Source organism: Psychrobacter sp. SCQQ22, from assembly GCF_015864605.1.
GTDB classification, from domain to species: domain Bacteria; phylum Pseudomonadota; class Gammaproteobacteria; order Pseudomonadales; family Moraxellaceae; genus Psychrobacter; species Psychrobacter fozii.
Genome location: NZ_JADYWZ010000003.1, coordinates 1 through 57,671 on the forward strand (window position 1 = coordinate 1; position 57,671 = coordinate 57,671).

Below are 57,671 nucleotides of genomic sequence, written 5' to 3' on the forward strand. Positions count from 1 at the left end.
ATACTATTCGTCAAAACAGACTACATTGGTAAGCCTTGTGTGTTGACGGTGGTTGCCCACAATAAGATGGCACTAGCCGAAGCACGATATAAGACCAAGAAATTGATTGGGGAAATCTCTGCTATTAGAGAGTAGGGTGATTTGTCTTATCAAATAGACTGGCAATAAAAGTATATGCGTTACGAGTATTTAGACAGAAAAAGCGTCACTCAACAATCAGTTGGGTGGCGCTTTTTTTTGTGATTTAGATGTTGGTATTAATATATTTTCAAGCAGCATTGTAAATTATAGCTAATAAGTGAACATTACCCTCACTTTAATTTATACCTTGTTTGGAATTATTTCGGCGATGAGATATGTCTAATAATGGATATATAACATTTCTCTGTTTTATATGTCAGACGGCAGTTATTTTGTCATGACTGGTTAGTTCAAAATAATATCCCTTATAATACATAGAGTATAATGCGAACTACTAAGTTATGTTAGTTTTTTTAATGAATAAGATTCATTATCTTTGCTGAAAGACATACTTCGTTATTGATGTTTCTTGATCAAAAACATCTCACAATTTTAGCGTTACTTTATTGAACCACAACCAAGTAGATAGGAAAAAAATGTCAAATATCAATGAGTCTTTACAAGAGTTAATGAATCTTGATGGTGCTATGGGTGCCTGTGTTGTTGATTACATGTCAGGTATGGTATTAGGTATGACTGGTAATGGTGGCAGTATAGATTTAGAGCTTGCTGCAGCTGGCAATGCACAAGTAGTAAAAGCGAAAGTCGCTACAATGAGATCACTTGGTATCAAAGGTGAAATTGACGATATGTTAATCACGTTAGAGTCTCAAATACATATCATTCGTCCTACACATAACCACGAAGATTTGTTTATTTACTTGGTGCTTGATAAATCAAAAGCCAACCTTGCACTAGCACGTCGTAAAGTACAAGGGATAGAAAGCAAGCTAGAAATATAATTTGATTGGTAGTATTTAAATCGATGCATATTTGGTAGATATCTATTGTGGTCTTATTAAATAGGCTAGCAATAGGACTATATGTATTACGAACATTTAGACAGAAAAAGCGCCACTCAACAATCAGTTGGGTGGCGCTTTTTTTATAGCTCTAGATGTTATGGATCTAGCTAGCTATTCTTACGTTGCATCAAACTATTGGCGACCCATGCTGGCCCAATTAATAAAAACTGTAGGTCTTTAAAGAATGATGGCTTTTCTCCTTCGATTTTATGACCGATAAACTGTCCAATCCAAGCGACGATGAAGATACCCGCCCACACTTTAAACCCCCACGGTAAGAACGCCATAACAGACAAGCAAATTAAGATAAATATTCCCATTGCTAAAAACAATGGCGTGGACAAGCGTATGTAGAACAATAATACCAAAGCACTAAGTACCAAGGTAAACCACACAGATAGCGACATTCCAACGCCTAGCAGACTGACAAATATAGTAGGGACACATAACCAATGGATTTTTTTATTGACCAGATTTTGATGACTAATAGAGTACTCGCTGAGCCACTGCTCAAGTGTGCGTTTCGACATTCTCTGCTGCTTAACACGAGCCATACCAACCTCCTTGTTAGTAATTAATAGGATGAATTGATACTGGCCACCAGTACAGGTGCCAATAACATTCGTAGTATCAGTTTTATCATTAATTGTCCCAATCTACCATGCTATCCAATGGACGGCACAGTCAGAAATTATGATGCTATAGTCAAATCCACTATAAATTTGATACGGTGTCAGTCTTGCTTAGTCTACTATTCGTAGCACTGTCACTCACCTTCCTTGTATCCAAATTATATTAAACCGACTCTAGTAATATTGTACCCAACACAGCTGACCATATTCTTTTGCTTTTCATTTTGAATGTCTCAGTGTTAATTCAATGCTGAAAAACTAACCTTGTTCGCTACGATGCCATTCATAGAGACCGATAAAGGCATTTATTTGATAGATCATAGTTTGGATAGCAAAAATATAGTTACCAGACATTAAGTTGACGATGAGCCAGACGAAATTCACGATAATCCATAGCCACCAGTTAAATGAATACCGCAAAATCATCGCGGCTTGTGCAGTAATTGAAAGTACAAAGGCAATAACATTAATCCAAAAGAAAGAAATAAACCCTAGAAATAGGCTGCTATCATCTTCTACCACTACATAACCATAGCTCGCTAATAATTCATTTACCGTGGGGAACAATGCAAGCCCAATGATAATGAAGGCAGCGGTAATCAACCAAACGGCTTTATTAGCAGCCTTCGGTATCATGTCACCATCAGGATCGGTATGCTTTGACCAATAAAAAATACCGTAGACATGAGTGAAAAAATTAAATAGCGGCGCAAGCATTAAGCCCACTGCGCCAGACGTCGCTTGTACGACTACTTCGCCAGCAGTTGCTGCCATGCCTAGACCATTACCCATGACGTTTTTTCGGAATGACAGTGAGACAACACAGACCAAACCAACAAAAGACACGCCCAAATAAAACATATCGAGCGAGGTATGGTCTGTGGTGAGCCAAAAGCCAGTGGATAGGGCAACCACTCCGCAAATGAACCAAGTAATAATCCATTGCATTGCCCATTTTCCGGTGATGTTGTCTAGTAGCTGAATACGCATAAGGCTTCTTTCCTAAAATGAGAGTTGGTCGCCGCATAGTGATTGATGCTGTTATTTTCCATTTTACGGATTTTTACCGTAGATATATTGATCAATAAATAGCACCGCTTGCTGATAGCGAGCATCGTAGTCTGGCTCATCAATCATATATGGCTCGATATGATGGCGCGCAAATATATCGACCAGTCGTTGTTCAAAACGCCCTCGTGCTTCAGGCGTGCCCAATGAGCGCATGCCGTCGTCAACCCATGGCGTATTATTATCTAACATAATTGTATGGTCTAAACGGAACTCATCGATACAAGCAGCCACAAACGGGTGCGTGCGATTTTCATATTCTTCACAGAACGCCTGTGTGGTGACAAAATCTGTGTCAACGATGGTGATAGGGGCGGTGGCATTTGCTGTCGCCTCTCGGATAGCTTGGGCATGATGTAGGGCAATGGGCCCATAGTCATTATATTGCAACCCAACCTCGCTACCTCCCAAATCTGTGCCGACGTACAGCCGCCCCATTTCTAGGGCAAAGCTGGCACCATAATAATTAGCAAGCTTATGTATCAAGGTTGTTTTGCCTGAGCTTTCACCACCGACGATAGCAACGGTCTTAGTATAGTCGCCACGAGCTTGCGGATGAATGGCTGACCAATGTGCTACCGGATCACGAGCAATTGCATAAGAGTCAAACTCAGGCTGTAGTGGGGTCGTGACCACACGCAAAAGCAGCTGGTCTTGTACATCGCTTTGCGTGAGTGGATGGTTCTCTGCAATGAACAATACAGTCTCTGCTGATAGTGATAGTGCGTCCGTTAAACGTTGCAATTTGGCGTTACTAGCAGCGATATCGATACTGACATCGTCACTGTCACTGGCATTATAGAGGTGTTCATGCAGCGGCAGCTCGATTTCATGAGTTGTGTGAATATGAATAAAGGGTAAGTCGGCACAGGCCATCTGTAGCCAGCGTGCTTTATCTTGTAAGGTAATCGTGAAATCTGGATGCGGCGATGGATGCGCCATAATAACGATGTGTAAGGTTTTGGCTTGTCCTGCTGCATCCAATATACTGCGCATCTGTCCTAAGTGTAGGGGCTCAAAATGTCCAATCATCAATCCAGTGTCGTACATAGCTATCCTTATCTGAGCCTCATCTTGGCTTTATATTTATTTTGTTTTTTTGACTTGTACCGACCGATATAAGTTTGACTATATAAAGGTTTTGGTTGATTTGCAGGTAGGTTATTGTAAACACAAGTTTGATGCAGAATTTTATATAGATTATTCGTCTTTTTAGAAGATAATTAGTGACCAGTTTTATGCTAATTAAGCTAAATTTTACCAGCTTTATTACTACATAAATACTGCTTATCTATTTGATAGTATTAAAAAAGACTGAGCAGATGAATTATTAGCGTAATGTTTTAGCAATAAACCTAGATTTGAAACATTTTGAAATAATTATTTAAAATCAGGGGTTTAGATGCCCCTATGACAGATTAGGGCAAGCTTAGGTAGCATAAACTCACAAAGTACTGCTACATCTTCAACAGATAGGAGCTGAATAGTTGATATACTTATTCGTAAGTCAAGAGGGCTAAATAGCATTTTGATTGAATATAGCAAACAAGTATAAAAAATATAAGAAAATACAAATAATAGAGAGGTATCTGATTTGGCTAAGTTAGCGAAATTACATCGCTCACAGAACAACCGTATGATAGCAGGAGTGATGGGCGGCGTTGCAGAATATGTCGGTTGGTCACCAACTTGGGTGAGAGTGCTGTTCGTGATTATCTCATCGTTGAGTGCAGCAGTACCAGGCATCTTAATCTATATTATATTATGGATAATAATGCCCAAAGCAACGAGTGAATCGTATCAGTAAACCAGCGTCAAAACTTCAAGCGATACTTTGAAAGTAGAAGTTTAACCAAAAAATAAAAAGCCTGATCAATCAGGATACCAAAGACATACTTTTCCTCCTGCCCAGATGCTCGCGCATCTGGGTATTTTTTTATCTGTTACTTTATCGATGCTTATGGCTCCAGTTTGATTATAAATGAGCCATACAATAGGATTTTTATCGCTTAGATATAAATTTAGTTAAGGTAAATATGGATAAAATAGTCAATTTTTAGTAAGGTGAGCAGACAAATAGAGTCGTTGCCGAATAGGCTGTACGAGTGCTATCAACGTTTTATTTATTAATACTAATTCCATAGTGATTTTATTATGACATCCCAAGCGAAAAACTCTCAACCGATGACTTTTCAAGATTTGATTTTAACCTTACAAAACTATTGGGCCGACAAAGGCTGCGTTATCCTGCAGCCTTATGATATGGAAGTTGGCGCAGGTACTTTTCATACGGCGACATTTTTGCGTTCGTTAGGTCCTGAGCGTTGGAATGCTGCCTATGTTCAGCCATCTCGTCGTCCGACTGATGGGCGTTATGGTGATAACCCAAACCGCTTGCAGCATTATTATCAATTTCAAGTCGTGTTAAAGCCGAATCCACCCAATATCCAAGAGCTATATCTAGACTCGCTAAGAGCCATTGGTATCGATCCGCTGGTGCATGATGTGCGTTTCGTCGAAGACAACTGGGAGTCACCAACGTTAGGTGCGTGGGGACTTGGTTGGGAGATTTGGCTCAACGGTATGGAAGTGACGCAGTTTACGTACTTTCAGCAAGTTGGCGGCATCGAGTGTTTCCCAGTGACTGGCGAAATTACTTATGGTCTTGAGCGCTTGGCGATGTATGTGCAAGGCGTCGATAGCGTTTATGATTTGGTTTGGGCAGATGGCGAGTTTGGCCGTGTCACTTATGGTGATGTCTTTCATCAAAACGAAGTGGAGCAATCTACCTATAACTTTGAGCACGCTGATGTGCCAATGATGGGTCAGATGTTTGATTTCTATGAGCAGCAAGCGGATAAGTTGGTTGCTGAAGGTTTGCCATTACCAGCCTATGAGATGGTGCTAAAAGCTTCGCATGCCTTTAACTTACTTGATGCTCGTGGTGCTATTTCAGTCACTGAGCGCCAGCGTTTTATATTACGTGTGCGTACGCTTGCTCGTAAGGTTGCCATTGGTTATGTCGAAGCACGTGCCAAACTTGGTTTCCCATTGGCGGACGAAGCTCATCGTCATGCAGCGCTTGATAAGTACTTGCCAAAAGAAGACGTGGCAACAGATAGCTTAGCAAAAGAAACTACCGATACCAACCAAACTACTAATAACAATAAATAGGAGCATCCCATGAGTACTATTCTATTTGAACTGGGGTGTGAAGAACTACCTCCAAAAAGCCTAAAACCACTACGTGACGCATTACAAACAAGCGTTATTGAGCAATTGAACGAAGCAGAAATCAGCTTCGATAGTATCAAAGCCTTTGCCGCACCGCGCCGTTTAGCGTTACAAATTCAGGGCATTGGTGATAAGCAGCCGGATCGCAGTGAGCAAAAACGTGGGCCAGCGATTAAAGCTGCCTTTGATGCCGATGGCAATCCAACGCGTGCAGCGATGGGTTTTGCTAAAGGTTTAGGGATTGAAGCCAGTGAGCTGATAACGATTAATACCGATAAAGGTGATTATGTCGGCTATGAGCAGACGATCCAAGGTCAAGCGACCACTGAGCTACTGCCAGCTATTTTTCAAACGGCGCTGGATAAGTTACCGATTGCTAAGCGTATGCGCTCAGGCGACAGCCGTAATGAATTCGTGCGTCCGGTACAGTGGGCAGTATTGATGCAAGATAGTACTGTCATCGACGCCACTATCCAAGGTCATCAGACGGGTACGCAAACTCGTGGTCATCGCTTCCATAGCCCTGACTACCATAATATTGCTCATTCTAATGACTATGAAGAATTACTAAGTGGTTTAAAAGTAGTTGCTGATTTTGATAAGCGTCAAATGCTGATCAAAAACCAAGTCAAAGCGTTGGCTGATGAAGTCAATTCTGATGCCATCGTACCGCAGGCACTGTTAGATGAAGTCACTGCACTGGTTGATTTTCCCATTGCGCTACGAGCAAGCTTTGAGGCGCGCTTCTTACAAGTGCCACAAGAAGCGCTTATCTCTACCATGCAAGCGGATCAAAAATATTTTTGCTTAACCGATAAAGCGGGCAAATTGCAGCCTTACTTTATCTTTATTACCAATATTGAGTCAAAAGACCCGAACCAAATCATTGAAGGTAATGAAAAGGTTGTGCGTCCACGTTTGGCTGATGCAGAGTTTTTCTTCTTACAAGATCAAAAGCAGCCATTATTTGCGTTGACTGAGAGTCTCAAGAATCGTGTATTCCAAGATAAATTGGGTACGATTTGGGAGAAGTCTGAGCGTATAGCCAAGCTGGCTGCATTTATCGCTGCCTTGATGCAACAGCAAGGTCAGCAGATTAGTATCGATGAAACGGTACGTGCTGGCATTTTGTCTAAAGCAGATTTGGCAAGTTCATTGGTCGGTGAGTATCCAGAGTTACAAGGTATCGCTGGTACTTACTATGCGCGCTTAAATAATGAGCCTGAAGCCGTAGCGGCCAGTTTAGAAGAGCAGTATTTGCCCAAGTTCAGTGGTGATGTATTGCCGCAGACGCCGATTGGTATCTGTTTGGCATTAGCGGATCGTCTGGACACGTTAGTCGGTATTTTTGCAATTGACCAAGCACCGACTGGTTCAAAAGACCCATTCAGCTTACGTCGCTCAGCCATTGGTATTTTGCGTATTCTCATTGAAAAACAGTTACCGATTAATTTGGTAGCGCTCGTTGAGCAGGCGATTAAGAACTATACTACGGAAGAAGGTAGCAAGATTGCCAAAATGGGCGATACCTTTACCCAAGTCATGGCATTCTTGAACTCACGCTACCGTGCGATGTATACCGAGCAAGGTGTGAGCGTTGATACCATCCAAGCCGTACAAGCGATTAACCCACATATGCCGCTTGATTTTGATCAGCGTATCCGTGCAGTGCAAGCATTTAGCGAGTTGTCACAAGCGTCAATGCTAGCCGATTCAAACAAACGCGTTGCTAACATTTTGGCCAAGTCAGAAGTGAGCGTGGCTGATAATGTTGATGAGGCGTTATTGTCTGAGCCTGCTGAGCAGAGTCTATATGCGAGTGTGCAGCAAGCGCAAACGGCGGTGCAACCATTACTCGAGCAGGCTGACTATACGCAAGTATTGCAAACGCTTGCCAGTCTAGACGAGCCATTGACACAGTTCTTCGACAATGTGATGGTCAATAGTGAAGATGCTGCGCTAAAGAACAATCGCTTAGCATTATTGAAGCAAGTTCGCGCATTATTCTTAACCGTAGCGGATATCAGCGAGTTACAGCTTTAGCTCTACTGACACATAGTTGTTAATTTTGATGCAAAAACCTGGCCTATCGTGGCCAGGTTTTTCTGTTATAGGACAGTGTCATTATTTAGGACCGTCATTCAGTAGATTTATCTAGCAATTCAGAGTAATCAGTAATTAAACTGCAAAGGCATTGTGTTATCGCTATTATTGACGGTAGAATTTATATTATTAAAACGTGTTGAATAGTCATTAGCTTATTGGCTGTTTTTATTCCTCGCGTGAAACTATACTCGAAGGAGCACTGCCGTGTTTGCCGTTATTATTGTTATCCTCATTATTTGGGCATCGATGTGGGCTTTTTATAGGTTTATGTACCCACGAGCACCCAAAAGTATGATGCCAAAAAAAGGCGATGTCACCACACCGCGCCAGTGTAATTTTTGTGGCAATAGTCTGGCAGAATATCGCGGTGTACTAGAGACCCTGAAGACTACGCCGAGTTCAACTGATGATAGCGACAGTGTTATCAAAACCAATCAAGACTTCTTTTTTTGCAATTATGAACATCAAGCTGACTTCTATGCTGGTAAGACTTATGATGCCGATGACTAAGTAGATAGGTTTTGTTTCAAGCATAAAAAAGCGCTTAGCTTGAGTTGGCTAGGCGCTTATCTTTTTAATAGAGTGCTATTTTCTTATATAGTTGAATTCAAATAATTCCGATACAAGGAAGCCAAGTGCAAGCTATACATTAGTATGGTTAGCGAGGATGACGATGTAGCGAATTTATATGGACTTGACTATAGAATGGACTGTGCGTCCTTCATGATTTTATTTAGTAGAGCTTCAGATTGCTTGTCTTGTTGCAAGCGGTCTTCGCTAGTTCTCTGATTGGCATGGATTTTCTCGTACAAGCTTAGGCAACACAGGACCAGTAGGTTTTCTTGACTAAGACTTGGTGCATCTCTCTTGAGGTCTAGCGCATAATTATTAATATAAGAGACGGCTGAATGTAGCTCTTCTTGCTCATGTACAGGGCAGTAGATTGGATAGTTAACGCCAGCAATAGCAATATCGACCTTTTTGATTTGTGGTTCAGCGACTTTCGCATTAGGTTGAGTAGCGGTATTCGGTATGATCGAAGCTGCTGTGGCGACATTCTTTGGTTGTAGTGCAGTATTTTGCGTTTGGTTATTTGGCAGCTGTTTTTCTATCGGTTTTTTGTGGTCATCGGTCATGATAAATCCTACAGTATTTGGTCAGTAAGGTGAGTAATATCAGATATTACCGTTATGAGCTTGGCTTAATTCATAAGAAGCAATGAGTTATTGTTATAAAAAATTGTGCTTAGTCATTAGCCTTCTACTTGGTCAATATGGGTTAAGCGTTTTAGTACTACTTGTGTGCGCTCGGCTGCCAATTGATTCTTTTTCTGTAGTTCACTGTTTTGTTGTTTGATATCGCTGTACTGCTGCTTTAATTCATTATTATGCTGTTGTAGCTCGCTGTTTTGTTGTTGTAATTGGTCGATCTGTTTTTGCAGTTTGTCTTGCTCTTCACCAATCATATGATGCGCTTCTGCAAGGCTTTGGTAGCGTTTATCGAGATCGCCCAGTTGTTTTTTAGTACCGTCACGTTCTGTATAGCTAGTCTTGAGCTTGGTTCTCAGCACTGTAAGCTCTTGTGGATCAGCAACAGGATGTTGTTTAAGGCTGCTAAGTTCAGCACTGACAAGCTGATACTGTTTTTTGATGTCGAGTACCATTTTTTCTAAGATTCTAAGTTGATCATACATAGTCAGTTTTTATCCTTAACAAGTAAGCGTAAATGAATTTTGTTCTCTGCATTTAATAATGCCATAGGTGACCGCATAATATCTATATCAACAAAGTAATTACAAGTATTAGGGTCTGTTGAACATTCAAATATTAGGGCTGCTAATCGCTAAAATTGCACCAAATTAGGCGCAAGTCGACGATAATGTCGAGACCTTAGCTAGGCTTGCAACAACATTTGGGGTGATTTTAGCATTAGCCTTTTAGGGCAGTACTCTTTTTTGCCAATATATGGCGAAATTGTTTAACCTAGAATGACTAGGCATCAAAAATTTCACTGCATATTGTCTAAAAAATAGTGACTGCCAGCACCACGTTTGAATGTTCAACAGACCCTGAGCTTGGTCTTTTTATTTTTTATGGTCCACCGTCGTATCAATGATGTTGCGCGGGGGCTGTTTTTGTATTTCAAGTAATAATCAATCACTAGGACATCTATTATGAATGACAATATCTCTGGCTGGAACACTTGGCTGACTGCTTTTGATGACTGGACTGACGTGTCTATCAGCGAAGTACATGGCCTGATGACCGGACTCATGACTGCTTGTAATGCGCCTGATGAAGCTGTATGGGCTCAAGTCTTTGAAGAGTTAAGCTTTGGAGCATTACCAGAGCCTGCGTTGACATTGTTAGCCGAAGAAGCAGAAGACACCGTGTTTCAGCTGAAGGACAAAGATGATGCTTACTCTTATATGCCGCTGATACCTGATGATGAACATGACTTGTATGAGCGCGTGATGGCGTTGAAACAGTGGGCCAATGGCTTTATGACTGGTTTTGGTATCACTGATTGTAGTATTAGCGCTGATGAAAACGAGATGCTATCGGATTTGGCGAAGATTGGTGGTATTCGTTTAGAGGAAGACGAAATATTCGAAGGTGGCGAAGAGTCTTATCTGTATATCTATGAGTTCGCCCGTATGGTGCCAGTCAGTTTTGCGACCCGTAAGCGCAAGGCCGTTAAAGACATCGCCTTGATTTCTGGACTCGCTATCGATGCCAAGACGACCAAAGAGCTACAGGCAGAAGGTAAATTACCAAAGCCGATGCCACCAGTCATTGATATTATGAACCAAAACAACCCTTCATAAGGCGAGTATTGCGTATCACAATAAGGATATTTTATGATGAGAAATAATAGTACTGATAGTGACAGTCAAGCTAACTCTGATATCGCTTATCCTACACAAAGTATCGATTGGCTAACGCGTCTGATTGGTTTTGATACTGTCAGTCGTCACTCAAATTTGGCACTCATTGAAGACGTGCAAGCGTATTGTGAGCAATTAGGTCTGACAGTCGACTTGACCTTTAATGATGCTAAAAACAAAGCCAATCTATTCGTGACAGTACCGGCAGGAGAGAATGCTGACCAAGTGAACCATGGTCTCGTGCTCTCTGGTCATACGGATGTTGTCCCAGTCGATGGTCAGGAGTGGACGTCAGATCCATTTACTGCGACGATACGGGGCGATAAGCTCTATGGACGCGGTGCTTGTGACATGAAAGGCTTTATCGGCTGTGTGTTGACGCTCTTACCACAAGCGGTAAAACTGTCTAACGCAGGTCAGTTACGTCGTCCATTGCATTTGGCTGTGTCATTCGATGAAGAGGTGGGCTGTTTGGGCGCGCCACTCATATTGGCAGATATAAAGGCACGCGGTATCACACCTGATTATTGTATCGTTGGTGAGCCGACCAATATGGCGATGGTTGTCGCACATAAGGGTATTTCTATCTATCGCTGCCGCGTGCATGGTAAGTCCGCGCATTCGTCATTGACGGCGCAAGGCGTTAACGCTATTAGCTATGCCAGTCGTTTGATTGGTTATGTCGATGAGCTAGCGGAAGAGATAAGTCGTCGCGATGATACTCTGGACGATGGGGATGCGATGTTCGATGTGCCTTATTCAACCATGTCTGTAGGTACTATACAAGGTGGTACCGCGACCAATATCGTCCCTAATCTGTGTGAGTTTACTTTTGATTATCGTAATTTGCCGCACATGACGCAGGACGATATCCTGATACCTATTCAAGCAAAGGTCGCAGAGCTAAGTGCTCAAATGCAGGCACGAGCACCAGAGACCGGAATTGAGCTGATACAAGCAGTAGGCGTACCAGCAATGACTGACAGTGATAGTGCGGAGCTGCAAGCGCTGATCGCTGCGCTGACGAATGATGAGCAACGTCATAAAGTGGCTTATGCAACAGAAGGCGGGCAGTTTACCAATGCTGGCATTCCAACGATTATCTGTGGCCCTGGTAGTATCGAACAGGCACACAAGGTAGACGAGTATGTTGAGCTTATCGAAATCGAACGCTGTGATACCTTTTTGCAGAAATTGCTAGACAGTTGCACAATTAAATGATGTATTCAAATACTAGGGCATGTCCTCAATTCAATCGAGAGTCATCTAAATGGGTTAAAAATGGCTAAATCTTGCCAAACGGCGTCAAATAGCTGACTAATATCTCGATATTATCTGCGCTATTTTCCTTGTTTGACTACAATTTATCTCATTTTTATCACCATTTTTAAAATGAGGACACGCCCTAGACATAAGTATATAATATGAGTAAGTATAAATAATACCGCCTAAATGGCGGTATTATTTTTTGGTAATGTAGTGACTCGTGTGAGAGCTACTGATATACACATAGTAGGGGTGGGTTGATGTCTTGGCATCTGTTTGCGGTGTTTTTTGCAAGTACGTTTTTTATATCAGCGACCCCTGGTCCGAACATGCTGTTAGCGTTCCAGTATGGTATGAACTATGGTGTAAAACGAACGCTGTGGACGCTAGCAGGGTTAAGTCTGGGTCTGTTTATATTACTACTTTCGACTCTACTTGGACTCGATGTAATCAGTCGCCAGTCACCTTGGCTACTGACGATCATTAAAGCGGTTGGCGCGGTGTATTTAATCTATCTAGGTATCAGTTCATGGCGCGATGCGGGTGATGGTAGTTTAATGAAAGACGCTCGCGAAATGAGTGAAGAAGTCACAGCTGAATACTCTGCATTTGACAGTGACAGTGAAAGCACGGCTAATACACCGCAGCCACGCTCGCTATCTAGCGCGGCAGTCAAAGTATCTCCAAGCAATACGACCTTATTCCGTACGGGTGTCTGGGTATCCTTATCTAATCCCAAAGCCATCCTGTTCTTCGCAGCCTTCTTCCCCAAGTTTATCAATTTTAGTGCGCCACTATGGCCGCAATATATTTTATTAACTATAGGGCTTTTTTTGAGCGAGACAATTTGGCAGATTATTTATACCTTAGGTGGTAAGAAGCTGGCAAGTTGGCTAGATGTAGGCAATCGCCTAGCTTGGCTAAATCGTGGTTGCGGAGTAATATTTATCATAATTGCTGCAGCTCTATTAGCTGAAGTATTAAATAGCTTTATGGTTTAAAGGTTTTTTAATTCTATGTTTAAAGTGATACTCTCAAAGCAATACTTTTAAAGTAACAAGTTTAATGAAATATAATTTTTATAGTAATCTCTATTTAAATAAAATTAATTATTGACTTTATTTTTTAAATCGTTATTATTATCACATTGATTTATCAGCTTCTATGTAAGCGATAAGTCATTCAAATACATCTGCTACTATTGCCCACAATAATTAGCCACAACCTATGGAGGAATCATCGTGTCCTATTTAACTATCAAGACGTTTTTAAAGATTGAATGTGTAAACTACCTGACAGCAATGACGACTTCGAAAAGGTTTGGCTGAATCTATATACAAGCTATTGAGTGATATCCTATCTATTGATATCAACGAATAGTGTTCTGTATCTACTCGCTCTATCCTTCGTTTAAGTCTACTGTGCCAAAATCGTTCTGCGATTGTGCTAGGCCATATTGCGCTTGCTGTTATCTGTTTACCTAACATTTTACTTTACTGTTATTACCAATAAGATTGCTATCGTTTAGCGTATGCTCTTTTGTGTGCATAATTTTTACGCTTTCAATTTTGGTACGGTAAAACCTTTCTTTAAAACGTCCATCATAAATTAACTATGCATTTTTATTGATTTTTTAATTAATAAAAAGACGGTATTTTATTGCCTAAATTTTATGATTTATTAACTTATGTGCTTATTAAACGTATCGTTTAATGGAGACGGGTAAGTAATGTCTAAAAATTAGTAAATTAAAAAATATGTATGGTTATAAAAATAATAAAACGGAAATAATAAATTATGAGCATTCAATTAATATTAAATGAAAACCGCAAACACGGCGTACCCGTCAAGATTTACACCTCAGATGTTGAGCAAGGTGCAATGCAGCAATTGCGCAATCTAGCCCAGCTAGAGTTTGTACACTCACACATTGCGGTGATGCCTGACGTACATGTTGGCAAAGGCGCCACAGTCGGCAGTGTGATTCCGACCAAGTCCGCCATTATTCCTGCCGCAGTCGGTGTGGATATTGGCTGCGGTATGAACGCGGTGCGTTTGTCCCTGACGGCGAGTGATTTGCCTGACAGCTTAAAATCACTGCGGTCGATCGTTGAGCAGCAAGTGCCAGTCGGCTTTAATATGCACAAGCAAATTCAAGCCAAAAACTCAACGCTTGATCCGTTAGGCAAGCGCCTAAAACCGATTACTGATAAGTATCCCGGCTTGCTCAAAATGCTAAAAGGTTTTGAGCGTACTTGGGCGAAGCAGTTAGGAACACTCGGAGGTGGCAATCATTTCATTGAGCTGTGCTTGGATGAAAACAATGATGTCTGGGTCATGCTGCACTCTGGCAGCCGCGGCATTGGTAACTGTATCGGCCAGTACTTTATTAACCTTGCCAAAAAAGAACGTCAATCGCGCTTCGGTCATGTGCCAGATCGAGATTTGTCTTACTTTGCCGAAGGATCTGATAGCTTTGCTGATTATGTTGAAGCAGTGGGTTGGGCGCAGGACTACGCGTTAGAGAACCGCCGTGAGATGATGCGCCTCGTCATTAAGTCATTGCAGTCGCCACAAGCGGGGTTGCCACGATTTCAGCTGACCAAAGAAGCCATTAATTGTCATCATAACTATGTCAATGAAGAGGTGCATTTCGGTGAGCAGGTCTACGTAACACGCAAAGGTGCGATAAGCGCTTATGCAGGTGAGCTTGGTATTATCCCAGGCTCTATGGGTGCAAAGTCCTTTATCGTACGCGGTCTTGGCGAGGCTGAATCGTTTTGCTCATGTTCACATGGGGCAGGGCGACAGATGAGTCGAGGTAAAGCCATGCGAGCATTCACCATCGATGAGCTAAAAGCGCAGACGGATGGCGTCGAGTGTCGCAAAGACAAAGGCGTCATCGATGAAATACCAGGCGCTTATAAAGACATCGATGAAGTGATGGCCAATCAAACGGATTTGGTCGAAGTGGTGCATACGCTAAAGCAGGTCATGTGTATTAAAGGCTAGTTTTTTTATAAAACTTGATCTTGTTTTAACTGTTAGCATCCTATAAGACAAGATCAAATTAAGGAGACAATTATGAGAGATTATCCTTATATCAACAAAAATGGTAAAAAAAGACCCCAATCAAAAGAATGGGCTGATATACGAGCAGAGATTATGTGCTTGAAAACTGAGCTGAATTTAACGGATAAATCTTTTCGAGTTCTAACCCCTTACGATGATTACAAAGGCATAGAAGAGCAGATTTATCAAACCTTTTGCAAAATTGAAAATGGTAAAAGCCGTCCAGTTTGGTTATGGCAAAATCTGATACAAGAAACGTATTCAATGGAAATCAAAGATTCTCTCGAGAATTACTTGTTACGTTTAATTCAGCCCAATGAAAGTATTTGGTTTGGTGTAACAGGAACATTCAACGAGCGTTCAAAAATCTGGTTTTACGAGGGCAAGATTGAGGCAATAATAAAAATACTCGATGAAATCTGCTTCTTTGACGAGTGCTATTTTGTTTCTAAAAAGTATAACTGGCTTATCTGTAGCAACCACCACGACATCTTGATGGCCACAGGTAAAGATATGCCACAAAAATTAAAGGCTATAGAAGATGTAGCAAAGAATAAAGGATAAAATAATGAGCTTAAAACAAACCTTAAAGAAAGCCAAACAGATTGAACGGCAGTTAGAACAAAAAGCTGAAACAGGTGCACAGCAATCGCTAAGCACAGTCAAGCCGCGCAACTATTTGGCACTGGATCCACTGTTAAGAAAAGGTGGTATTCACGAAAAAGAAGATATCGACATTGTCCGCAAAAAACGTCGCCGTGAGACTAAGCAGCAGTTACGGAAGACAGATTGGCTATCGGAGTAGCAACCGTTCATCTTAATCTTAAATTTAAACAACAAAAAAGCCGTTCGCTATGATAGTGAACGGCTTTTTTATTTTTACTCAATCTTATAATTTAACAGTTACGCCAATACTTCGATTAGCTCACCCTTGACCATATGCGGGCTGACGAAATCAGTAATGCGTACGCTGACAAGCTTACCCAACATTTCATCCATCTTTTCGATATCATGAGGGAACATGACCGTACGAGTGTTATCCGCCGTACCGATTAAGCAGTCAGGATGGCGGTTGGCGATTTGTTCAACCAATACGCGTGTCGTGGTGCCGACCATTTCATGGGTTTTCGCTAGCGTTGAGTCAATGATGACTTTTTGAAATTCTGCCAAGCGCTCTTTTTTAGTTTTGAAACTCACATCATCCGGCAACTCAGCGGCTGGCGTGCCTGGGCGCTTAGAGTAGATAAAGCTGTAAGAGTGATCGAAGTTTAATTCCTTTGCCAAGTTCAACGTATCTTGGAAGTCTTGATCGGTCTCACCAGGGAAGCCAATGATAAAGTCGCTCGACAAGTGAATATCAGGACGAATGGCTTTTAGCTTATTAATCTGATTGATATACACATCAATCGTATGGTTGCGTTTCATCGCTGCCAAGATAGCGTTTGAGCCACTTTGAACCGGTAAATGCAAGTGAGACACCAGCTCTGGCAATTGTGCATAGGCATCAATGATGTCATCAGTGAACTCTAGGGGATGGCTGGTCGTATAACGAATACGCTCGACACCATCGACATGTGAGACATAATGCAACAGCTCAGCGAAACGGCAAATGCTGCCATCGTCTTTTTCGCCGCGATAACCGTTGACGTTTTGACCCAAGAGGTTAATTTCACGCACGCCTTGCGCTGCTAAGCTATCAATCTCAGCCAATACGTCATCGAGTGGGCGAGACAATTCTTCACCACGGGTATAAGGCACCACACAAAATGAGCAATATTTTGAGCAACCTTCCATAATAGAGACAAAGGCTTTAAACCCTTCTACTCTTGGTTCAGGCAAAAAGTCGAACTTTTCGATACTTGGGAAGGATACGTCAACTGTGCCGATACGGTTTTTAGGCGCAATCTCACGCTGTTCATGTGATTGATCATATAGCTCTGGTAGACGATGTAAGGTTTGTGGGCCAAAAACCATATCGACATAAGGCGCACGTTTTTGAATGTTGTCGCCTTCTTGTGAGGCCACGCAACCACCGACGCCAATGACGAGGTCAGGGCGTTTTTCTTTTAGTTTGCGCCAGCGACCCAATTCTGAAAAGACTTTCTCTTGCGCTTTTTCGCGGATAGAGCAGGTATTCATTAACAGTACATCGGCCTCATCGATATCATGCGTGACTTCCATACCGTGAGAATCACCGAGCACGTCGAGCATTTTGCCAGAGTCATAGACATTCATCTGGCAGCCTTGAGTGGTGACAAAGACTTTTTTGGTGGCTGGTTTGTTTACAGGAGATTGGGCTGAACTTGCTTCATTGAGTGCAGTGACAGCAGGCGCGGCAGCAGTTGCTTCAGTAACAGCAGCGTCTTTGATGCGGGGGTTGAATACAGTAACACTCATAAGGATAAGTCCATGATTGACTAAAAATATAGCGGGGTAGACGATTAACAGGTGGCGTATTTTATCACAACCCTCTACCAATGTGAAAAATTAGCGTGGGTGTTCGTTGGTCAATATTATAAATTATTCATAACGGTATCAATTATTTACTAGAGTTAGCAGTGATTTTGATAAAAACTACGACTCGACATCATTTCTATGTTACACCGTACTGTCCTATTTATTAACAAAAGGTAAAGGCTATGGTTGAAAGTGCAATGAGTATAGTATGATGAATAAAACCACCTTAGCGGTACATTATAAATCGCTGTTTAATTATTTGTAGAGACATAATAAAGAGAGTCAATATGACAGAGTTGCGCGTTGCTCATAGCATCAAGGATAGAGAGTTGGCCAGTCAAAAGCGTAGTTCTGAGCGATCTAGAGCAGGTAGGCTGCGGGTGAGTGCGCTGAGTTTGGCGACGGCAGCGAGTGCGTTAGGGCTATCGCAAGTTGCTTGTGCAGAGCTGACATGGGGTGATAGCGAGAGCTACCAGCAAGAGAATAATTATCAGCAAGACAGTGGTATTGACTCATTCATGTCAGCAGCAAGCGCCGCGGACCGAGGTGATGTCAGCGCCCTTTATGGTTATGAGCAAGCGATGAGTGGTGGTTTGTTTGCGATGTATCCAACGTATTGGCGAATGAATCTGGATCTTAATTCACAAAGTGCGGCTGCGGTGTCACAGTTCGTACGTCAGTATCCAGATACTGTGATGGCTGAGAAATTGGTTGCGGATTTTGCGGAGACCAAAGCAGGATCAAATGATTATGCATCAGTACGTCAAGTGGCGAATTTAATTACCAATGCCGATGCCAGTGAGCGCTGTGCGGTTGCGCTTGGTTTTAATAACGGTGGTGACACGATGCGTGCTATGGCAGCCAAGTCTGATGTCTGGCTGAATACGCAAAAGCAGCCAGCATTGTGTGATCAGCTAGCGATGGAAATGAACAATAACGCATTGATTAGTGATCAAGATCGTACCGCTCGTCTTAAGCGTATGCTACGTAAAGGTAAAACTGGCGATATCATGGCGTTGTCATCACGCCTAGGCACGCCTATTGCGTATTCAGCATTGAGTGAGATTCAGCTTAGCCCGTCTTTATTTTTTACCAGTTTTGGTAGACAGTCTGCCAGTCAGACCAATCAATATCTCTACCTGTATGCGTTAGGCCGTGTCGCTGATAAGTCTTATCGTGAGGCTGCGCTACAGTTAGATTTTGATATCAAACAAGACAACCAGCGTTCAGTGAAGTTGTTGAATGATGATACCCGTCGTTATGCTTATCGCATCCTTGGCGTACAGCGTATGAACCACAATACCGATGATGGCTTTAATGCTGAGGCAGTTGAATGGTTCCGTAACAGCTTAGATAACGACTTTAATTTTGAAGAAGCCGAAGATTATGCCATGGCAGCCATTCGCTTTAGTCAATGGGATGATGTGGTCGAAGCCATTTCTAGAATGGAGAGCGAAACTCAAAAAAGTAGCCAGTGGCAATATTGGCTAGCACGCGCATATGAGCAATCGAGCGATTCAAGCAAGCGTAACACTGCCAAAAAGATGTATAAGAACATCGCAAAAAGTAATGAGTATTATGGCTTAATGGCAAAAGATAAAATTGGTCAGCGCTTCGATGCTAGCCAGTTCGGTGGTAGTAATTTACCCAACGTGAGTACCTCGGATCGCGCACGTGTTATGCAAGATGGCAACTTTGCTCGTGCTTTTGCCTTATATAACTCTGACGCTAGTCGTGCTTATGCTAACCGAGAGTGGAACTGGGCGGTGAAGCAGGCGCGTGACAAGCGTGATGACAATCTAATCATCGCTGCTGCCCGTCAAGCACATGACATGGGCTGGCTCGATCGTGCAATTTACGCGGTTGATAATACGGATAGAGTTGATAGCTTAGCATTGTCGCATCCAATGCCGCACCAAGATGCTGTCGTTCGCTACAGCCAATCTGCTGGCATCGATCCAGAGTGGGCTTATGGCATTATGCGTCAAGAGAGTCGTTTTGTGACTTCTGCCCGCTCAAACGTTGGAGCAAGTGGACTGATGCAGGTCATGCCTGATACGGCAAAATATATCGCTCGTAATCTAGGTGAGACCTATAGTGCTAGCCGTGCTAATAGTGGTGATACCAATATTCGTTATGGTACGTGGTATATGGGTGATATCTTGAGCAAGTTGAACCGTCAGCCAGTCGTTGCTACAGCAGGCTACAATGCTGGACCTAACAATGCCAAACGCTGGCAGCCAGTGTATGGGTCACTTGCAGCAGATCAATATGTTGAGTCTATTGCATTTCCTGAAACGCGCAATTACGTCAAGCATGTGATGGAGAATGCCACTATCTATAGTAGCTTATTGGGTCGTAGTCAGCCTATTAGCCAGCGCATGGGTACCGTGCCTTCTTCTTTTTAGAGCACTCATTTACGATTCAAATAAGCCATTGATGAGCAATCGTTAGAGGCTTATTTTTATACATTGATTTTAGTCGTCCTAATCTCATGTTTACGTTTCTGCTATAGATTAAAAAAAACGATTTGTTACCATTGCATTAATGATTGTCTTTAATTGATGTTTACAAATCGCCGTTCATATTTTTTAGCTCTATGTTTAGTGGTATGAGTGTTTGTATGTCAAACGCCATAATCTAAGCGATAGCCTATATTTTATCACTGCTAGATGCCTCCAGCCCTTATGATCAAAAAATACTTTACTCTATGTATGTTATCGAAAGTTAGACGTCAGTCATCTATGCAGGTGCACTCGCTATCTAACCTGACGGCGACTCCGAGTCATTCGAATGTTCATTCAGCGATCAAACCAATCAAAATTTTGAATAAATGTCACGCAAGCCTAATCAACAAGCGTTTTATGAGTAAAATAAATACCATGGTGGGGATTGGTGCACTACTAATATTGCAAGGTATTTTTCTAATGCCAGCACATGCTGCCAGTACCGCGAGGAGTGGCCAACGTGTGTTGATGATCGAAATGACGCCTGCCTTATGTAGTATGCAGCCAACGCGTGCCCGTATGCGTCAATGTCTAGAAGGCTATTCGCTCACCGTATCGGGTTTAGATATGGGCTATGGTGAGCGTTGCGGTCGTGGTAGTGAGCCACGTTTAACACCGCTTCAGCTAAAAGTCGTCAACCGTATCATGCCTGATACCACAGTACGCAGCCAAACATGGCAACGTTATGGTGCCTGTAGTCCATTTAGTGCCAGTAGTTACTTTCGCCAGATTACCAATTACGCTGGCGCATTGAAGTTGCCAAAGGAGCTAAATACGGGTAATAGCTATACGGTTTCTAAGTCACGATTTATCAGTCAGATGACTCGCCTTAATAAAGGTATGTCATCGGCTAGTGTCGACCTAATTTGCCAAGCGGGCAGTCGAAAGCAGTCTATCTTGACGGATATTCATGTTTGTTATGAAGGTTCTGAGTTTGGTAGTTGTCCTAATGTTGTGGACAGTTGTGGTAGTCGCTTTATCATTTCAGGCGGTGAGTAGCTTTCCTCAATGCTATTTAAAAGTTATCATTTAGCATCCTTTTTGATACCCTCTTTGACAATTTTTAGTCATAGCTTATAGCCTCATCCTTTTATTATAAGCGTTATATCAAGCGATATAGTGCTAATCCACGTGATCATCAGCTCCTTTTAAATCTGTCTTAGTGCTTGATTCATAAGCGCTTTACTTGCTTAAAGCCTCTCTCGTATAAAATGTAACAATATAATAGGTCGTGGGCCTCTTATTGTCTCTAGACGATTCGCTGAACGAAGTGCTACACTAACCCTCGGTTTATGGCTGCTGCTATGCAGCAAACAAGTCGATATCTAAAATGATAATCATTCATTAGAGTCATCAATTAGAATCATGAATTATCTAATAATTAATTAGGGAGTATTCAATGTCAATGAAACAGCCTTTACGTGTTGCCGTCACTGGTGCCGCTGGTAATATCAGCTATGCTATGCTATTTCGTATTGCATCTGGTGAAATGCTAGGTAAAGATCAGCCAGTTATTTTGCAATTGCTTGAAATCGCCCCAGCACTTGACGCCCTAAAGGGTGTGGTCATGGAGTTAGAAGACTGTGCATTCCCATTATTGGCCGGTATCGTTCAAACTGATGATGCGACCGTTGCATTCAAAGATGTTGACTATGCTTTGCTAGTCGGTTCACGTCCTCGTGGCCCAGGTATGGAACGTAAAGATTTGCTAGAAGCCAATGCTGCGATTTTCTCAGCACAAGGTAAAGCATTGAATGACGTAGCAAGCCGTGACGTAAAAGTATTGGTAGTGGGTAACCCTGCTAACACCAACGCGCTTATCGCTCAACGCAATGCACCAGATCTTGATCCACGTAACTTCACAGCAATGACTCGTTTGGATCATAACCGTGCCATGGCGCAGTTGGCTGGCAAAACTGACAGCACTGTAAATGACGTGAAAAAAATGATCATCTGGGGTAACCACTCATCAACTCAGTATCCAGATCTAACAGCTTGTACTGTAAATGGTAAGCCAGCTTTAGATCTAGTTGATCGTACTTGGTACGAAGGCACTTATATCCCAGAAGTACAGCAACGTGGTGCAGCGATTATTAAAGCTCGCGGTGCTTCATCTGCCGCTTCTGCTGCCAATGCTGCCATTGCACATATGCGCACTTGGGCACTTGGTACTGATGAGAACGATTGGGTATCAATGGGCGTTTACTCAAACGGCGAATACAGTATCGCGGAAGGTTTGATTTACTCATTCCCATGCACGTGTACTAACGGCGACTGGTCTATCGTAGACGGCGTTGATGTATCATCTGATTTCTCAAAAGAGAAAATGGCTGCGACTGAGCAAGAGCTTAGCGAAGAGCGTGATGCAGTAGCACACTTACTACCATAAGCAGATATTTTGCTTAAGTGGTAAGACCAAAAGCAGTACATAAAAAGGCCCTCTGAAATATGAGGGCTTTTTTTATGTCTTGGAAAAATAAGTAATCGTTGCAGCTAGTTTGAGACACTTTAGATGTAAGTAAGGCAAACAAAGCAAAATAAGTAAAACACTAAAAATAATAGCCTAACATCGTATCTGATTTATACAAGACTGGACCATTGCCATTAATACAATTGATAACGTTAGATAAACGTTGGTTAACAGCTATTAAAATAGAGCCTGCTACAATAAAGTGGTAAGCATAAATAATAATCACAAATAAACCTGCATTATCTAGGGAGAAAAATATGATGAATGAACCTGAATATAATATAAATGAATTATTTGCGCAGCTAGGACTTGATAGCTCAGATGAAGCAATCGATAGCTTTATTGAAAAAAACAAATTGGCAAAAGAAGAGAAGCTAATAGAGTCAAATGTCTGGACCGAAAATCAGCGTATGTTTTTGCAAGAAGAATGGGAAAAAGATGCGGAATGGGTAGAAGTCATTGACGACTTAAACGTACGTATGCACCCAGATGCCTAGCTATAAAAGCAAGCTTGTAAAGAAAGAAAGCTTATAAAAAAGCAAGCTCATAAAAAAACCCACAAACATTTATGTTGTGGGTTTTTTTATGAGTTAGATATCTGTTCTAACAAGGTTATTGTTTTGCTAGCCACTCAATCAACTCTTTTACATCGTTATGAATGCCAGTCTTTAATGCCTCTAAGCCATCGTAACGTCGTTCACCATGCAGATAATGCAAAAATCGAACCTGTAGAGTCAGGTCATATAAATCAGCTTGCAGCTCTGGGAAATGAACTTCCAAACGCCAATTATGCTCTTTATCTACTGAAGGTCTGGTACCGATATTGGCTGTACCAAACAAGCTATCAGCACGTAATCCTGCTATACCAGTTTGTCCGTTGACCGCATTTACAGTTAGGCCATTAGGAATTATTTGACCATTATCATCGAGACTGACCACATCGACACCGAATATGCCATGCAACGCAGGCTTTAAGCGTTTTAGATCAATATTAGCAGTAGGGAAGTCTATCGTGCGGCCAATTTGATCACCACTGACGACCAGTCCTGTAATCGCATAGTCGCGACCTAGTAAGGTATTGGCGGCATCGATATCACCAGCCAACAGCATATCACGCACACGAGTAGAGCTGATACGTGCCGCATTATCACTACTGTCAGTGACAGTATGTAAGTTGGTCACATCCAGACCATAATCACGCAAAAACTGACTGTCACCAGTACGGTCATGACCAAATTTGAAGTCATCGCCCAGTACTAAGGCTTGTACATTCAAGCGCAGTGCCAAAATATCTGCAAATGCTTGTGCGGATAGCGACCGGAAATCTGTATCAAATCCCGCCACAATTAAAGTTTCAACACCATACTCTGCTAGCAAGGCTTGTTTTTCAGCGAGATTGGTTAAGCGAGCAGGCGCAGTGGCTGTCGCAAAAAACTCACGAGGCTGTGGCTCAAATATCATGACAGCAGAGCCAAGATTTTGCGCCTGTGCAATTTCTCTGACTTGTGTAAGCATCGCTTGATGCCCCAAATGTACGCCGTCAAAATTGCCAATAGTGAGCACACAGGGCGCTAGATCTATTGGGCTAATATTGGCAGGCAGTGTACTTGGCGACGCAATCAGTTGCTCAAGAAAATAGGTGTTCATAAATTTTCAGCTATGATAGATAAGACCAGATAAAAAAGAAAAACACACCATACCAAAAATCGATGTGTCTAAAATCAGCCATTATAAAGTAAAATGGCTATACTAACATCCTATAGTCTACTCATAATATAAGTAGGGCGCTGTCAGTTCCGCTATTATAAAGAAACACTTGAGCTTATCTTCCTTTGACGACTATCGTTAGCAATCAGCTATATAGTGGATTCAGTTTAAAAGAGAGTCAAGGCAACCGAGTGCAGATGTATATGTGATACTTCAAGCGAGGTTGACGCTGTAGCTCTTTTATAAAAGATTGACTATATTCAAAAATTCCTGCGAATCATACAACCAACTAACTATGGAGCTCTTATGTCCGATGTTGCCTTGAATGCTGTGCCATCTATCTTACCTCAACACAATCTTAATGACGATTTTATCGTACAGCGCGCAAGTGAGAGAGACCTGCCAGAGATATTAGCGATTTATAATCAAAGCATTGCAGGTAAGCAAGCAACAGCCAACCTTGTTCCAGTGACCTGTGAAGAGCGTGCAGATTGGTTTGATGAGCATTTAAATAGCGCCACGCGACCTATTTATGTCGTTCGCTCAGTGACAGAAACCACCGAAAGTGGTAAGCAAGCAGAGTCTTCGCCGATAGTGGCATGGGGCAGTTTTAGTGATCTTTATGCACGTATGGCGTACCATATCAGCACCGAGATTAGTATTTATTTGCACGAAGGGCATCAAGGAAAAGGACTGGGCAGTTTACTGACACGCTGGATGCTTACTCAAGCACCAAGCTTAGGGATTCAAAATATCATCGCGCTTATCTTCGCACACAACCAACCAAGCTTAGGGTTGTTCCGTAAGCTTGATTTTGAGCAATGGGGTTATATGCCAAAGGTTTGTGATATGGAAGGTTTTATGGCGGATGTTGTCATGCTTGGAAAAGCGGTGACAATAGACTAGAACCTGTTAGACAGAAAGGAAAATCAAATAGCATCATGCTTGATAGTGTGATGCTTTAGCCTAAGATTTTCCATTGACCGTCTATTTCTTGTAGTTCGTAAGTCAAAGGTGCAGGCTCACTCTGTCCTTTTAACATCAGCTCACCAGTGATGGTGGCACGAGTTTTATCATCGTTATATTGAGTGTCAGTAATAGTGACACCCTCCACGGTTTGCTGAAAGGCAGACTGAGTTTTTGCTAGCTCTTCTTCAAAGTTTGCCATATCTACTTCATAGTATCCAGCGGCTTGTTTTACATCACCGTAGTACAGGCTATCCAATGCTTTCTTAACCGTGTCTTCTGGCGTGCCAGCTTCAGTAGGATTGGTGACTAGGCTTTTTTGCTGAGTAGCCTCTTTATTACTATCAGCTGTTTTTTCATCATCAGTTGCGCTATGAGAATCGGCCACTTCTACTTTGTGTACCGTTTCTTCTGTATCGACATCATTGCTGCAACCACTCAGAAGCAATCCAGTACTCAGTAGACCAGTCGCAAATAAGATTGGCAAACGTGGAATTATCAGCTGTTTAGTCATTATAAGACCTCAAAATTTATTTATTAATGCATAAGCTATTATGACAAATATTCGTATCGAACACTGTCAGTTCTCAGGCCAAGCTTGTTTTGGTTTCGTAAGTTAAGGCCTTGTTTGGTATGTTTAGCCATGCTTTAGTTGGCGGGGGCGGAAGCCTGTAGCGAGTAATACCACACCATAAACCAAAGCACCCACGGCACACATAATAATAAGAGCAGTAATACGTCGCCACTGAGCATCATCGGCAGGGAAATAGGGCAACATGAAATACAGCACTGCAATCATCGCGGTTGTAGAAATGGCAAACTGGGCAAACAGTTTTTTCCAGTGGCTACCAAAACGGAAAATATCGCGCTTATGTAAGAAATAATACAATAGCCCTGCGTTTACAAATGCCGCACCTGTGGTTGCTAATGCTAAGCCACCGTGTAGTGGAATCTCCAAGAAATAGAAAATACCAATAAAAATAACACTAAAGACCATATTGGCTATAACGGAGATGATACCGATTTTTACAGGCGTTCGAGTGTCTTGACGTGCAAAAAATGCAGGGGCAAATATCTTAATCAACATAAAGCCTAAGATACCACCAGCCATACTACGCAATGCTAGCGAGCTCATTTGTGCATCACGCAAAGTAAATTCACCACGCAAAAACAATGCTTGCATTAATACATCTGCAAGTATAAATAGCGCTGCTGATGCCGGAACACCTACTAATATGATTAAGCGTGCCGCCCAGTCAATCGTCTTTTTGAAGCTAACGTCGTCTTGCATCGCTTCACTTTTTGACAGACTTGGTAATATGACTGTACCAATTGCCACGCCAATCAGACCTAGTGGCAGCTCGCTCATACGCTCTGCAGCATACAACCAAGAAACCGACCCACCAATCATTAATGATGCAAAGATGGTGTTTAATAGTAAATTAATCTGAGTGACAGAAACACCAAAAATGGCAGGGAGCATGAGTTTTAAAATACGGCGAACGCCTTCATGCTGAAAGTCAATCTTTGGAGCGACCAGCAGTTTTTGTTGCCATAGCTGTGGCAGCTGTAGCAAAAACTGTAGCAAACCTGCGATAGCGACGGCATAGCCAAGTGCCATGATAGGGGTATCGAACATTGGGGCGAAAATCAGTGCACCACCAATCATGCATAAGTTTAATAACACTGGTGCAAACGCTGGTGCAGCAAATCGTCCGTAGCTTTGCAAAATACCACTGGCAAAAGCCGTCATGGAAATGAATAGCAAATACGGAAAGGTTAGGCGTAGTAATTCAGCAGTGATGGCAAATTTATCGGGTTGATCGGCAAAGCCGGGTGCAAACAACGTCACGACCCAAGGCGCGATTAAGATAACCACGACTGTCAGCATGGATAGAACCATTAACAGAGCACCTGAAGTGCGACTGACTAAAATCTGTACTTGCTGTAGGCTGTACTTTTCTTTGTATTCGGATAGAACAGGTACGAACGCTTGGCTAAAAGCGCCTTCTGCAAATAGACGTCGCAAAAAGTTGGGTATCTTAAAGGCGACCAAAAAGGCATCCATCAGACCACCAGCGCCAAAAACACCTAACAATACGACATCGCGTACTAGGCCTAAAATACGAGACAGCATGGTCATACTGCTGACCACCATGGTTGAACGAAATAACCGACTTTTTGCCATGAGAACCTATCTTGCTAAGTTGTATTGGGTTGTGTGCTGATTTTCTGTGTTGAAAAACTGACGAATTATATCACTTTCATAATCGAGATAAATGGATTGAATGTGGAATATGACATGTGGACAAAATAGGGTGTTTTATTTTAATAGAACGGCAACGTTTTCACGCAGTTTTGTCCATTCAAAATAATCACCAGGATCTGTCTTACGTCCTGGCGCGATATCGCTATGACCTGTCAAGTGACGACGAGTTTTAGGATAAGCTTCATAGATAGCACTGACGACCTGTGCGAGCCTGTCATATTGCATGTCAGTGAAAGGCGTAAAATCTGACCCTTCGAGTTCGATACCAATGCTATAATTGTTACATTCAGGTCGTCCCAAATAGCTTGATCGACCGGCATGCCAAGCACGCTCGTTAAAGTTTACAAACTGAGTGATCGACCCATCACGCTCGATAAATAGATGCGCAGAAACTTCGGTCCCTTCTATAGTTTTAAAGTAGGAATGGGCATTCCAATCTATTTGATTGGTAAACAGCGCCTTAACATAGTGAGTGCCATCAGTGTCGCAAGCGCCGAATTCGTTGGGTGGCAAGCTGATATTATGAATGACGATAGTGTCGATATTCATATCTGCTGGTCGCATATTTTTGTTGGGCGATGCGAGCCATGTGGCTGCAGATAATAAGCCGTCTTTAATAGTCATTGAGGATGATTTGGACATAATATTCTCTTTTACTAAAATTTATCAAACACGCCCCAGAGATTTAAACAATCTAGGTCGAAAACGGGTTTTGGATTGTTTTATTTAGGGTCTGTTGCATATTCAACAGACCTTAACACTACAGTAGACATTATTAGTCAGCCCCTAATCACGCTATCAGCGTATGAATAATAACGTGCGAGGTTTTACTCATGGCTACAAAGCCTATGTCTCTATCAGTCGATTGTACCTTAACAATAACTTGCCAACGAGCCTGTTTGCCACTTGCTATCGCTGGGTTACTATTCTCTGGCCAAGCACAGGCTTTTTTGCCAACACCAGAATCGCTAGTAACCACAGGTGAATTGGCGAGTGAGCCACAAACACCGATAAATAGTAATACGACACATACCATGCCACATGATGGCGCTGAAGAAGAAACTAACAACACGCAAAGTATGCAAGGCGTACAAGACAGCAGTGCTCAATCGTTATTAGCCACGTGGCGCACACAAGCAAAAACAGAAAATCTGGCACAGCATACAACGTGGCGACGATTACTGTATTTCTTTGATGATCAAAAGAACTTAATTGGTAAGAAAAAAAACACCAGTATGGTTGATGACGCTGGCTTCTTTTTAAGTGAAAATGGTCGGAGTGATTCAGGTGCAGAGCTTGATGCTCTGCTTGTTGCCCTTGCCGACGAAATGCAGGCCGCTACTAATAAAAAGACCGCTAATAAAAGTTCTGCCCAAATAACCGACGGCCATTCTGTCAGTAGTCGTGCTGTCGATAGCAACTCTGTACTATGCCGTTTTCCAGCACGAGTACAATGGCTGACTGATACGTTGAATATTGACGACACTGTGCTACAAGCTGACTGTCCAGAGCTAGATAAGTGGATGCAAACGATTGCACCTGAGCAGCTGTCTCTCATGTTTGCACAGGAGTATTTGGACAATCCTCTCTCAGCGTTTGCTCATACTCTGCTACGTATCGACTCAAAAGAAAGCGTCGCTGATCCTAGCCAAATTCATCACGCTCATGCGTTGAATTATACGGTAGATGGCAATCCTGAGGATAGCTTTCCAGTATACTCCGTCAAGTCAATGATTGGTGCTTATGACAGTCTTATTGAGATTGACCCTTATCCTGAAAAGCTCGTGAATTATCTACAGGGAGATGAGCGCGATACGTGGACCTATCAATTGGATTTGACACCAAGCGAAGTTCAGAAAATCATGTTGCATGTCTGGGAAACCAAGGATTTGAAGTTACCATATTACTTCACCACAGATAACTGCGCATCTGAAGTGTTGCGTCTAATTGACGTGGTGCGCCCGCAGCAGCATTTATTAAGCAGATTGCCTTATGCGGTCATTCCTTCAGATGTCGTGCAGTTACTTAATAGTGAAGGTTTGCTTGCCAGCAGTATTTACACCCCAGCTGATAGTACCTTACGCCAATCTCAGTTAAATAAAGTGAGGCAGCAGCGTGAGCAACTTGGCTATCACAACAGCGCCACACAGACGATTGACGAGATTAAATCTGCTCAGCTCAATGCTGTCTCGAGCATGTCAGCTGACAAGCAAACATTATTGCCGACTAGTATCGTTGTATCAGATAACAATCCTGTTGACAGACATCCGCTGACATTGGGGAGCATCGGGATAGGGCAGCGCGGTGACAATAACTATATCGATCTGGGCTTGCGGGCAGGATTCCATGATACGCTTGACCGCTCATCAGGATATCCGCAGTTTTTTAATTTAGAAGGCATTGCGGCGACCTTACGTTTATATGACACGGATAATGATAAAGACAATCAGCCAAAAAATGTGGTCTTGCAAAATGCCACGTTAATTCGCGGTCGTTCTTTTAATCCTGTTAATTCTGCCAAAAAAGGTAAAACGTGGGGCGCAAGTATCGAAGCGACACGCGTCAATGACGGTTCGCAGAAAGACGGCACAGACCATTTAGTGGGGAGCGTGGGCTACGAGACAGGGTGGTCTTGGGCATTTGGAGCCCCCAATACAGATACTGGCGAGATGCCGCCGCAATTATGCTACACCTTGTTGTCCGGTACGACGCAAGTAGGTCGTGGTATCAATAAAGGCTTTCGTGTCGGTGCTGGTATAAATGCTGGCTGTCGTTATCAAATTAACAATCAGTTACGCGCGCAGGCTGAATTGCAACTGCCATATTGGTATCATGGCAGCAGCGATGAGTCGAACATTCGCGGTCATTATTGGCAACCGATATCGACGCTAGGTCTGCAATACGATATTGATAAAAAACAAGCACTACGCATCAATGCCAATTACGAATGGCAAGAACGTATCGATGCCAATGAAGATATACAGCTGTCATACAGACGCTATTTTTAGACATTGATTTAGAAAAAATTGCTTCTAAGCGCCGTAATGGTTGTATAAAGGGAAGAGTTATTTATGAATATGCAACATTTATTAATTATTGGTCAAGGTGATATTGGATTACCAGTGACCAATAAGCTTGCGCAGGATGGCTTGAATGTCACGGGTCTGGCTCGTGGTGAGCGGCAGGATTATGCGTTGGATGATAAAGCCATATTTAAACAAGCCGATGCATTAACGCTGACTGCCCAAATCTTGCAAGGTTTTACGCATATTGCCATTATCGTCACGCCTGATGAGTATTCGAGCAGCGGCTATCACAACAGTTATCTAGCGATCTGTCAGCACTTGGCAAATCTTGCAGAAAATCTGACCAACCTTGAGCGCATTGTCTTTATCTCATCAACGGGTGTCTATGGCCAAGACAATGGCGAGTGGATTGATGAGCATACTGCACCCATCACGCCTGCGCGCGACGCGTCAAAGGTCATACTGCAAGCAGAACAAGCGCTGCAACAGGGCTTTGGAAATAAGGCCGTGGTCATTCGTCCCAGCGGTATCTATGGGCGCGAGCGGTTAATGCGCCTACGTAAAGCCCGCGAGCCGCAAAAAGAGCCAGTGGCCGCGAGCCATTGGAGCAATCGAATTATGGATCGTGATTTGGTCAATATTATTGCCAATGTATTGACCATGGATTCGCCAGAGCCAATATATCTGGCGACTGACTATGCACCAGTGACAACATTGGAGTTGAGTGTTTGGTTAAGTGAGCAAATAGGCGAGACACCTCCTGCCATGGATAACGAAAAAACAGCGGTTACGGGAAAACGCTTGCATAGCAACATTCCATTAGCTTGGCTAGATTATCCTGATTGGCAAGCAGGTTACCGTGATATTTTGAACCATCAAGCATAATTAGGGCATGTCCTCAATCTGAACATTAAGCTTTAAATGGGCTAAAAATGGTCAAATATTTGCTAAACTGCGTCAAGTAGCTTGCTAATATCTCGATATTATCTGTACTACTTTCCTTATTTGGCTGCAATTTATCTCATTTTTATCACCATTTTCAAAATGAGGACACGCCCTACATCAAAAAAGTAAGTCTAGTCGTGGTTAAACTCATCCAGTGGGTAATGTATAGTACTGGCGTTCGTGTTCCTCGCTACTCTAATTTTTGTGAATGGTATAAGATGACCGTTCGACCTGATTTACCTTATTCGTTTTATATTTTATAGTCTATGGAGCTCTCATGACCCAGCCTTCTACTTCTGATAACTGCTTATCCAGTGCTGACATCACAGCAGCAGGTGGCAAGCGTACAGAAGGCAGTGCTGAGCAGTCGCCTGTTTTTTCTGATAGTACACAACCTGCCATCGTGCATCCTAACTTTGATCCTAAGCAGTCTCCACTTGATCCTGCAAGGCCTTTGACTGATATCCCAGAGCCTGCGCGTCGTCTAAATACTCAGCTGCGTCGTTTATATGGTAACGCTGCCCGTTTTTATCAGCCTAACAAAGACAGTCTATCGAAATGGGCATTAATTGCTTCAGAAGTCTTGGGTGAGCATCTGTCGTTACTGAGTGCAGCGGAGCTTGCTGAATTTCCGGACAGCTTTTATCATAATAATAGCGAGCAACCGTTGTTGTCAGCATTGACGAATATGACGTTGTTAGATATGTCAGATATTCAGCAAGCGCTTCAGGCTTATCCAAAACTACAGCGTTATGGTTTTACGCTTGCTGGCAGTCCGTTAAGCGCTGATTTGAATGGTGCTGATGCCGGTAACTGCAATACCAGTAATCGTAATGCCAGTAACAGTAAAGTTAGAGATGCTTCAACCTCTCTGCGTGCATTGACCAAACGTTATAATCCTGATGAGCTACTCAGTAGCCTCTATGCCGATGATTGGCAAGTGATTTTGCAGCCGCAGCAGTTTGAGACGGGCGAGGGTAGTCTGGCCACTGATATCATGGCGTGTAGTGTTGCCGTCCATGCGTTGCAGCAGTGCAGTACGCGCAAAAGTATCAATCATAGTTATAGCGCGGCGCAAATTTGTCAGCATGTACGCAGTTATCTGCTTAGTCAGGTCATCTGTGAGCCATCGCAGCGTCATGCATACCGTCAGGTGCGTCTATTTACGGGACATATTATTGTTGCCGCTTATCACTTGGGCTGGGAGATACAAGTGAGTCATGATGGTCAGTGCTATTTCAATCTCTCATCACGTAGTGGTCTATTGACCCGTTATCCTAATATGCAGGATTACGACATCAATGGTTGGTCAAGCTGATCAATAATGCGTACAATAATGCCAATTTTTTGCCCTCATTTTTGTTAATAGGAATGCCTTAATGTCCAATGCTCGTGTACCTAATAATTCAGTACCTAATGCTCAGCCTACTTTCTCATCGCATCAATTCATTCAATTGGCTTTAGATAACCAAGTCCTTAAGTTCGGTGAGTTTGTCCTTAAGTCTGGTCGTATTAGTCCATACTTTTTTAATGCAGGTTTGCTGGCGACAGGTGAGATGTTATCGTTGTTAGCACGTGGTTATGCCGACGCCTTAGCTGAACAGATGGCAGCGACCAATAACGGTACAGATGAGCAAGAGCTGGTCATTTTTGGTGCCGCTTATAAAGGCATCCCATTTGTTGCTGCCACCGCACAAGCATTATGGAACCATCATGGTATCAATGCTAAATGGGGTTACAATCGCAAAGAAGCCAAAACCCATGGTGAAGGTGGTAACTTGGTGGGTGCTGATGTCAATGGCAAAGCGGTTTGGGTATTAGATGATGTCATTACAGCTGGTACAGCCATGCGTGAAGTGGTCGAGATTTTAGAGCAAGCGGGCGCAAGCGTTGCCGGTATTATTGTCGCTCTTGATCGTAAAGAAAAAGGTCAAGCTGAGCATTCTGCTATTCAAGAACTGGCTTCGACCTTAGAGGTCCCTGTACGCGCACTCATCGATATTGATGATTTAATCAGCTATCTAGCAGATGACAATAGCCAATACAAAGATGCGACTCAGCTTGCAAAAATGCAGCATTATCGCACGCAGTACGGCGTATAATTTGTCGTAGATGGTTTTATGAGCGAGCATCTTTTATGCTGAATAGATGATATTTACCTATTTAACCGCTCATATCTGCCTATTAACAATATAGTCGAACCACTCTTAAAGTGTTATGACGTTAGACTCGCTTAGCCTACTACTGTAGTACTTGCGCTCGTCTGCCTTATACCATTTTTAAGATTGATTGACTATACAACGTAAGTGAGTTTTGTTATGAGTCTAGAAAATCAAAAAAAATCGTTAAACATACTCGTTATTATGGATCCTATCGAGCAGGTCAATTATAAAAAAGACACTACCTTAGCCATGATGTGGTCAGCACAAGATCGCGGGCATAGCTTAGGATACTGTCAGATTCAAGATCTTTGGTTGGATCGTGGGCAGTTGATGGTCGATACGCAGCCAGTAACGGTAAAGCGTGATCCTAAAGACTTCTATACATTAGGTGATAAAACAACGGCACCGGTTAGTGATTATGACGTGATTTTGATGCGCAAAGATCCACCGTTTGATATGCGTTTTATCTATACGACCTATATGCTCGATCATGCAAAAGCGACAGGCGTACTCGTGGTCAACGATCCGCAAGCCATCCGTGATTGTAATGAGAAATTGTTTGCCACTTGGTTTAGTGATTATATGAGCCCAACGATTGTGACCAGTAAACAGGCGCACATTCGCAAGTTCATTGCTGAGCAGCAAGATGTTATTGTCAAACCCCTAGATGGTATGGGTGGTACAGGTATCTTCCGTCTGACTGCTGATAGCCCAAACATTGGTGTCACACTAGAAGTATTGACGGAGTTAGAGACGCTGCCAATTATGGCACAGCGTTATTTACCAGAGATTGTCGAAGGCGATAAACGCGTATTAATCGTCGATGGTGTGGTGGTAGGTTATAGTTTGGCTCGTATTCCGACCAAAGGCGAGACCCGTGGTAATCTAGCTGCAGGTGGTAGTGGTGTTGCTATGCCGTTGACTGATATCGAACGTCAAGTGGCAGAAATAGTAGCACCTATTGTGAAAGAAAAAGGTCTTATGTTCGTTGGCTTAGATCTCATCGGCGGTCGTATTACTGAGATTAACGTTACCAGTCCGACTTGTGTACGCGAGATTGACGATCAGTGTGGTACAGACATTGCGACGGACTTTATTATCGCCATTGAAAATAAATTCACGATTTGAGCATCGTAGTAATGATAGGGTGATTTATCATTAAGGTATGTGCACAATGATAAAAAAATAGTTGTGCTAATATATCTTGTCGAAACGTGATTGAAAATGTCGATTTTATCGATGTTACAGCGTATTTATTAAAGCCAAGCCGAGGTTGTTCACGGCTTGGATTTTTATTATTAACGACGCATAAAATGCTATATATAAGTCAACGATTTACACTATACTATGCGAGATTTTATAGGGTCGTTATTTGTCGATAACTAAAATCCTGATAGGATGATAAGTCCTTCATATAAATAAAAAGATAGGCAGGCGTTCATGAAAAAACCGCATATATTAATGATGGCTGCTGGTACTGGCGGGCATGTGTTCCCAGCATTGGCAGTGGCTGAGGAATTGACCCAGCGCGGTGCGGTTATTCATTGGTTAGGAACGCCAAATGGCATGGAAAATGGCCTAGTTAAACCAACTGGTTATAGCTTTCATGCCATTGATATGCAAGGGCTGCGTGGTAAAGGAGTAGGGCGCTTGTTAAAGCTACCTGTAACCCTGCTATCAGCGACGATGGCTGCTATAAAAGTCATTCGCAACAATCAGATTGATATTGTCGTAGGCTTCGGTGGTTATGTGACCGCACCAGGCGGTATTGCAGCACGTATGACCAGCACGCCGCTTATTATTCATGAGCAAAATGCTATTGCTGGCATGAGTAATCGCTATCTGTCTAAAATTGCTACCAAGGTATTACAGGCCTTTGAGCACACTTTTGCAAATAGTGAGCTTGATGCAAAGCTAGAGACGGTTGGTAATCCGGTACGTAATGCTATCACTGGTGTCGTGGAACCGACTGTACGTTACGATTTGAATGATACGTCACCACTTAAGTTGCTGGTGGTTGGTGGCTCGCTTGGTGCACAAGTATTAAATGATACCGTGCCAAAAGCGCTGGCGTTGATAGACCGTCCTTTTGAAGTGCGTCATCAATGTGGACGAAATAATGAGGCCGCCACGAAAACTGCTTATGATGAGCAAGATTTGAGCGTTCATAAATTTGTGGTACAGCCATTTATTGATGATATGGCCGCTGCTTATAATTGGGCAGACATCATTGTTTGCCGAGCAGGTGCATTGACCGTTACCGAAATTCAAAACGTCGGTATTGCTGCTATTTTTGTACCGCTGCCGCATGCCGTTGATGATCATCAAACAGCCAATGCTCGTACGTTAACCTCACATGATGCAGCGATTTTATTACCTCAATCTGAGTTAACGCCACAGCGTTTGAGCAATGAGCTGGCAGCGCTTGATCGAAGTGCTTGCTTAACCATGGCCAAGAAAGGCCATGCGCTTGCCAACCGTAGTGCTAGCAAGCAGGTCGCTGATATTATTTGGCAAACCCTGTAGCTTATATTTCTACCAGCTGCTATTTTTATAACTAATTATTCTGATTCACCACATTTTATTCGCCTTTAACCAAGAGAATTGATTATGCCTACCTCTGCGAAAGCGCTACCTAAACGTTTGATTGAAATACCAGAAATGCGTCGTATCCAGCATTTGCATTTTGTAGGTATTGGCGGCTCAGGGATGTGCGGTATCGCCGAGGTGATGAGCAATCAAGGTTACGAAGTAAGTGGTTCTGATATCGCTGAGAGCTTGGTCACTCGACGTTTACAGCAGATTGGCATTGAAATATCAATTGGTCATGACTCGAAAAACATTGCCAACGCAGATGTTGTCGTCGTATCGTCAGCGATTGATCGTAGCAATCCTGAGATTAAAGCAGCCCTTGAAGCACGCTTGCCTGTCGTTCGCCGTGCAGACATGTTGGGTGAGTTGATGCGTTATCGTCATAGTATTGCTGTTGCGGGTGCTCATGGTAAGACCACAACGACTAGCTTGCTCACTACGATGATGGCAGAAGGCCAGCTCGATCCTACGTACGTGATTGGCGGTAAGCTTAATGCTTCTGGGAAAAATGCCGCGCTTGGTAGTAGTCGCTTTCTAGTCGCTGAAGCTGATGAGTCTGATGCATCATTTTTATCGTTGCATCCAATGGCTGCAATTGTGACGAATATCGATCAAGACCATATGGAAACTTATGAGAACAGCTTTGATAAATTAAAAGCCGCTTATATTCAGTTCCTACAAAATATGCCATTTTATGGTCTGGCTGTGGTGTGTGGTGATGACCCAGAGCTGTATGCGATGATTGATGATATTGGCCGCCCTGTACTGACCTTTGGTCTTGAGCCTTTTAATGATGTGCAAGGTGTTGATTTAGTGACTGAGGGCACTAAAACCCACTTTACCGTGTTGCGCCGTGACCGTGAGCCTTTACGTTTGACGCTCAACATTCCTGGTACTCATAACGTTTATAATGCGCTTGCTGCTATCACGATGGCGACCGATGAAGGCGTGGATGACGAAGCCATTAAGCGCGCCCTGCAAAAATTCGAAGGTGTTGGCCGTCGTTTTGAGCAGCATGCCTCTGTAGATATCGATGATGGCAACGTCCTATTGATTGATGATTATGGTCATCATCCAAAGGAAGTCGATGCAACTATTAAAGCTGCTCGTCAAAGTTTCCCTGATCGCCGTTTAGTCATGCTGTTTCAGCCGCATCGTTATAGCCGTACGCGTGACTGCTATGATGATTTTGTTGAAGTACTTTCAAGCGTAGATGAGCTATTATTATTAGACGTATATTCAGCAGGTGAAACGCCAATTACAGGTGCTGATACCAAGTCATTGGCGCGTAGTATTCGTTTGCGCGGTGAAGTTGAACCTACGATTGTTGATAAGGACAATCTAGCGCCTGTGATGCAGCGTCTATTGAAAGCCAATGACATGCTGATTACTCAAGGCGCTGGTAATGTGGGGCAAATATCCGTTGATTTGGCTGCAAACAACCTTTACATCAAGTAAGCTAAAAGAACTCTAGGAGTTATCCTCATGACGACGAACAATGATCAAAAACATGCAAAAAATACAGCCATGGATGCCGCTGAGGATAAGACAGCTATTATTAATCCAGAGCCAGCCCTAGCAGCAGTTGCCCAAGCAGAGAAAAATAGTATGGAAAATAACCAGTCATACCAAGAAGTATTATCAAATGTGGCGCCTAGCAAAGTAAAAGATGCGAGTGAGTTCGGTAAAGTTGCTGTCGTTTATGGCGGTAGTAGTAATGAGCGCAGCGTATCTTTAGACAGTGGCGCGGCTGTATTGCAAGCACTCCAAAACCAAGGCGTGGATGCCACTCATTTCGATCCTAAGCATCAAGACATCACTGAGCTACGTGCGTATGATCGTGTGTTTAACGTGTTGCATGGTCGCGGCGGCGAAGATGGATTGCTACAAGGCGTGTTGCAATGGTTTGAGATTCCTCAGACAGGCTCAGGCATTTTGGCATCGGCACTGGGCATGGATAAAGTGCGCACTAAGCAGTTGTGGCAAGGCTGCGGTGTGGCGACAGCCCCGTTTTCATTGTTGACAGCGGATACTGACTGGCAGCAAGTAGTCAACATGTTAGGTTTGCCACTTATCATCAAACCTGTCCATGAAGGTTCAAGTATTGGCATGACGAAAGTCAACAATCTTGATGAGCTTCCAGCTGCCTATGCAACAGCGGTACAGTGTGGTGATGCGGTGATGGCGGAGCGCTGGATTACTGGTCGCGAGTTTACGATTGTTATTATCGACGACGAGGCTTATCCAGTCATTCGTCTTGAGCCTGCAGATATCACTAACTTCTATGATTTTGAAGCCAAGTATAATCGTAATGATACCAGCTACTATATTCCGTGTGGCTTGAGCGATGCTGATGAAAAGCACTTACAGGATTTGAGTCTTGCGGCATTCCGTGCTGTTGATGCAAAAGGTTGGGGACGTATCGATGCCATGCAAGATGAAGCAGGCAATTTCTGGTTGCTTGAAATCAATACTGTACCGGGTATGACCAGTCATAGCTTGGTCCCGATGGCAGCCAAGGCTCGAGGCATGGATTTTGATACGCTGTGCTGGCATATTTTGGCGCAGACAGTTTAGTTAGTTTTAAGTACTGCTGTATTAGTTCAAGTAGCTTCATTCAAGCAGCTTCATTCATAAAGTGAGCTGCGTGAGTGAATTGAAAACGTCATCAATAACGCTGGTCGCTTCTTACTCAAAATGAATAAGTTTTCTTGAAAAATCGAGTTAATGTATCACTAGAGATGCTATATCACAACTTCATGTAAACTTGTGTAAATTCGCTGTTGCCAGTAAGGGTTAGGCTATTGTTTAACTATGAAATACGTTAATATTACATATTGTGGTTATATCTTGATGATGTTTAAGTTTTTATAAGAAAAAACCATAAGTTATCTATGAACTAAGAAAAATGTTACGTTTGAATAAGCGTAATAGCATCATATAAATTGTTTTAGCCAAAGACTTTGATAATATATCGACTTAATAGACCTCTGCATAATATGTGTAGACTGACATCAATGAATAGCATAAGCCGTTTTATGCAAATATAGGGACACAGGTCGTTATGGCTCAAACTGTCAACGAGGTAACTGACTTGATGAGTGATACAGCCCGTCGCCCAAAATCTAAGCTCCAAGTACCAAACTCAGTCAAATACTTGTTTATGGCAATGGTATTGGGATTGCTAGTACTGATATTGATCATGGGTGGCAAGGCTCTGCGTGATGCGCCGCCAGCTGCTATCCATGTCAATCATCAAGGTTTGACAGGCGTTCAATATCAGTCATTGCAACAAGTTATGGATCAGCAGAAGGTAAGCAGTTTTTTTACCTCTGATTTGCAAGCGTTAAGAGACATTACGATAGGTCTGGCTTGGGTGGATCAAGTAAGTGTTTCTCGTGATTGGCAGCGTGGCATTGTAGTGACTGCACTACCTAAACAGGCCGTTGCCAATTTTGGGACAGAACGTTTGGTTGATGCAAAAGGGACAGTTTTTGTTCCTGCTGATACGAAAGATCTGACGCAAGAAAAATTTGCTACTTTACAAGGTGAGATAACCCAAGCGCCAGTCATCATGCAGCAGATGCAGCAAGTCAACGATTGGTACGCACCATTAGGTATACAGGTTGAAGATATTATCTTATCACCAAGAATGACATGGTTGATTCGCTTTAATAATGGATTACGCGTCATCGTTGATAACGAAAATACTGCGCAAAAGCTACTGAATCTGAGTCAACTGCTTGGTAATCAACTAAGTGATCGTCGAGACCAGATACAATCGGTAGATTTGCGTTATAAAAATGGCTTTACCATTTCTGGAGATATGGTACAGCCAAAGAATGATGAAGCACCATCATCATAGATAGACAGAAGCAAAAACTGGTTAACATTCTGGCTTTTAATATGAGCTGTTTTGTTCGAACGGTTTTAATAGTATTTAGCATTGAATACACAATTTTGTAGTGTATTGATAGCGATTTTTTAATGATCTAATGGAGACGTCATTTGGTCTCCTGTTTAGCGATAATTTGTCTGGTACCATGAAAAATACTGAAAATCTGGTTGTTGTCCATCTAAGTGCCACGGCAGTTTATGTCGTCATTGGCAATGTTGTCTCTGCAAAAGACATTCGCATTTTGGGCGTTGGGCAAGTTAAAAATAGCGATTTTTATCAAGGTCAAATAAAGCATCGTGAGCGTCTACAAGGTGCTATTAAGCAAGCCATTCAAGAAGCAGAAGATACTGCCAATTGCCGTGTGCATAGTGTGTGGTTGACGTTGGCAACGCCTGAACTGTCTAGCAAAAACAGTACAGGTGATGTGCAAGTGGAAGAGGAGGCTGTACGTGCCAAAGATATGGTACAAGCACTATCTAATGCCAAGTCACGCGATTTGCCACCGGACTATTATTTGATGCATTGCTGTCAGCAAGGTATTTACGTCAACGACCAAGACTTTATGGTTGATGATGCTATCGAAACAATGGCGCATAATATCTCTGTGATGTACCACATGATGATGATGCCAGTGTCTAGCCGCCAAAATATCCAAAAATTATTGCAAAGCTGTGACGTTGGTATTGACCATATTGTCTTCGATGCAGTGACAAGCGCTGAATATAGCTTGATGAGTGATGAGCGTCAACAAGGTGTGTGCTTGGTAGATATTGGTGCGAGTACCACCAGTATTTGTGTTTATAAAGAAAACAAATTGATATTTACCCATTGTATCGCAACGGGAAGCCATGAAGTCACGATGGATATCTCAGCTGACTTTGGCATATCAATGATTGAAGCTGAAAAGCTCAAAAAGACTCACGGTACTGTTGATGTTAATAGTGTTGATCCTAGCTCTTTCTTTATCTTTAAGCCGCAAGGGACAGGCGATGAAATTAATATCGGCATTTATAATCTAGCCCGTATTATCGAAGCTCGCTATGTCCAGATATTTACGGAAGTGGCTCGTCAATTACATGACGCAGATTTGATTGGTTATATAGACAAAGGCATCGTTCTCACTGGTGGTGGCAGCGCGGTTAAAGGTATGATACCTTTTGCCAAAAAATTGCTAAAAATGCCGGTGGTGCTGACCAATATACATCCTGCTATCAGTGCTTATAATCATTTTGATAATGATGAATCGTTCAAGCAGCTGAATATTCAGGTAAATGATCGTGCTTACCAGACAGCATTTGGTACGCTACTTTACAGTCAGAGCGAACAGTTCCGTCGTAGCGAAAAGAGTGAGCCTGAAGCGATTCAAAAGAATCGAGTCACTGGTGTTTTTCAAAGTGCAGGGCAACGTTTTGCTAGTGTACTGAAAAAGATATTGTAGATTTTTTGGTAAAATATTGAGAATGCTAATATTCTTGTAGAGTTTACCTAAATTATTCAAGCAGAAAACGAAGTAATATAAAAAGTAATACCCTTTGCGATGATGACCTATTGTTATCTATGCTGAAAGATTTAAGCCATAACCCTATTTTATTTAAATACATTTATATATAGTATGTCGATAGTGCGCCATATGAGTGCGTTACCACGTATCAATCATCACGCTATCTGCAACTGGAGAATCCTTTTTATGTCAAAATACACCATGCCAGATGATAACCAGCTTCAAAACAACGGCCAAGCGAGCTTCACTGTATTCGGTGTGGGCGGCGGCGGCGGTAATGCAGTTGAACATATGGTACAGCAAGGGATTAGAGGTGTGACATTTGTTTGTGCTAATACGGATAAACAAGCACTTGATCGTCTAACAGCGCCGCATAAACTACAATTGGGTGCAAAGACGAACCGTGGTCTAGGTGCTGGTGCCAATCCAGAAGTTGGACGTGAAGCAGCAGAAAGCGAAGAAGAAGCTATCCGTGCGTTACTTGAACATGCAGATATGGTATTTATTACTGCTGGTATGGGTGGCGGTACAGGTACTGGTGCAGCACCGGTGGTTGCTCGTATTGCTAAAGAAATGGAAGTGTTAACAGTTGCAGTAGTGACCACGCCATTCAAATTTGAAGGTGGTAAACGTATTAAAGCGGCTAAAGCCGGTATTGAGCAGCTAACCAATTTCGTTGACTCTATCATCACTATTCCAAACGACAAGTTGATGAGTGTCTACGGTAATATCTCTATGCAAGATGCTTTCAAAAAAGCAGATGATGTATTATTGCATGCGGTTCAAGGTATTGCTGAAACCATCGCTAGCGAAGGTATGATCAATATCGATTTCAACGATATCCGTACTGCTATGACTGCTAAAGGTCATGCGATGATGGGTATTGGCCGTGCAAGTGGTGATGATCGTGCACGTCAAGCGACTGAAAAAGCCATCAGATCTCCATTACTTGATGATTTACGCTTAGAGAATGCTAAAGGTCTACTGGTCAACGTGATTTCTTCTGAATCACTATCATTAGATGAGATGAGCAAGATCAGTGTCATCGTTGAAGAAATCACTGATATTGATGATGCTCATATTTTCTATGGTTCAGTTATCGATGAAAAAATGGGTGATGACTTGCATGTGACAGTCATTGCAACGGGTCTGACTTTAGATGAAAATGCTGGCCAAGAACCTGAAGTAGTGGAGCAGCCAGTACCTTCTGTGAACAGCACTCAGCCTGTTGATCCTAATGTACATACCAGTGCTTTGAACAGCCAAAAGCAGTCACAAGCTCAAATGTATCAAGATACCTCTGCTACTGTACGTTCTAACGCGCCTCAAGAACAAGCTAAGACCAAAACCAACAGTATTCAAGACTATCTAAAACGCCAACAAAATAAATAATATTTTGAGATGTTTTTAAATAGAGTAAAAAAGCCAGCGTTTAATCGCTGGCTTTTTTGTGGCCGTAGATAAGGTATGTCTGTTTGCAAAGAGGTGATTCTATAATTTTTTACCGATAGAAGTAGCACCTTGGGAAGAGATAATCATTAATAAATGGTAGTACGAAACAATTTCTGATGATAGAAATAGACTTCAATACAGCTATTTATATAGAGATAGTTATGTCAATAGAGCATAGAAATAGTTTCGGTTTGGTGCGATAAGTGTTATCAATCAAGGAGATAAGGAAAATAGCGAGTTTTAACTGTGGCGAACTAGGGGCCTGTAATGGTACACTATGGCAATTGTAACAAAATATGTGAGAAGACAGTCATGAACCAAAGAACCATAAAAACTGCGATAGCTATTACAGGTACTGGTCTTCATAGTGGTCAGCCTGTTGACTTAGAATTTCATCCTCAACCTGTAAATACAGGTATTGTTTTCGAGCGCTCTGATATCGAAGGCAGTCAGCCAATTCCAGCCAGTGCCTTTTTAGTACAAGATACCATGATGTCATCAAACCTAGTATTCGGTGGTACACGAGTGGGTACAGTTGAGCATCTATTGAGTGCAATTGCTGGACTTGGTGTAGACAACCTTTTAATCCGTGTCTCTGCTTCAGAGATTCCGATTATGGATGGTAGTGCTGCACCTTTTGTTGCATTGCTACTTGATGCAGGGTTTTGTGAACAAGACGCTTTGAAAAAGTTTATTAAGATAATACGACCAGTACGTGTAAAGGTCGACGATAAATGGGCAGAGCTGCGCCCGTATGAAGGGTTTGAATTAAATTTCGAAATTGATTTTGATCACCCTGCTATTGATAAGAATTTTCAACATGCACAACTGCAGTTTTCAACGCAAAATTTCATTGAGCAATTAAGCTCAGCACGTACTTTCGGATTTTTACGTGACATTGAGGCATTACACCAGAATAATTTGGCGTTAGGTGGCAGTATGGACAATGCTATCGTCATAGATGAAGCCAATATTCTTAACGAAGAAGGCTTACGTTTCAATGATGAGTTTGTTCGTCATAAAATTTTGGATGCGCTAGGTGATCTATATCTGATTGGTTATCCAATTTTAGGTCGTTTTAACGCTTATAAGTCTGGTCATGCATTAAATAACTTGTTAGTGCGTGAAATACTATCTGATCATGATAACTTTGAAATTGTAACTTTTGATGACAATGTAACCTGTCCTATCGAGTATCTTCCTCTGAAAGGGATGGCTGTTGAAGGGTGAAGAGAGGGATATACACGAAGTATCGAAACATTGACGCAATATTACATAGCTCTACGATAATTACATTCCTATAATATTCTATAATTTAAATATAGAGTCGCGATTATTTTGATAATTCCTCTTTAGAGTAGAGAATACAAAAGCTGTAGGTAGTTTTCCAATCATCTGTCGGTGATATTCATATTATGAATATCGCTGGTAGATGATTTTTTTTGTTGGCGTCATTACAAAATCTCAGCGTTGTTGGCCAGTTTTTACGTTTTTATTTACATAACTTTACATGTTAGGGTCAGGTTTTTTAAGAATTTATCAAGCGCAAAAGTGCTTTTTTAAGTTTTTCATCAGTGGTGACATGCTCTGCAGCCTGTGATATAGTCCGCTTTATGTTTTGGCTAAGGGCCTGATTTTCATTGGCTTTCTGAGGCTTTGACAAGACTGCAGATGATTGTTTAGATGAATAATTATCAGCCGATTTGCTAGCCACCACGACGCGGATTTGCTTGAGTTGTTTAAATGTAATGGACTGCTCTGTCAGTACCTGCAAATAAGAACTTTGCAAATACCGTATGTGATTAGCAGCAGTCATCGAGCCAACGCTAAGAATTAATTGCTCAGAAGTGAAGCCTACGACCCAACAGGTATTGAGGATTTCCTCAGGTAGACAGTCTACCAATAGCTCTTTTACCTCATTGGTCGTTTCTATATATAGTCTCATGTTGTCAGCAAGTGTTTGGGGTAGTGCGCTACCAGCAAAAGCTTGATGATCAATAAGTTGGGCAAGCCGGTTAGGCTGTTTTTTTGACATCGTAATGACTCATCTAATAGGTGACAAAATCGATATTCATAACAGACATGCTAAAGCGATATATGGCAAGCGATTTACATGAGAGTTGACTAAATGAATGCTGATAGCAGCATTAGTCACTACAGAAGAAAGAGCAGGCTGTTGTCATAAGGATTTTATCATGTTTGTTTAATGATAATGTCCACTAAATTAATTGATGCTTCGTCAAGGATGACGAGCTGTCTTGCATTAACAATAGGTAGTAAATTTATGAAACAAGCTTTATTAATTTTGTCAGTATTGGGAATGGGTATAGCACAGGCAAGTGGTGCTGTCGAAACAACCTTTCAACCAAATAATACCTTGAGTCATACCACCACAAATATCTCTACTTCTGCGACCTATGGTTCTAGTCGTAATATCTATAGCACGAACAGTGGTGCTCATGTATATAGTAACGATGAGATCAGCCAAGCCATTGATAATCTAAGCGCACATGCTAAGCAAAAAGAATATCAGCTTGCTTCGCTAACCAGTCGCCTATCTTATGAGCAGCGTCAGCAACAAGCAAAATCAATTCCAGATCGTTTTTCTGCCCCTGCTATTGCAGCAGCAAACGCATCACGCGTCGCTTTGTCTAGAAGCTCTGGCTACTGTGCTCGTTATGTACGTAAAGCACTACAATCAGCTGGTTACGAATTTACACCGAACCCTTCAGCTTATCAATATGCCTCTCGTGGCACACTAGCCCAAGCAGGGTTTACCAAAATCAGTAATGATATGCAGCCACAAGTTGGTGATGTCGTGGTTTATAACCGTACTTCAAGTCGTCCACATGGTCACATTCAGATCTTTGATGGCAATGACTGGGTATCTGATTTCCGTCAAAACAGCATCAGCCCATATAGTGGTAATTATAGCTATACCACATGGCGCGATTCGCAGTATGTCGATGATGCATCAGACCGTGGCATCTATCTTGCGATGGCTGATAAGTAATCAGTTAAGTACACGCAATCATCTGCTAAGCAAACCGTTTTCTCTAGACTCAGTAATGTTCTTTATGACATTACTGGGTTTTTTTATATTTTAAACATCAAGTTTAAGTGAGAGTAACTTTTAGAAGTTCTTCTATTTGCAGTGTTATTCAAGTAATGCTCTGCATGTGATATGGCTAAAGCTCAAATCTCGACCAGTACTGGTGATTATGAAAATCAGGCGGCGAGGCATGACTGGTTGCGAAGTATAAAGGCGTCTTGTCCAACCACAAGATGACGCATGGATGTATTTGCCCAATGATAGTGTTATTGATAGCATATTTCAGATGCGAGTCAGACAGTCGAGTCAATGGTACGTTGAAGCTTCGCTCGCAACTATTAGGTTTGAGTTCATGTTTAAGTAGAGTGTCTGGCTCTCTAAGTAAATGCATGTTTGCGGATGTACTTTGATGCTTGGGCTTGTTAGTCCACTCAATAGAGGCACGCGTGTGTCCATCGTCTTGGTACAAAGGTGTCGGCGGTAATGTCGCAGGGTTACGGTAACTCTCAAATTGATAGAGTGCATAACGACCATCTGGATTGGCATTAATCTCAATATAAGAGGTTGTATGCTCGGTAACAGCGTGAGAGTCGATAGTGCGACCAGTGATAAAGCACTCAAGGCAGGTCTCTTCCCATAAGTAATCAGAAAATCTGACCTGTTCAGGTTGCCATATCGGCCAGTCTACTTTATCTGCTAGCATTTGGTTAGGCAAAGTAATGCGGTAAGTCAGCTGTAGACATACCTCAGGATATTGAACAATATTAGCACTTACCTGAACACAGATACGCTTGAGATCATCTATAGCTACGCCAAGTTGTTGTGCGTCACTTGCGATCGTTTCGTTTGCTATGTAAAGGTCAAAGGTTTGATTCATCATTTTATAAAACTCAAAAATAATATAGTTGATCCAGTTTAAAAGAGATATAAGGCAACCGACTGAAGAGGTATGTGTGATACTTCAAGCAAGGTTAACGCTGTCTCACTATTTTATAAAGGATTGACTATAATGAGAAAGCTATGTCGATTGTGTGATTTAGTCTTATAAAACAGGCAAATCGATGAGAGTAGACAATATAAAAGCCGCGAGCAAGTTGCATCGCGGCTTTTATATTTTACCGTAAGGGTCCGGCTGTGATATGAGATTTTACGGTATGATATTTCTTAAACTAAATGTGCCATCACACATTACTGTGCGTGACGTGCTAAGTTAGACAGTTTTGGGTTGGCGTTCGGGTTTTTGCGTAGTAACAGTGCCATACGACCAATTGAATGTACCAAAGATGCTTTAGCAGCAGTTGCAAGCTCAGCGCCAATGACATCACGTTCTTGCTTAGTGCCTGATGGTAGTTTTACTTTAATAAGTTCATGATCTGTTAGAGCACGATTAATTTCTTCAATGATGGTTGGAGTAATACCTTTGTTGCCAATCATGACAATCGGTTTCAGTTCGTGACCAATGCCTCTTAGGCGTTTGATTGTAGCGTTATCGAGTTCCATAGAATTCCTAAGTGTTGATAAAAATAAATGACAATGCTATTGAGAGCAGTTGATGACCATTATAGATAATCTGTGGTCAACTTGCATGAGATCAGCAGGATTTTGCACGATTTTACGTGATGAAAATGTTAAACTGAATGTTTAGCCACATTATAAACGCTACTGTCTTATAAAACAGTGTTTTAACCAATAGAATTTGTTCAGTTTAAGACAAGAGAACAAATCAATGGTCTAATTGAGTCCATCTTTAAAGCATTTTATAAATGTAGTGGCTATTTCATCAGTATGTATTAGTGTTTTGCAAAGCAATAGGAGCAGGTATTTTGGCCACGCGTATCGAAAATAAAAAATTGTCAAAGAGTAGTAGCGCTTGGATGAAAGAGCACATTGACGATCATTATGTGCAAAAGGCTCATAAAGATGGCTATCGTGCCCGTGCTGCCTATAAATTATTAGAAATCAATGAAAAAACCAGCCTGATTAAAAAAGGTATGACGGTCGTAGATTTGGGTAGTGCTCCTGGTAGTTGGTCACAAGTGGCTGGTCAATTGGTAGGCGAACAAGGCATTTTGATTGCCTCTGATATCTTAGCGATGGATACTTTGCCTGATGTTACCTTTATCCAAGGTGATTTTCGTGAAGCAGAAGTGTTTGATAGCATCATGGCAGAAGTTGGCGATAGGCAGGTCGATGTGGTGTTATCTGATATGGCACCCAATACGGCAGGTAATAGCGCGATTGATCAGCCGCGTATGATGTACTTATGTGAATTGGCAGTGGATTTTGCTTTGGCAACCTTACCAGAAGGTGGCGCACTTATTATGAAAGTGTTTCAAGGTGAAGGAACACAAGAATTACGCAAGCAGATGCAGCAGGATTTTAGTAAAATCCGTAGTATCAAACCAGGTGCTTCTAGGCCGCGCTCAAAAGAGATGTTTTGGATAGCGATTAAATAGTTTTAACTTCGACGAGTTATTGCCATTGTAAGCTGGATATTGTGTCACCATTAAGTATATCTATTAGAATATTAAAAACGTTACAATCGTTAATTGAATAATAGCAATACCTGCTTGAATTATGCAGGTTAGTACCACATATCATGGTATATTAACTTTGTTTTAGGCAAAGTCGTCTGACAATAAGCGCTTGATAAGCTCATCTACGATAGATTCATATATCATTGATATTTATAACTTGTTAAACCTGTTTTTAAGACATTTGACATGTATAAGCCCCAATCAGAAAATTCTGACATTGATAGGTTTATGAAAAATGAGCGATACGTTTATAGACGTCACGTGTTTAATAAACACACCAATAAGTAAGGGATGGGAATAACTAGTGAGCGACATGGTAAAAAATACCTTATTGTGGCTGGTGGTAATCGGCGTTTTAGTACTGGTGTTTAGCGGCTTCGATCAATCATCTGAGCCGGATAGCCTTAACTACTCTGAGTTTGTGACCGCTGTGTCAGAAAACCAAGTAGCCAGTGTTGAAATTGACGGCGAAGAGATCACCGGCGAGAAGAAAAATGGCTCAGCTTTTGAGACCATTAGACCTGCTGTATCAGATGACGAGCTGATGCCACTGCTACGTGAAAACCAAGTCGAAGTTCAAGGAACTGCACCAAAGCGCCAAAGCGTCTTGATGCAATTATTGATCGCCAGCTTCCCAATTCTATTGATTATTGGTCTGTTCTTATTCTTCATGCGTAATATGCAAGGCGGCGCAGGCGGAAAAGGCGGTGGCCCTATGAGCTTTGGTAAATCAAAAGCTAAAATGCTGACCGAAGATCAAATCAATGTCAACTTTGAAGACGTGGCTGGTTGTGAAGAAGCCAAAGAAGAAGTCGTGGAAGTGGTTGAGTTTTTACGTGCGCCAGACAAATTCACGAAGCTAGGCGCGACCATTCCACGTGGTATCTTAATGGTAGGCCCGCCGGGTACTGGTAAGACGCTACTAGCAAGAGCCATTGCTGGTGAAGCTAAAGTACCTTTCTTCTCTATCTCAGGTTCTGATTTCGTTGAGATGTTTGTCGGTGTCGGTGCATCACGTGTACGTGACATGTTCGAACAAGCGAAGAAAAGTGCTCCATGTATTATCTTTATTGATGAGATTGATGCAGTCGGTCGTCATCGTGGTTCTGGTATGGGCGGCGGTAATGATGAGCGTGAGCAAACGCTTAACCAGTTACTGGTTGAGATGGATGGTTTTGAAGGTAATGAAGGCGTTATCGTTATTGCTGCGACCAACCGTGCTGACGTGCTTGATAAAGCATTATTGCGTCCGGGTCGTTTTGACCGTCAAGTACAAGTAGGCTTGCCAGATATCAAAGGCCGTGAGCAAATTTTAAAAGTCCATTTGAAGAAATTGCCAAACACGATTAGTGTAGACGCAAGCTCTCTTGCTCGTGGTACGCCTGGATTTAGTGGTGCACAGCTTGCTAACCTTGTAAACGAAGCCGCATTATTTGCAGCACGTCGTAACAAGACCAGCGTCGATATGAATGATTTTGAAGATGCGAAAGACAAGCTATATATGGGTCCTGAACGCAAGTCTATGGTGATACGCGAAGAAGAGCGACGTGCGACTGCATATCATGAAGCCGGCCATGCGTTGGTAGCTGAGTTATTACCGGGTACAGATCCTGTGCATAAAGTTACTATTATGCCTCGTGGTTTTGCCCTTGGTGTGACTTGGCAATTGCCTGAGCACGATCAGACCAGTATGTATAAATCGAAAATGTTGAGCGACATTGCTATTTTGTTCGGTGGTCGTATCGCTGAAGAAGTCTTTATCAATCAAATGTCGACGGGTGCTTCGAACGACTTTGAACGTGCTACTAAAATGGCACGAGCGATGGTCACGAAGTACGGTATGTCTGATGCACTTGGTATCATGGTGTACGAAGATGACGACAACTCGCAAGGATATTTCGGCGGTGGTGGTCGTACGATCTCTGAAGCTACTCAGCAAAAAGTTGATGAAGAAGTACGCCGTATGCTAGAAGAGCAGTACGATATCGCTCGTGAATTGATTGAAGCCAATCAAGACAAGATGCATGCGATGGTTGAGGCTCTCATGAACTGGGAAACTATTGATCGTGACCAACTGCAAGATATCCTAGCAGGTGAAGCACCGCGTCCACCGAGAGTCTACCAGCATAACGAAGTAAACTTGTCGAAAAATGATGTGAAAACAACTGGTGCCACACCGCCACCATTACCAGCGATGTAGCGTTTAGTTTGTAAACTCTCAATAAGAAAGCCCTTTATATAAAGGGCTTTTTTATTGTCATTGTTTTATGAAGGATTTAGGGCCGAGTAAAATTTACTGGTATCATGAGCATAGGCAGTAATAATTAAAATTGTTCTTATGAGAGATAAATGGGTTATGTCATTATTCCAAGCCTTACCCGACTATAAGATATCTAGTCGTGATAAAACTTTAGATTTATCAATACCTCATATTATGGGTATACTTAATGTCACACCAGATTCATTCTCAGATGGTGGGCAGTTCAATGCGGTGGATAAAGCCATTCAGCATTGCCAGAAAATGATCAATGAAGGTGCGACTATTATTGATATTGGTGGGGAGTCTACTCGCCCAAATGCGGATGCTGTCGCTACGAGTGATGAGATGTATCGCGTTGTACCTGTTGTTCAAGCCATTAGACAATCTTTTGGAAATGATATTTGGCTGTCTATCGATACTAGTAATCCAACAGTTATGGAAGCCGCATTTGAAGCCGGTGCTGATATATGGAATGACGTACGGGCTCTAAAGCGTGTTGGTGCGGCTACAATGGCAGCCAAGCTTCATATACCAGTCATGCTCATGCACATGCGCGGTGAGCCGACGACGATGAATGACTTGGCACAGTATGATAATGTAATAGAGGATGTGAGTACCGAGCTAGTCGACCGTGTTGATGAGGTAATCAGTATCGGTGTCAAACGTGAAAAAATAATTATTGATCCAGGTTTTGGTTTTGCGAAAAACTATGAGCACCACTGTGCACTATTAAGCCAGCTTCAGCGGTTGCAGATACTAGGATTGCCAATGATGTTTGGCATTTCACGTAAGCGATTTTTAGCAGAAGTATTGAGTAAAAGTGGGGTTGAAGCAGTGGCTAATACTCAAGCAACAGAGCGTGATGCAGCAGGAATGGCCGCAGGTGTTTTTGCGCTACAACAAGGGGCAAGTATCATTCGCACGCATAATGTGACGATGATGCAGCAAGCAGTAGCGCTATGGAATCAGTTGTCTGAGTATGATCGTCATCAATAGATATTTATACTCGTTTACGCTGTTGTCCAATGCTATAGGTGTTCTATACTTTACTTAAAGAAATAAGAAACGATTTTAGAAACATCTAAATACACTAAAAAAACTATTCAAATTGATGAAGGTAGCTTTATGACCACTACACAACCAGAAGCAACGAATGAGCAACGCCGTATTATTTATCAAGCCCGCCGTGGACTCAAAGAGTTAGATTTTTATATTGATCCTTATGTCAAAGAGCTATATTTGACAGCATTGCCTGAAGAGCAAAATACATTTGCAGAAATGTTAACTCACGAAGATCCTGATTTATTAGATTATTTCACCAATCAAAATCGTCCAGAAAACGAAGACATATGGGCGCTAGTGAATAAAATTAAAACATGGCGTCATACTAAAGATTTGGCTTAATGCTTCATATTTATTGTGGCACTCAAATATGACTATGGCAACTTCATTACGTATTGATACTGCTATTCAGCCTGCTAGCTATTTGCGCGTGTTGTTTTACATGAGTTTGACGAGTGCTATGGTTATACTCGCATGGCTTGCTTCTTTAAACGTATGGCAGTATGTCGTTACCTTAGTAGTGGCAGCAGCAGTTACTGGGTATTTGATATTATCACGGCCTGTACTATTGCATATGAGCCAACCGCCCCTGAGTCAGCGTGTTGATAGAGGTTGGCAGCTAATGATTAGGACGAGTCGCGGTGATGAGCTGTGGCAGGCACAAATGGTCAAGGTCCATAATTATCGGTGGGCTATGAGCTTTGAGTTCGATATTGTAGAACCCTATCAACGTTCTTTATCAATGACAGTATTCCGTGATCAAGTGAACGCTGAGCAGTGGCGAGAATTGAATATTTTAGCCAATGTGAGCTCTGCTAAAAGTAAGTAGGTGGTTGTTATTTCAGTCCTTGAATGGCAGTTTTGGTATTTTAGCTTTTTTATAAGGTTAATGAATGACTACAGGTTATAACAAAACAGCTCTCTCGATAATGAAAGCAATTTGTTATTTTGTAAGCGTAAAGTGCGCCGTTTAAGAGATCTATACAGTCGTCAGATACTGATTAAATTTTAATATATTAAAAAAGTATAGTGATACTTTCAAAATAAATAATATGACAAAAAAGGAGTAGAGTATGAGCTTGTTAGGGAATTTAGTGAGCCAAGTTGCCCGTAGTGCGATGAATCCAGAAAGTACACAGCGTAATTCTACCGACCAAAGCGTGAACTCGAGTGGTACTGGTGGTTTGGGTGATATATTGGGCAGTGTGTTAGGTGGAAGCAGTCAGACAAGTGCCAATAATTCACAAAATAATCGTCAGGCCGATAATGGTTTTGGTTTAGATGATATTCTGGGTGGTCTGACGGGGAGCACTCAAAGCGGTGGTATGAGCTCAGGTGCTGGTGGCTTAGGAGATATATTAGGCAGTGTATTGGGTGGCGGTCAAAAACAAAGTGGCAGCTTTGGTGGGAAAAGCATGCTAATAGCTGCATTGATGCCAATGGTACTCAGCTGGATCAAGCGTAATGGTGGCTTAAGTGGTGCACTATCGAAAATTACTGCTATGGGTCATGAAAGCAAAGCGCGATCTTGGATGAGTAGTCAAGAAACTAACGATAACCTTGACCCTAATGATATCAATCGCTTGTTTGATGAAAATGAAATTCAACAAGTAGCTGCGCATACCGGTGCCAATGATGCAGAAGTACGTCAGGGTCTCGCTGAACTACTGCCTGAAGTGATGAATCAATTAACACCAAATGGTAACTTAGATACTGAAAATGAAGCCAATGAAGAGATTGACCAAATCATTAGCCAATTATCTAACCGTCTTGGTAATTTCAAATAGTCTTTTATAAAATAAATTTTTATTTGCAAAATTAGACATATCAATGAAAGCATAATAGAAAAACAGCCCGTCACTAGACGGGCTGTTTTTTTATAGCTTATACATGAATACCATATTTAGCAGAACAGTTGTCACTAACTTGTTTTTTAATCTAAATAGATATGTTAAAAACAGTAAACAATAACGTAAGCATTCTATAAATCTTATAAAATAGTTAAGATGACAACTTAAGTGATGACGGTAATACCTGTCACACTAAGAGTATTGAATGAAAGGTATATCCATTTGTTCGTTCAATAATTTTATAAGGATTATTATTTATGCCATTTAAGCCTGTTCAAGCGGCTATCGCTATTTTAGTTGGTTTGATAATTTGGTTTGTCATCCCAGTGCCGACGGGTGTCACACCAGAAGCGTGGCATATGCTGGCACTATTCATCGCGACCATTGTTGCCATTATAGGAAAGGCATTACCTATTGGCGCCATTGCTATTATTGCCGTGACTTTAGTTGCGTTGACAGGCGTCACAAGTGATAGTCCAAAGCAAGCCATTAGCGATGCCTTGTCAAGCTATTCAAGCCCATTGATTTGGCTAATTGGTATTGCGGTTATGATATCGCGTGGGTTGATAAAGACAGGCTTAGGTCGCCGTATCGCTTATTACTTCATCTCTATCTTTGGTAAAAAAACCATTGGCGTTGCTTATTCCTTAGCTGCTGCTGAGCTGATGGTCGCACCCATCACACCGTCTAATACGGCACGTGGTGGCGGTATTATTCATCCTATTATGAAATCCATTGCACAAAGCTTTCATTCGACGCCAGAAGAAGGTACTCAAAATAAAATTGGTCGCTATTTAGCGATGGTGAATTATCACGCCAACCCTATTACTTCTGGTATGTTTATCACTGCTACTGCGCCCAACCCTTTAGTCGTAGAGCTGGTGAATAAAGCGACTGGTGGTGATATTCAGCTGTCGTGGACGACATGGGCAGTGGCGATGTTTATCCCTGGTATGCTGTGTCTGATCGTCATGCCATTAGTTATTTACCTGATTTATCCTCCTGATGTCAAAGCAACACCTGATGCCAAAAAATTCGCAAAAGATAATCTAACAGAAATGGGCCAAATCAGCACCCACGAAAAGATAATGCTCGGTGTATTTGGTCTTATGTTGGTATTGTGGGCTAATATTCCTGCGTTAATTTTGGGTGAGCAGTATAGCGTTGATGCCACCACAACCGCCTTTATTGGCTTGACGACATTGATATTGACTGGTGTATTGACGTGGGATGACATTCTAAAAGAGAAGTCTGCATGGGACACCATTGTTTGGTTCGGTGCACTGATTATGATGGCCGCTTATCTGAACAAGCTTGGTTTGATTAGCTGGTTCGCGGGCAATATTGAGTCTCTTATTGGAACGACTGGGGTAGGTTGGATAGGCGCAGTGACAATTCTGACCTTAGTCTATTTATATATACACTATTTTTTCGCTAGTACTACCGCCCATATTACCGCACTATTTGCAGCATTTTATGCGGTTGGCCTGACACTAGGCGCGCCGCCGATGTTATATGCCTTAATCTTGGCTGCAGCGGGTAATATCATGATGACGTTGACCCATTATGCGACTGGTACAGCCCCTGTAATTTTCAACTCTGGCTATGTGACGTTGAAAGAGTGGTGGAGCATTGGTGCGATTATGAGTGTGGTGAACTTAGTTATTTGGATAGGTGCTGGTTTGATTTGGTGGAAAGTACTTGGCTATTATTAATAAGCCATCTAAATCTATAGTCATTCCGCTATAAAATTATTACAGCGTTAACTTCGCTTGAAGTATTTAATATACATCTACACTCGGTTGCCTTGTACTACTTGACGTAGTTTGGCAAGATTTAGCCATTTTTAGCCCATTTAGATGAATATCGATTGAAATGAAGACACGCCCTAGTCAATATATAGGTGAGTGTTGGCTAAAAACGCTCATCTAACGTGTCCAGCGTATAGTTGAGCGCGGCAAAACATATATCAGTATTGAATCCTCTATATTGTAAAAATCGCAACTGCTTGGCTTTGTCTTTTTGCTCAACAGGTATGTCATCACCGTATTTTTTAGTACGTGTTGTCACAGCCAATTTCAGCCAGTCTACGCCATCGACCAAGTTGTCATCATTGTCATCTACAAATTCGCTAAATTCCTCTGACTCAGTATTGGCCATATCAATCAGCTCATCGATATTACCAGGCATAGCAATTTTCTTACGATAAAATTCTTGCTTAATACGACCGCGTCCACGGCCTTTACGAATATTTTCACGTATTAGCATCAGAGTAGTGCGGTAATCGCTTTGATAGCCTTTCTCCTCGAATTCATCAAGGAGCGCATCAACTTTCTCTGGATCTTGTTCCTTATCGATGAGTTTTTGCTTGAGCTCAGATTTGCCATATTCACGGCGCGACAAATAATAAAATGCCAACCAACGTAAGCGGCTTTCGGCTTTAATCGCATCGATCTCTGCTTGTTTCTGTTCAGGTGTACGCAAATAAGCTTTGAGAGCAGCTGGTATATTATCGTTTTGATTGTCTATGTCGTTATCATCAGGAGTCGAAAGCTCAGTTTTATTTTTTGATTTTCTCAAAGACGGATCAGTGCTACGACCAGTATCTGTTGCTAAGCTATTATCTATCTCATCTCCATGAACGCTGTGCTTAACCTCTGCTAGCATCTCTTTGATACTTTGCGCTTCAGGTGGCAGATAAGTAGGCACATCACTAGGTTCAGGGCTAAAGTTAGCCGCTGGATGGAAGCGTTTTTCACGTTTCTGACGCTTTTTAGGTTTGGATGTTTTTTGATTGATAGAGGAAGAGAAGAGTGGGTCGCTCGAGTCTATGTCAGCAGTAGAATCACTAATTAACGAGTCATTGGCTATAGCGTTATTTTTATTTGAATAGGTAGGTCGCTTGCCATTTTTACGAGGTTTGTGCGGCTCATCTTTATATGTGTGCTTAGTATGTTTTTTTGGTTGGGCATTAGGAGAACTCGCTGAATCGGTGTCCGATTCAGCGAGTATCTCAGCTAAGGTTTTAATTTTCATAATAAATCATGATAATTGATAACAGTTATTGATCGTTCCGTTATTGTACAGGTTCAGCGCCTGGTTTTTCTTTGGCTTCGTCAGTCTTTTTATCTTTGGCACTCTTTTTTGATCCAAGTTTTTCGTCGCGAATCTTATCTTCGATTTCTTGAGCAATCACAGGATTCTCTTTTAAGAATAATACAGAATTGGCTTTACCTTGACCGATTTTTTCGTCGCCATAGCTATACCAAGAGCCTGCTTTACCAACCGCACCAATCTCAACGCCCAAATCAATGACTTCGGCTAAGTGATTAGTACCTTCGCCGTAAGTGATTTCAAATTCGGCTTGGCGGAATGGTGGTGCCATTTTATTTTTGATGACTTTCACACGGGTTTGGTTACCGATGATTTCATCACCATTTTTAACTGCGCCAATACGGCGAATGTCCATACGTACAGAGGCGTAGAACTTCAACGCGTTACCACCAGTTGTGGTCTCAGGGCTACCAAACATAACGCCGATTTTCATACGGATTTGGTTAATAAAGACCACCATACAGTTAGAGCGTTTGGCATTACCTGTAATCTTACGTAGTGCTTGGCTCATGAGACGTGCTTGCAGGCCCATA

The 57,671-nt window shown here is 42.1% G+C and carries 51 protein-coding genes (1 of these 51 running past the window's edge); 36 read left to right on the forward strand and 15 right to left on the reverse strand.

What is annotated here, in order from left to right:
• Nucleotides 1–617 precede the first annotated feature (617 nt).
• Nucleotides 618–983, forward strand: coding sequence for a hypothetical protein (locus I6E84_RS04740; protein ID WP_110923327.1), 366 nt, complete (start codon nt 618–620; stop codon nt 981–983).
• Between the two features lie 170 nt (nt 984–1,153).
• Here I6E84_RS04740 and I6E84_RS04745 read toward each other — a convergent pair whose 3' ends face one another.
• The 3 genes from I6E84_RS04745 to nadR all read right to left on the reverse strand — a co-directional run bounded on the left by I6E84_RS04745 (nt 1,154) and on the right by nadR (nt 3,796).
• Nucleotides 1,154–1,600 carry a DUF962 domain-containing protein gene (locus tag I6E84_RS04745; RefSeq protein WP_110923326.1) on the reverse strand — a complete coding sequence of 149 codons (447 nt, stop codon included), beginning with the start codon at nt 1,598–1,600 and terminating at the stop codon, nt 1,154–1,156.
• Between the two features lie 336 nt (nt 1,601–1,936).
• Nucleotides 1,937–2,668 carry a nicotinamide riboside transporter PnuC gene (gene pnuC / locus I6E84_RS04750; RefSeq protein WP_197216504.1) on the reverse strand — a complete coding sequence of 244 codons (732 nt, stop codon included), beginning with the start codon at nt 2,666–2,668 and terminating at the stop codon, nt 1,937–1,939.
• A 63-nt stretch (nt 2,669–2,731) separates the two neighbouring features.
• Nucleotides 2,732–3,796 (reverse strand): multifunctional transcriptional regulator/nicotinamide-nucleotide adenylyltransferase/ribosylnicotinamide kinase NadR, encoded by a 1,065-nt coding sequence (gene nadR / locus I6E84_RS04755; RefSeq protein WP_197216506.1) that lies wholly within the window; start codon nt 3,794–3,796, stop codon nt 2,732–2,734.
• Between the two features lie 544 nt (nt 3,797–4,340).
• On the opposite strand from nadR, the gene I6E84_RS04760 reads away from it, so the two are divergent.
• The 4 genes from I6E84_RS04760 (at nt 4,341) to I6E84_RS04775 (ending at nt 8,596) form a co-directional block, all read left to right on the forward strand.
• On the forward strand, nt 4,341–4,553 hold the full coding sequence (locus tag I6E84_RS04760; RefSeq protein WP_110923323.1) for a PspC domain-containing protein: 213 nt from the start codon (nt 4,341–4,343) through the stop codon (nt 4,551–4,553).
• Nucleotides 4,554–4,930: 377 nt separating this feature from the next.
• Entirely contained in the window at nt 4,931–5,920 is a 990-nt protein-coding gene (glyQ, locus tag I6E84_RS04765) for a glycine--tRNA ligase subunit alpha (RefSeq protein WP_197216906.1), read from the forward strand.
• Nucleotides 5,921–5,929: 9 nt separating this feature from the next.
• Complete coding sequence (glyS, locus tag I6E84_RS04770; protein WP_197216508.1) at nt 5,930–8,023, forward strand: glycine--tRNA ligase subunit beta; 2,094 nt, start codon at nt 5,930–5,932, stop codon at nt 8,021–8,023.
• A gap of 267 nt (nt 8,024–8,290) precedes the next feature.
• On the forward strand, nt 8,291–8,596 hold the full coding sequence (locus I6E84_RS04775) for a hypothetical protein (RefSeq protein WP_320158625.1): 306 nt from the start codon (nt 8,291–8,293) through the stop codon (nt 8,594–8,596).
• 188 nt (nt 8,597–8,784) lie between these two features.
• Here the strand turns inward: I6E84_RS04775 and I6E84_RS04780 are convergent, their stop codons facing one another.
• Both I6E84_RS04780 and I6E84_RS04785 read right to left on the reverse strand, forming a co-directional pair.
• Nucleotides 8,785–9,222: a cell division protein ZapA gene (locus I6E84_RS04780; RefSeq protein WP_197134024.1), complete on the reverse strand. Its 438-nt coding sequence runs from the start codon at nt 9,220–9,222 to the stop codon at nt 8,785–8,787.
• A 116-nt stretch (nt 9,223–9,338) separates the two neighbouring features.
• On the reverse strand, nt 9,339–9,779 hold the full coding sequence (locus I6E84_RS04785; RefSeq protein WP_194197634.1) for a hypothetical protein: 441 nt from the start codon (nt 9,777–9,779) through the stop codon (nt 9,339–9,341).
• Nucleotides 9,780–10,259: 480 nt separating this feature from the next.
• Between I6E84_RS04785 and I6E84_RS04790 the strand changes: the two genes are divergently transcribed.
• The 6 genes from I6E84_RS04790 to I6E84_RS04815 all read left to right on the forward strand — a co-directional run bounded on the left by I6E84_RS04790 (nt 10,260) and on the right by I6E84_RS04815 (nt 16,116).
• Nucleotides 10,260–10,913 (forward strand): UPF0149 family protein, encoded by a 654-nt coding sequence (locus I6E84_RS04790; protein WP_194197635.1) that lies wholly within the window; start codon nt 10,260–10,262, stop codon nt 10,911–10,913.
• Between the two features lie 33 nt (nt 10,914–10,946).
• On the forward strand, nt 10,947–12,194 hold the full coding sequence (argE, locus tag I6E84_RS04795) for an acetylornithine deacetylase (protein WP_197216509.1): 1,248 nt from the start codon (nt 10,947–10,949) through the stop codon (nt 12,192–12,194).
• A 305-nt stretch (nt 12,195–12,499) separates the two neighbouring features.
• The gene (locus I6E84_RS04800) at nt 12,500–13,240 is read left to right on the forward strand and encodes a LysE family translocator (RefSeq protein ID WP_197216510.1); all 741 of its coding nucleotides are present in this window, start codon (nt 12,500–12,502) and stop codon (nt 13,238–13,240) included.
• Between the two features lie 796 nt (nt 13,241–14,036).
• Nucleotides 14,037–15,251, forward strand: a complete 1,215-nt coding sequence (locus I6E84_RS04805; protein ID WP_197216511.1) for an RtcB family protein — start codon at nt 14,037–14,039, stop codon at nt 15,249–15,251.
• Nucleotides 15,252–15,323: 72 nt separating this feature from the next.
• Entirely contained in the window at nt 15,324–15,875 is a 552-nt protein-coding gene (locus I6E84_RS04810) for a DUF6756 family protein (RefSeq protein WP_197216512.1), read from the forward strand.
• A 4-nt stretch (nt 15,876–15,879) separates the two neighbouring features.
• Nucleotides 15,880–16,116 (forward strand): hypothetical protein, encoded by a 237-nt coding sequence (locus I6E84_RS04815; protein ID WP_227681307.1) that lies wholly within the window; start codon nt 15,880–15,882, stop codon nt 16,114–16,116.
• 98 nt (nt 16,117–16,214) lie between these two features.
• Here the strand turns inward: I6E84_RS04815 and miaB are convergent, their stop codons facing one another.
• Complete coding sequence (gene miaB / locus I6E84_RS04820; protein WP_197216513.1) at nt 16,215–17,708, reverse strand: tRNA (N6-isopentenyl adenosine(37)-C2)-methylthiotransferase MiaB; 1,494 nt, start codon at nt 17,706–17,708, stop codon at nt 16,215–16,217.
• A gap of 347 nt (nt 17,709–18,055) precedes the next feature.
• On the opposite strand from miaB, the gene I6E84_RS04825 reads away from it, so the two are divergent.
• The 4 genes from I6E84_RS04825 (at nt 18,056) to I6E84_RS04840 (ending at nt 23,242) form a co-directional block, all read left to right on the forward strand.
• On the forward strand, nt 18,056–20,176 hold the full coding sequence (locus tag I6E84_RS04825; protein ID WP_197216514.1) for a lytic transglycosylase domain-containing protein: 2,121 nt from the start codon (nt 18,056–18,058) through the stop codon (nt 20,174–20,176).
• 456 nt (nt 20,177–20,632) lie between these two features.
• Nucleotides 20,633–21,274: a hypothetical protein gene (locus tag I6E84_RS04830; RefSeq protein WP_197216516.1), complete on the forward strand. Its 642-nt coding sequence runs from the start codon at nt 20,633–20,635 to the stop codon at nt 21,272–21,274.
• A 400-nt stretch (nt 21,275–21,674) separates the two neighbouring features.
• The gene (locus I6E84_RS04835) at nt 21,675–22,664 is read left to right on the forward strand and encodes a malate dehydrogenase (protein WP_197216518.1); all 990 of its coding nucleotides are present in this window, start codon (nt 21,675–21,677) and stop codon (nt 22,662–22,664) included.
• Nucleotides 22,665–23,002: 338 nt separating this feature from the next.
• Nucleotides 23,003–23,242 (forward strand): DUF2789 domain-containing protein, encoded by a 240-nt coding sequence (locus I6E84_RS04840; protein ID WP_197101534.1) that lies wholly within the window; start codon nt 23,003–23,005, stop codon nt 23,240–23,242.
• Between the two features lie 115 nt (nt 23,243–23,357).
• On the opposite strand, the gene ribF is transcribed toward I6E84_RS04840, so the two are convergent.
• The gene (gene ribF, locus I6E84_RS04845; protein ID WP_197216520.1) at nt 23,358–24,392 is read right to left on the reverse strand and encodes a riboflavin biosynthesis protein RibF; all 1,035 of its coding nucleotides are present in this window, start codon (nt 24,390–24,392) and stop codon (nt 23,358–23,360) included.
• A gap of 366 nt (nt 24,393–24,758) precedes the next feature.
• On the opposite strand from ribF, the gene I6E84_RS04850 reads away from it, so the two are divergent.
• The gene (locus I6E84_RS04850; protein ID WP_197216522.1) at nt 24,759–25,358 is read left to right on the forward strand and encodes a GNAT family N-acetyltransferase; all 600 of its coding nucleotides are present in this window, start codon (nt 24,759–24,761) and stop codon (nt 25,356–25,358) included.
• 55 nt (nt 25,359–25,413) lie between these two features.
• On the opposite strand, the gene I6E84_RS04855 is transcribed toward I6E84_RS04850, so the two are convergent.
• The 3 genes from I6E84_RS04855 to ampD all read right to left on the reverse strand — a co-directional run bounded on the left by I6E84_RS04855 (nt 25,414) and on the right by ampD (nt 28,329).
• Nucleotides 25,414–25,932, reverse strand: coding sequence for a hypothetical protein (locus I6E84_RS04855; protein ID WP_227681308.1), 519 nt, complete (start codon nt 25,930–25,932; stop codon nt 25,414–25,416).
• A 123-nt stretch (nt 25,933–26,055) separates the two neighbouring features.
• On the reverse strand, nt 26,056–27,606 hold the full coding sequence (gene murJ, locus I6E84_RS04860) for a murein biosynthesis integral membrane protein MurJ (RefSeq protein WP_197101540.1): 1,551 nt from the start codon (nt 27,604–27,606) through the stop codon (nt 26,056–26,058).
• 135 nt (nt 27,607–27,741) lie between these two features.
• The gene (ampD, locus tag I6E84_RS04865; protein WP_197216524.1) at nt 27,742–28,329 is read right to left on the reverse strand and encodes a 1,6-anhydro-N-acetylmuramyl-L-alanine amidase AmpD; all 588 of its coding nucleotides are present in this window, start codon (nt 28,327–28,329) and stop codon (nt 27,742–27,744) included.
• Nucleotides 28,330–28,520: 191 nt separating this feature from the next.
• Here ampD and I6E84_RS04870 point away from each other — a divergent pair, with 191 nt between their 5' ends.
• The 12 genes from I6E84_RS04870 (at nt 28,521) to lpxC (ending at nt 44,493) form a co-directional block, all read left to right on the forward strand.
• The gene (locus I6E84_RS04870; protein ID WP_197216526.1) at nt 28,521–30,695 is read left to right on the forward strand and encodes a DUF4105 domain-containing protein; all 2,175 of its coding nucleotides are present in this window, start codon (nt 28,521–28,523) and stop codon (nt 30,693–30,695) included.
• A 63-nt stretch (nt 30,696–30,758) separates the two neighbouring features.
• Nucleotides 30,759–31,598, forward strand: a complete 840-nt coding sequence (locus I6E84_RS04875) for an SDR family oxidoreductase (protein WP_197216528.1) — start codon at nt 30,759–30,761, stop codon at nt 31,596–31,598.
• 337 nt (nt 31,599–31,935) lie between these two features.
• The gene (locus I6E84_RS04880; protein WP_197216530.1) at nt 31,936–32,976 is read left to right on the forward strand and encodes a hypothetical protein; all 1,041 of its coding nucleotides are present in this window, start codon (nt 31,936–31,938) and stop codon (nt 32,974–32,976) included.
• A 61-nt stretch (nt 32,977–33,037) separates the two neighbouring features.
• Nucleotides 33,038–33,760, forward strand: coding sequence for an orotate phosphoribosyltransferase (pyrE, locus tag I6E84_RS04885; protein WP_197216532.1), 723 nt, complete (start codon nt 33,038–33,040; stop codon nt 33,758–33,760).
• Between the two features lie 216 nt (nt 33,761–33,976).
• Nucleotides 33,977–34,948 carry a glutathione synthase gene (gshB, locus tag I6E84_RS04890; RefSeq protein ID WP_197216534.1) on the forward strand — a complete coding sequence of 324 codons (972 nt, stop codon included), beginning with the start codon at nt 33,977–33,979 and terminating at the stop codon, nt 34,946–34,948.
• Between the two features lie 312 nt (nt 34,949–35,260).
• Nucleotides 35,261–36,346 carry an undecaprenyldiphospho-muramoylpentapeptide beta-N-acetylglucosaminyltransferase gene (murG, locus tag I6E84_RS04895; protein ID WP_197216536.1) on the forward strand — a complete coding sequence of 362 codons (1,086 nt, stop codon included), beginning with the start codon at nt 35,261–35,263 and terminating at the stop codon, nt 36,344–36,346.
• 84 nt (nt 36,347–36,430) lie between these two features.
• Nucleotides 36,431–37,870 (forward strand): UDP-N-acetylmuramate--L-alanine ligase, encoded by a 1,440-nt coding sequence (murC, locus tag I6E84_RS04900; protein ID WP_197216538.1) that lies wholly within the window; start codon nt 36,431–36,433, stop codon nt 37,868–37,870.
• A 150-nt stretch (nt 37,871–38,020) separates the two neighbouring features.
• Nucleotides 38,021–38,989: a D-alanine--D-alanine ligase gene (locus I6E84_RS04905; RefSeq protein WP_197216912.1), complete on the forward strand. Its 969-nt coding sequence runs from the start codon at nt 38,021–38,023 to the stop codon at nt 38,987–38,989.
• Nucleotides 38,990–39,476: 487 nt separating this feature from the next.
• Nucleotides 39,477–40,277, forward strand: a complete 801-nt coding sequence (locus I6E84_RS04910) for a cell division protein FtsQ/DivIB (protein ID WP_110923299.1) — start codon at nt 39,477–39,479, stop codon at nt 40,275–40,277.
• A gap of 178 nt (nt 40,278–40,455) precedes the next feature.
• Nucleotides 40,456–41,748, forward strand: coding sequence for a cell division protein FtsA (gene ftsA / locus I6E84_RS04915; protein WP_197216541.1), 1,293 nt, complete (start codon nt 40,456–40,458; stop codon nt 41,746–41,748).
• A 249-nt stretch (nt 41,749–41,997) separates the two neighbouring features.
• On the forward strand, nt 41,998–43,203 hold the full coding sequence (ftsZ, locus tag I6E84_RS04920; RefSeq protein WP_110923297.1) for a cell division protein FtsZ: 1,206 nt from the start codon (nt 41,998–42,000) through the stop codon (nt 43,201–43,203).
• Nucleotides 43,204–43,575: 372 nt separating this feature from the next.
• Complete coding sequence (gene lpxC, locus I6E84_RS04925) at nt 43,576–44,493, forward strand: UDP-3-O-acyl-N-acetylglucosamine deacetylase (protein ID WP_197216543.1); 918 nt, start codon at nt 43,576–43,578, stop codon at nt 44,491–44,493.
• Nucleotides 44,494–44,791: 298 nt separating this feature from the next.
• Here lpxC and I6E84_RS04930 read toward each other — a convergent pair whose 3' ends face one another.
• The gene (locus tag I6E84_RS04930; protein ID WP_197216545.1) at nt 44,792–45,298 is read right to left on the reverse strand and encodes a hypothetical protein; all 507 of its coding nucleotides are present in this window, start codon (nt 45,296–45,298) and stop codon (nt 44,792–44,794) included.
• A gap of 249 nt (nt 45,299–45,547) precedes the next feature.
• On the opposite strand from I6E84_RS04930, the gene I6E84_RS04935 reads away from it, so the two are divergent.
• On the forward strand, nt 45,548–46,276 hold the full coding sequence (locus tag I6E84_RS04935; protein ID WP_110923294.1) for a CHAP domain-containing protein: 729 nt from the start codon (nt 45,548–45,550) through the stop codon (nt 46,274–46,276).
• 175 nt (nt 46,277–46,451) lie between these two features.
• Here the strand turns inward: I6E84_RS04935 and I6E84_RS04940 are convergent, their stop codons facing one another.
• On the reverse strand, nt 46,452–47,195 hold the full coding sequence (locus tag I6E84_RS04940) for a hypothetical protein (protein WP_227681309.1): 744 nt from the start codon (nt 47,193–47,195) through the stop codon (nt 46,452–46,454).
• 308 nt (nt 47,196–47,503) lie between these two features.
• Nucleotides 47,504–47,815, reverse strand: coding sequence for a YhbY family RNA-binding protein (locus I6E84_RS04945; RefSeq protein ID WP_110923293.1), 312 nt, complete (start codon nt 47,813–47,815; stop codon nt 47,504–47,506).
• 323 nt (nt 47,816–48,138) lie between these two features.
• On the opposite strand from I6E84_RS04945, the gene I6E84_RS04950 reads away from it, so the two are divergent.
• From I6E84_RS04950 to I6E84_RS04980, 7 genes are all read left to right on the forward strand, one after another.
• On the forward strand, nt 48,139–48,771 hold the full coding sequence (locus I6E84_RS04950; RefSeq protein ID WP_110923292.1) for an RlmE family RNA methyltransferase: 633 nt from the start codon (nt 48,139–48,141) through the stop codon (nt 48,769–48,771).
• Nucleotides 48,772–49,156: 385 nt separating this feature from the next.
• Nucleotides 49,157–51,052 carry an ATP-dependent zinc metalloprotease FtsH gene (ftsH, locus tag I6E84_RS04955; protein ID WP_197216547.1) on the forward strand — a complete coding sequence of 632 codons (1,896 nt, stop codon included), beginning with the start codon at nt 49,157–49,159 and terminating at the stop codon, nt 51,050–51,052.
• Between the two features lie 156 nt (nt 51,053–51,208).
• Nucleotides 51,209–52,108 carry a dihydropteroate synthase gene (gene folP, locus I6E84_RS04960; protein ID WP_197216549.1) on the forward strand — a complete coding sequence of 300 codons (900 nt, stop codon included), beginning with the start codon at nt 51,209–51,211 and terminating at the stop codon, nt 52,106–52,108.
• Nucleotides 52,109–52,237: 129 nt separating this feature from the next.
• Complete coding sequence (locus I6E84_RS04965; protein ID WP_197216551.1) at nt 52,238–52,516, forward strand: succinate dehydrogenase assembly factor 2; 279 nt, start codon at nt 52,238–52,240, stop codon at nt 52,514–52,516.
• A gap of 28 nt (nt 52,517–52,544) precedes the next feature.
• Nucleotides 52,545–53,003: a hypothetical protein gene (locus tag I6E84_RS04970; RefSeq protein ID WP_197216552.1), complete on the forward strand. Its 459-nt coding sequence runs from the start codon at nt 52,545–52,547 to the stop codon at nt 53,001–53,003.
• A gap of 244 nt (nt 53,004–53,247) precedes the next feature.
• Entirely contained in the window at nt 53,248–53,961 is a 714-nt protein-coding gene (locus tag I6E84_RS04975; RefSeq protein WP_197216554.1) for a YidB family protein, read from the forward strand.
• A 320-nt stretch (nt 53,962–54,281) separates the two neighbouring features.
• Complete coding sequence (locus tag I6E84_RS04980) at nt 54,282–55,739, forward strand: anion permease (protein WP_110923285.1); 1,458 nt, start codon at nt 54,282–54,284, stop codon at nt 55,737–55,739.
• 199 nt (nt 55,740–55,938) lie between these two features.
• On the opposite strand, the gene I6E84_RS04985 is transcribed toward I6E84_RS04980, so the two are convergent.
• Complete coding sequence (locus I6E84_RS04985) at nt 55,939–57,060, reverse strand: regulatory protein RecX (RefSeq protein WP_197216556.1); 1,122 nt, start codon at nt 57,058–57,060, stop codon at nt 55,939–55,941.
• 40 nt (nt 57,061–57,100) lie between these two features.
• Nucleotides 57,101–57,671: the 3' portion of a recombinase RecA gene (gene recA, locus I6E84_RS04990; protein WP_110923283.1), read on the reverse strand. The gene runs 488 nt beyond the window's last position; 571 of the gene's 1,059 nt are visible here — the last part of the coding sequence; its start codon lies off the right edge, out of view — the gene reads right to left on this strand; its stop codon occupies nt 57,101–57,103.

What these genes read in the sequence shown, in the direction of transcription:
- I6E84_RS04910 (WP_110923299.1), top strand. Translation starts at nt 39,477, where the DNA reads ATGGCTCAAACTGTCAACGAGGTAACTGACTTGATGAGTGATACAGCC.
- I6E84_RS04830 (WP_197216516.1), top strand. Translation starts at nt 20,633, where the DNA reads ATGAGTAAAATAAATACCATGGTGGGGATTGGTGCACTACTAATATTG.
- I6E84_RS04930 (WP_197216545.1), bottom strand. Translation starts at nt 45,298, where the DNA reads ATGTCAAAAAAACAGCCTAACCGGCTTGCCCAACTTATTGATCATCAA.
- I6E84_RS04810 (WP_197216512.1), top strand. Translation starts at nt 15,324, where the DNA reads ATGAGAGATTATCCTTATATCAACAAAAATGGTAAAAAAAGACCCCAA.
- gshB (WP_197216534.1), top strand. Translation starts at nt 33,977, where the DNA reads ATGAGTCTAGAAAATCAAAAAAAATCGTTAAACATACTCGTTATTATG.
- I6E84_RS04905 (WP_197216912.1), top strand. Translation starts at nt 38,021, where the DNA reads ATGGAAAATAACCAGTCATACCAAGAAGTATTATCAAATGTGGCGCCT.
- I6E84_RS04835 (WP_197216518.1), top strand. Translation starts at nt 21,675, where the DNA reads ATGTCAATGAAACAGCCTTTACGTGTTGCCGTCACTGGTGCCGCTGGT.
- I6E84_RS04785 (WP_194197634.1), bottom strand. Translation starts at nt 9,779, where the DNA reads ATGTATGATCAACTTAGAATCTTAGAAAAAATGGTACTCGACATCAAA.
- I6E84_RS04940 (WP_227681309.1), bottom strand. Translation starts at nt 47,195, where the DNA reads ATGATGAATCAAACCTTTGACCTTTACATAGCAAACGAAACGATCGCA.
- ftsZ (WP_110923297.1), top strand. Translation starts at nt 41,998, where the DNA reads ATGTCAAAATACACCATGCCAGATGATAACCAGCTTCAAAACAACGGC.
- pyrE (WP_197216532.1), top strand. Translation starts at nt 33,038, where the DNA reads ATGTCCAATGCTCGTGTACCTAATAATTCAGTACCTAATGCTCAGCCT.
- I6E84_RS04815 (WP_227681307.1), top strand. Translation starts at nt 15,880, where the DNA reads ATGAGCTTAAAACAAACCTTAAAGAAAGCCAAACAGATTGAACGGCAG.
- nadR (WP_197216506.1), bottom strand. Translation starts at nt 3,796, where the DNA reads ATGTACGACACTGGATTGATGATTGGACATTTTGAGCCCCTACACTTA.
- folP (WP_197216549.1), top strand. Translation starts at nt 51,209, where the DNA reads ATGTCATTATTCCAAGCCTTACCCGACTATAAGATATCTAGTCGTGAT.
- ampD (WP_197216524.1), bottom strand. Translation starts at nt 28,329, where the DNA reads ATGTCCAAATCATCCTCAATGACTATTAAAGACGGCTTATTATCTGCA.
- I6E84_RS04805 (WP_197216511.1), top strand. Translation starts at nt 14,037, where the DNA reads ATGAGCATTCAATTAATATTAAATGAAAACCGCAAACACGGCGTACCC.
- murG (WP_197216536.1), top strand. Translation starts at nt 35,261, where the DNA reads ATGAAAAAACCGCATATATTAATGATGGCTGCTGGTACTGGCGGGCAT.
- I6E84_RS04985 (WP_197216556.1), bottom strand. Translation starts at nt 57,060, where the DNA reads ATGAAAATTAAAACCTTAGCTGAGATACTCGCTGAATCGGACACCGAT.
- I6E84_RS04965 (WP_197216551.1), top strand. Translation starts at nt 52,238, where the DNA reads ATGACCACTACACAACCAGAAGCAACGAATGAGCAACGCCGTATTATT.
- I6E84_RS04945 (WP_110923293.1), bottom strand. Translation starts at nt 47,815, where the DNA reads ATGGAACTCGATAACGCTACAATCAAACGCCTAAGAGGCATTGGTCAC.
- I6E84_RS04825 (WP_197216514.1), top strand. Translation starts at nt 18,056, where the DNA reads ATGACAGAGTTGCGCGTTGCTCATAGCATCAAGGATAGAGAGTTGGCC.
- I6E84_RS04975 (WP_197216554.1), top strand. Translation starts at nt 53,248, where the DNA reads ATGAGCTTGTTAGGGAATTTAGTGAGCCAAGTTGCCCGTAGTGCGATG.
- pnuC (WP_197216504.1), bottom strand. Translation starts at nt 2,668, where the DNA reads ATGCGTATTCAGCTACTAGACAACATCACCGGAAAATGGGCAATGCAA.
- glyS (WP_197216508.1), top strand. Translation starts at nt 5,930, where the DNA reads ATGAGTACTATTCTATTTGAACTGGGGTGTGAAGAACTACCTCCAAAA.
- glyQ (WP_197216906.1), top strand. Translation starts at nt 4,931, where the DNA reads ATGACTTTTCAAGATTTGATTTTAACCTTACAAAACTATTGGGCCGAC.
- I6E84_RS04855 (WP_227681308.1), bottom strand. Translation starts at nt 25,932, where the DNA reads ATGACTAAACAGCTGATAATTCCACGTTTGCCAATCTTATTTGCGACT.
- I6E84_RS04840 (WP_197101534.1), top strand. Translation starts at nt 23,003, where the DNA reads ATGATGAATGAACCTGAATATAATATAAATGAATTATTTGCGCAGCTA.
- I6E84_RS04780 (WP_197134024.1), bottom strand. Translation starts at nt 9,222, where the DNA reads ATGACCGATGACCACAAAAAACCGATAGAAAAACAGCTGCCAAATAAC.
- argE (WP_197216509.1), top strand. Translation starts at nt 10,947, where the DNA reads ATGATGAGAAATAATAGTACTGATAGTGACAGTCAAGCTAACTCTGAT.
- miaB (WP_197216513.1), bottom strand. Translation starts at nt 17,708, where the DNA reads ATGAGTGTTACTGTATTCAACCCCCGCATCAAAGACGCTGCTGTTACT.
- ftsA (WP_197216541.1), top strand. Translation starts at nt 40,456, where the DNA reads ATGAAAAATACTGAAAATCTGGTTGTTGTCCATCTAAGTGCCACGGCA.
- I6E84_RS04980 (WP_110923285.1), top strand. Translation starts at nt 54,282, where the DNA reads ATGCCATTTAAGCCTGTTCAAGCGGCTATCGCTATTTTAGTTGGTTTG.
- I6E84_RS04870 (WP_197216526.1), top strand. Translation starts at nt 28,521, where the DNA reads ATGGCTACAAAGCCTATGTCTCTATCAGTCGATTGTACCTTAACAATA.
- I6E84_RS04790 (WP_194197635.1), top strand. Translation starts at nt 10,260, where the DNA reads ATGAATGACAATATCTCTGGCTGGAACACTTGGCTGACTGCTTTTGAT.
- I6E84_RS04745 (WP_110923326.1), bottom strand. Translation starts at nt 1,600, where the DNA reads ATGGCTCGTGTTAAGCAGCAGAGAATGTCGAAACGCACACTTGAGCAG.
- murC (WP_197216538.1), top strand. Translation starts at nt 36,431, where the DNA reads ATGCCTACCTCTGCGAAAGCGCTACCTAAACGTTTGATTGAAATACCA.
- I6E84_RS04850 (WP_197216522.1), top strand. Translation starts at nt 24,759, where the DNA reads ATGTCCGATGTTGCCTTGAATGCTGTGCCATCTATCTTACCTCAACAC.
- I6E84_RS04935 (WP_110923294.1), top strand. Translation starts at nt 45,548, where the DNA reads ATGAAACAAGCTTTATTAATTTTGTCAGTATTGGGAATGGGTATAGCA.
- ribF (WP_197216520.1), bottom strand. Translation starts at nt 24,392, where the DNA reads ATGAACACCTATTTTCTTGAGCAACTGATTGCGTCGCCAAGTACACTG.
- murJ (WP_197101540.1), bottom strand. Translation starts at nt 27,606, where the DNA reads ATGGCAAAAAGTCGGTTATTTCGTTCAACCATGGTGGTCAGCAGTATG.
- I6E84_RS04800 (WP_197216510.1), top strand. Translation starts at nt 12,500, where the DNA reads ATGTCTTGGCATCTGTTTGCGGTGTTTTTTGCAAGTACGTTTTTTATA.
- lpxC (WP_197216543.1), top strand. Translation starts at nt 43,576, where the DNA reads ATGAACCAAAGAACCATAAAAACTGCGATAGCTATTACAGGTACTGGT.
- I6E84_RS04880 (WP_197216530.1), top strand. Translation starts at nt 31,936, where the DNA reads ATGACCCAGCCTTCTACTTCTGATAACTGCTTATCCAGTGCTGACATC.
- I6E84_RS04875 (WP_197216528.1), top strand. Translation starts at nt 30,759, where the DNA reads ATGAATATGCAACATTTATTAATTATTGGTCAAGGTGATATTGGATTA.
- I6E84_RS04740 (WP_110923327.1), top strand. Translation starts at nt 618, where the DNA reads ATGTCAAATATCAATGAGTCTTTACAAGAGTTAATGAATCTTGATGGT.
- I6E84_RS04970 (WP_197216552.1), top strand. Translation starts at nt 52,545, where the DNA reads ATGACTATGGCAACTTCATTACGTATTGATACTGCTATTCAGCCTGCT.